Consider the following 40,855-nt stretch of genomic DNA (forward strand, 5'->3'; position numbering starts at 1 on the left):
GGCGGCCGTGCTGGAGGCGGCGATCGCCACTCCGTCCAGCAGGCCGATCGACTGCCGCATCGCGACGTGGGAGCCTCGCGCGTCCGCTCTCGGGCTGCTGCCCGTGTCCTTCACCGTCGATGCCAACGGATCACCGCCTTGGGGGTGGGGGTGGGGTGGGGATGGGGGGAAGTGCGAGTCATGAAACCGGGGGCGAAACGAAACGTCAATGCCGTTGTCATAAGAAGACCAGGGTCGGCGGCCGGGCGACCGTCCGCCGAGCCCCGGCCGCTGCTTCCGGGGCGCCGTGTCAGCCCTGGTGCCCGAGCGCCCGCATGCCCCTGGAACGGACGATCCCCGACGCCATGTCGGAACCGAGGACGTCGAGGACTTCGCGGGCACGGTCCGGTTGGACGGAGGAAGCCAGGACAGCCCCACTGAAGACCGAGTTGATCTCGGTGTCGCCTGGCAGCGGGCCGACGACGACGATGCCCGGCAGGTCCATCAGCTCGCTGCGCTGCTGGAAGGCCAGGTCGGCCCGGCCGGACGAGAGCAGGCTACCGGCAGGCACCCCCGCTGGTGCCTGGACGAGCCGGTCCGAAAGCGTGTCGGCAAGCCCCAGCCGGGTGATCAGTCCGACGAGAGCCGTCCCGCTGGGACCGGTGGAGTACGCGATCCTCTCCGCGGACAGGAGAGCGGCTCGCAGGTCGGACACCGAATCGAATGCCGGAACCGGCGTTCCGTCCGGTACGGCGGCGACGACCTGGGAGACCCACAGCGGGCGCGCCGTGCCCCCCAAGACGTGCCCTTCCTTCTCCAGTTCGGCCAGTGCTCCCTCGGCGAGGACGAGCAGATCGGCCTCGGCACCCTCGCGCACCCGCCGCGCGATCTCGACCCCGCCGGCGGACTCGAAGCGCACGGGGGTGCCGCGGGTGTGTCGGATGTGTTCGGAAAGGTCGGTCAGGATCGGCCGTGTCGCCATCGAGGACAGCCCGGAGATCTCCTGGTTCACATTGACTCCTTGAGTTCGGCAGATGGTACGACTGGTGCGACGCGCGCCCGGGCGGCTCGACGTCGCTCTGCGACACTGGCCGGATGAGCGCAACCCGGAGTACGGCAGCCGGAAAGGTCCTTGAGGTCCTCTCGGCCTTCGATCGTGAGCACCCGTCGCAGACGCTGTCGGAGATCGCCCAGCGTACGGGCATGGCCGTGAGCACTGCGCACCGAGTGATCACGGAGTTGGCGGGATGGGGAGCGCTTGAGCGCGCGGAGGACGGGTCGTGGCACATCGGGCTGCGCCTGTGGGAGATCGCCTCGGGGTGCCCGCGGACCCAGATCCTGCGCGATTCGGCGCTGCCGTTCATGCAGGACCTCTACGAGGCGACCCATGAGAACGTCCAGCTCGCGGTGCGCGAGGGCACGGAGCTGGTCTTCGTGGAACGGATCGCGGGGCATCGATCGGTGGAGGTGGTCACGATGGTCGGGTCCCGGTTCCCCATCGTCTCCACCGGGATGGGGCGGGTGCTGCTGGCGCACGCGCCCCGGGAGATCCAGGAGGAGGTGCTCGGATCGCCGCTGCGGGCCTGGACTCCGCACACCGTCACCGAGCCGAAGGCGCTGCGGGCACAGCTGGACCGGATACGCCGCGAGCAGGTCTTCGTCAGTGACCGGCAGCTCTCGGAGCGCTCCGTCGCGGTGGCCGCGCCGGTGCGGATCGGCCGGGCCGGCCCGGTGAGCGCCGCCTTGGGGATCGTCGTCGCGGCGCGCGGCGAGAGCCGGGCGCGCGGGCTGCGCGAGCCGCTGCTGAGGGCCGTGCGGGGGATCTCCGAGGAGCTCGGCAGACGGGCCCGGACGACGGTCTGAAATCCGGGGAGGTTTCCGCCTGACGGAAAGGAGGGCGACCGGTCGAGGGTCCGGGTGCGAGCGTTCGGGGAGTTCGAAACCTTCGAAACCCCCGCGCCACCGTTCAGGAGATGCCATGGCCGATGCCATCGTCGACACCGTCGCCTCGGTCCCAGTCGCCGTTGTCGGTGCCGGCCCAGCCGGACTGATGCTCGCCCATCTGCTCGGGCGCGCCGGAGTCGAGACGATCGTGCTCGACACCCGCACCCGGCACGAGATCGAGACGACACACCGGGCCGGCATCCTCGAAGCCGACGCGGCCCGGGACCTGGTGGAGACCGGTGTCTCCGAGCGGATCCTGCTCGACGGTCACGAGCACGAGGGCGTCGAGCTCCGGTTCGGCGGCCGGCCGTACCGCATCGACTTCAAGAAGCTGGTCGGCGCGTCGGTGTGGCTCTACCCGCAGACCGACGTGTTCATCGACCTGGCCGACGCCCGGGAACGCGACGGCGGCACGGTCCACTTCGGTGTCAGGGAGACCGAGGTCCTCGACGTGACGACCGACGCTCCCCGGGTCCGCTGGACCGCGCCCGACGGGACCCGCCACGAAGTCCGGGCGCGGTACGTGGTCGGTGCGGACGGGTCGCGCAGCATGTGCCGCGACCTGGTGCCCGAGGACCGGCGGGTGCGCTACGGCAAGGAGTACCCGTTCGCGTGGTTCGGCATCATGGCCGAGGCGCCGATGAGCGCACCCGAGCTGGTCTACGCCCACTCCGAGCACGGGTTCGCGCTGATCAGCCAGCGCACCCCGCGCGTGCAGCGGATGTACTTCCAGTGCGCCCCCGATGAGCCCGTGGAGGCCTGGTCGGACGACCGCATCTGGGAGACGCTCCAGGCCCGGGTGGCCGGCGAGGACGGTTTCCGGCTCAACGAGGGGCCGATCCTGGAGAAGACGGTGCTGCGGTTCCGCTCGTTCGTGCAGGAGCCGATGCGCTGGGGCTCGATGGCGCTGGCGGGCGATGCCGCGCACACCGTACCGCCGACCGGCGCCCGCGGGCTGAACCTGGCGCTGCACGACGTGAAGGTGCTCGCCGGTGTCCTGCTGCGGGCGCTCGGCAGCGAGGGTGCGGCCGCGCTGGACGACTACCAGCCGCGCGCCCTCCAACGGGTCTGGCGGGCACAGAACTTCTCGTACTGGATGACCCGGCTGCTGCACACCGCGCCCGGCGACACGCCGTTCGACCTGCGGCGTCAGCTCGGCGAGCTCGACAACGCGGTGGGCACCCGGGCCGGCCGCACCTTCCTCGCCGAGCAGTACACCGGCTGGCCCACCGCCACCCGGTACTGACCCGGACGCCTTTCAGGAGAGCACACATGATCATCGACTGTCACGGCCACTTCACCACCGCACCGCCGCAGTTGGCGCAGTGGCGGGACCGGCAGGTGGCGGCGGCCGGCTCCGCCGGCGACGCACCCGACCCCGACGACCTGGTCATCACCGACGACGACCTGCGCCAGGCGATCGAGGGCAACCAGCTGCGGCTCATGGACGAGCGCGGCAGCGACCTGACGATCTTCTCCCCGCGGGCCAGCTTCATGGCCCATCACATCGGCGACTTCGCGGTCTCCTCGGTGTGGGCGCGGATCTGCAACGACCTGGTCCACCGCGTCAGCACGCTCTACCCCGACCGCTTCGCGATGGGCGCGATGCTCCCGCAGTCGCCCGGAGCCGACCCCGCCACCTGTCTGCCCGAGCTGCGCCGCGCCGTCGAGGAGCTCGGTGCGGTCACGGTCAACCTCAACCCCGACCCGTCGGGCGGCCGGTGGACCGCACCGCCGTTGACCGACCGCAGCTGGTACCCGGTCTACGAGGCGATGGCCGAGTACGACATCCCTGCCATGATCCACGTCAGCACGTCGTGCAACCCGGCGTTCCACACCACCGGTGCCCACTACCTCAACGCCGACACCACGGCGTTCATGCAGCTGGTCCAGGGCGACCTGTTCGCCGACTTCCCGACGCTGCGGTTCGTGATCCCGCACGGCGGCGGCGCGGTGCCCTACCACTGGGGAAGGTTCCGCGGACTGGCGATGGCGCTCGGCAAGCCTGATCCCGAGACGCTGCTGGACAACGTCTTCTTCGACACCTGCGTCTACCACCAGCCCGGCGTCGACCTGCTGACCCGGGTGATCCCCAGCCGGTCGGTCCTCTTCGCCAGCGAGATGATCGGCGCGGTCCGCGACATCGACCCGCGCACCGGTCACCACTTCGACGACACGAAGCGGTACGTCGACGCGACGCCGAACCTCTCGGACGAGGAGCGGGCGGCCGTCTACGCCGGCAACGCCCTGCGCGTCTACCCCCGCCTCGCCGCGCGCCTCGCCGCAGCCGGCCGCTGAACCCAGGAGAAGAAGGCATGGAACACACCGAGATCGGCATCGTCCACACGTCGATCACCCGCGCCGACCCCGAGACGGTCGCCGCGCTGTCGGAGTTCGGCGTCGCGACGATCCACGAGGCGATGGGCCGGGTCGGACTGATGCGCCCCTACCTGCGCCCGGTCTACCCCAAGGCCCGGCTGTGCGGCACGGCGGTGACCGTCCTGCTGCAGCCCGGCGACAACTGGATGCTGCACGTCGCCGCGGAGCAGATCCGCGAGGGCGACGTCGTCGTCGCCGCCTGCACGACCGAGAGCGAGGACGGTTTCTTCGGCGATCTGCTCGCCACCTCCTTCCGCGCCCGGGGGTGCCGGGGCCTGGTGATCGACGGCGGCGTGCGCGACGTGGCCGACCTCGAGGACATGGACTTCCCGGTCTTCGCACGGGCGATCAACGCCAAGGGCACGGTCAAGGCCACCCTCGGCTCGGTCAACGTGCCGGTGGTCTGCGCCAACGCCCTGGTCCGGCCCGGCGACGTCGTCGTCGCGGACGGCGACGGCGTCGTCGTCGTGCCGCGCGAGCGGGCCGCCCAGGTCGCCGAGGCGGCGGCCAGGCGCGAGGCGGGCGAGGCGGGCAAGCGCGCGAGGTTCCGCGCGGGCGAACTCGGCCTGGACATCTACGACATGCGCGGCCCGCTGGCCGCGCTCGGGCTGCGGTACGAGGACTGAGGATGACGACGACCTTCGAGAAGACCCCCGGCTGGCTGGACTGGCACGCCGGCCCGAGCCGCCCGGAGTTCCGGCTGCCCGCGGGCGCCGTCGACGCGCACTGCCACGTCTTCGGGCCGGGTGCGGAGTTCCCGTACGCCCCCGAACGCAAGTACACCCCGTGCGACGCGTCCAGGGACCAGCTCTTCGAGCTGCGCGACCATCTGGGCTTCGCCCGCACCATCGTGGTCCAGGCGACCTGCCACGGCGCCGACAACAGCGCCATGGTCGACGCCCTGCGGGCATCGGGGGGCCTGGCCCGCGGTGTGGCGACGGTGCGCCCCGGGATCCCCGACGCGCAGGTGCGGGAACTGCACGAGGCCGGTGTGCGCGGCGTGCGGTTCAACTTCGTCAAGCGGCTCGTCGACGCGGCGCCGCAGCAGGACCTGTGGGACGTCGTCGAGCGGATCAGACCGTACGGCTGGCACGTCGTCGTCTACTTCGAGGCGGCCGACCTCGCCGACCTGCGCGAGTTCCTCCTCTCGATCCCGGTGCCGCTGGTCGTCGACCACATGGGCCGGCCCGATGTCGCCAAGGACCCGCACGGCCCGGAGTTCGAGGCGTTCCTGGACTTCATGCGGGCCCGGCCCGACATCTGGTGCAAGGTCACCTGCCCGGAGCGGTTGTCGGTGAGCGGCCCGCCGGCCCTCGACGGGGAGCGGACGGCCTACCGCGACGTCGTCCCGTTCGCCCGGCGCGTGGTCGAGGAGTTCCCCGACCGGGTGTTGTGGGGCACCGACTGGCCGCACCCGAACCTCACCGACCACATGCCCGACGACGGCCTGCTCGTCGACTTCGTGCCGCACATCGCGCCGACGCCGGAGCTGCAGCACAGACTCCTCGTCGACAACCCGATGCGTCTGTACTGGCCCGAATCGGACTGAACCGTCCCACGAACGGAGGACCCACCCATGTCGCTGGACAAGAGCTACAAGCTGGTCCCGGGGACGACCATCTTCGACGCCGAGCAGTCCGCCAAGGGCTACCACCTCAACCAGTTCTGCATGTCCTTGATGACGGCCGAGAACCGGGACCGCTACCTCGCCGACGAGCGCGCCTACCTGGACGCGTGGCCACTGCGGGAGGAACAGAAGCAGGCGCTGCTCGACCGCGACCTCAACGCCGCGATACGCGAGGGCGGCAACATCTACTTCCTCGCCAAGTGGGGCGCGACGCTGGGGCTGTCGTTCCAGCAGATGGCCGGCTCGATGACCGGCATGACCGAGCAGGACTACCGCGACATGATGGTCGCCGGCGGCCGCTCCGTCGAGGGCAACCGGATCGACCACGCCGTCCTCGAAGCGGCCCACGCCGACCGGACGCCGCCGGCCGAGCACGCCACGATCACCGGCGCCGTCTTCACCTCGCACGTGCCGGCGATCGGCGCGGCGATGGACCACCACAAGACCGAGGAGCCCTACTGGCGGCCGGTCTTCGAGGGCTACGAGTTCTCCAAGCAGTGGGAACGGGACAACGCCCCCGACGTGATCTTCCTGGTCTACAACGACCACGCCTCCACCTTCGACCTGTCGATGATCCCGACCTTCGTGCTCGGCACCGGCGCGGCCTACCCGACCGCCGACGAGGGCTACGGACCCAGGCCGGTCCCCGGGATCGAGGGCGATCCGGAGCTGGCGGCGCACATCGCGCACTCACTGATCCGCGACGACTTCGACCTCACCCTCGCCAACGAGATGACCGTCGATCACGGGTTGACCGTCCCGCTGTCGTTGATGTTCGGCGACGTCGAGCGGTGGCCGTGCAAGGTGATCCCGTTCCACGTCAACGTGGTGCAGTACCCGGTGCCCTCGGGCGCGCGGTGCTTCCGGCTCGGCCAGGCGCTGCGCAGGGCGATCGAGTCCTACGACAGGCCGCTGAAGGTCCAGGTGTGGGGCACCGGTGGCATGAGCCACCAGCTCCAGGGGCCGCGCGCCGGCCTGATCAACCGGGAGTGGGACAACGCCTTCCTGGACCGGCTGATCGCGGATCCGCAGGGCCTGGCCCAGGTGCCGCACCTGGAGTACGTCGAGGAGGCCGGCTCCGAGGGGATCGAGCTGGTCATGTGGCTGATCGCCCGAGGGGCGATGAGCGATGTCGACGGCTCGGGCCGTACAGAGGTCAAGCACCGCTTCTACCACGTGCCGGCGTCCAACACCGCCGTCGGCCACCTGATCCTTGAGAACCACCCGGCGGGCGAGACGCCCGCCGTGAAGGAGTGACGACATGACCGACGAGCAGACCGTCCGGATCGCCCTGGTCGGCGGCGGCGCCTTCGGCGCCAAGCACGCAGCCGCGTTGCGCCGGATCAAGGGCGTCGAGGTGACCGCTGTGGTCAGCAGCAGTCTGGAGAAGGCGCGGCGGTTCGCCGAGGAGCAGGCCGTGGGCCGCGCCGTCGCCACGCTGGAGGAGGTGCTGGCGATGGACGACATCGACGCGGTGATCCTCGCGACGCCGACCCAGATGCATGCCGGGCAGACCCTGGCCTGTCTGGATGCGGGCAAGCACGTCCAGGTCGAGATCCCGCTGGCCGACTCGCTGGCAGACGCCGAGGCCTGCGACGCCGCGCAGCGACGCACCGGGCTGGTCGCCATGGTGGGACACACCCGGCGATTCAACCCCAGCCACCAGTGGGTGCGGCAGCGGATCCAGGCCGGGGACTACCGGATCCAGCAGATGGACGTGCAGACCTACTTCTTCCGCCGCGAGAACCTCAACGCACTGGGCCAGGCACGTTCCTGGACCGACCACCTGCTGTGGCACCACGCCGCGCACACCGTCGACCTGTTCGCCTACCAGGCCGGCTCGCCGATCGTGCAGGCCAACGCGATCCAGGGGCCGATCCACCCCGAACTGGGCATCGCGATGGACATGTCCATCCAGCTGCGCGCGGAGAACGGGGCCATCTGCACGCTGTCGCTGTCCTTCAACAACGACGGTCCGCTGGGCACCTTCTTCCGCTACATCGGCGACACCGGCACCTACCTCGCACGTTACGACGACCTGTTCACCGGCAAGGACGTGCCGATCGACGTGAGCGGGGTCGACGTCTCGATGGACGGCATCGAGCTGCAGGACCGCGAGTTCGTCGCCGCCATCCGCGAGGGCCGCGAGCCGAACGCGTCCATCGCCCAGGTGCTGAACTGCTACCGGACGCTGGCTGCCCTCGAGGAGCAGCTCGCGGCTGCCGCGTCGTGACCGCGGGGAAGACTTCGGGTCCGGGCCGCCGCGTGTTGCGGCGGCTCGGACCCTTCGAGGTCCCTGCGATCGGCCTGGGCTGCATGAACGTCAGCCACGCCTACGGCGTCCCTCCCACGCCGGAGGCCGCCGAGCACCTGCTCCGCACGGCTCTGGACGAGGGCGTCACGCTCTTCGACACCGCCGCCCTCTACGGCTTCGGCGCCAACGAGGAGCTGCTCGGCCGCGTGCTCGCCGGCGACCGGGACCGGATCGTCCTGGCGAGCAAGTGCGGGATGACCGGCGTCGACGGCCGGCGCGTCATCGACGGCCGGCCCGAGACGATTCGGCGCACCGCCGACCGGGCGCTGACCCGGATGCGCGTCGACGTCATCGACCTCTACTACCTCCACCGGGTCGACCGACGGGTACCGGTCGAGGAGAGCGTCGGGGCGATGGCCGAGCTCGTCGAGGCCGGGAAGGTGCGCGCGCTCGGGCTCTCCGAGGCATCCGCCGGGACGCTGCGCCGGGCTTACGCCGTGCATCCGATCGCCGCCCTGCAGAACGAGTACAGTCTCTGGTCGCGCAACCCCGAGCAGGGCACCCTGGCGGCGGCCCGTGAACTCGGCGTCGCCCTGGTGGCGTTCAGCCCGCTGGCCCGCGGCTTCCTCACGTCGGTTCCTCCGGAGGCCGGCAGCCTCCCGGACGGTGACATCCGCGGCGGGATGCCCCGCTTCGACGCCCGCCACTACCCCGCCAACCTGGCCCTGCGGAGCGAGCTGGCGCAGATCGCCGAGGGCGCCGGACTCACCCTCGCGCAGCTGGCCCTGGCCTGGGTCGTCTCCCGGGGGCCGCATGTCATCGCCATCCCGGGGACCCGGTCGGTGACCCACCTGCGGGAGAACCTGTCCGCGCTCGACGTCGACGTGTCCGACGAGGCTCTCGACGCGGCAGGACGGGTGCTGAACGCCTCGACCGTGCACGGGGCCCGCTACAACGAGGCGACCCTCGCCGAGATCGACACCGAGCGCTGCGGGCACGCAGGCTGAGAGCCGGGCCGGAGGGCGGACCGACCACCGGTCGGCACCGCGCCCCGGCCCGGCTTCACGCTCGCTCGTGTGACGGACCGTCAAGCAGCGGACCGTTACGTCGGGCGAACCCGGAGGTGTGCGGCGCCTGTCACGTTCCGGTCAATGCCGGTTTCCGACAGGACGGACGGCTTCTCCGGAGGGCCCGTTCTCTACAGACTCTGGTCTGCAGCACACCGACCGCCCCCCCGTCCCACGCGGAACGGTGGGGCGCCCCGGTTCCACCAGATCAAGGGAGTTGACTGTGAAGAAGAGCATCGCCTGGGCCGTCACCCTCGTGACCGCGGCCACCTGCACCCTCGGCGCCGACCTGCCGGCGGCGGCCGCGGACGGAACGAAGGCCACCGTCGCCACCGCCTCGTCCCTCGGCGCCGCGATCGACACCTCCAAGCTCGACCCGAAGACGAAGGCCCTCGTCGACGAGATCCTGGCCAAGCTGCCGGCCGACTGGCAGGCGCGCCGCGCGGCCACCGCCGCCAAGTACGGCATAGCCGACACCCAGTGGGCGGACGCCCTCAACAGTGCCATCAACCCGGGCGACTACCAGTGCCAGGACACGGTGCTCTCGGCCTACACGGACACCCTGCTGGCCGGCGCCGATCAGCCCGCCCTGGTGTTCTTCCTCTACCTCCTGGGCGCGTTCGACCTGCCCACCTATGACGCGCTGCTGTTCGGCAGCGAATCGAAGTCCGACACCTTCGGTGTCGACGGCGAGTACACCCACCAGCTGACGTCCGAGGCCAAGGACCTGAAGCGCTTCTGGGACATCCCCTCCACCGGCATCCAGGTCATGCCGATGCACGGCCCCGACGTCTTCTCCTCCCCGGAGCGGACCGCCCGCGTCCTGGCCGCAATGTACGGCGGCACGGTCGAGGACTACCTCGGCCTGGCCCAGTTGATCATCGTGCTGGTCAACTACGAGCCCGTGCTGCAGGGCGGCTCCAACCCGATGTTCACCTTCAACGCGTTCGCCTACTCCGACAAGAACAGCCGGCAGCCGCTGGGCGTCTCCGACCGCATCATCGTGGGCGACGGCGTCCTGCAGGGCATGAAGGCCGTCGGCCTCGGCGACACCGCCCCGCGCGCCATCCTCGCCCACGAGTTCGGCCACCAGGTGCAGTACGCGGACGGCCTGTTCGACAACACCACGCTCACCGGGCCGGAGGCCACCCGGCGCACCGAGCTGATGGCGGACGCGTTCGGCACGTACTTCCTCACCCACTCGCGCGGCGAGGCCCTCAACGCCAAGCGCGTGCTGGACTCCGAGAAGTCCTTCTACCAGGTCGGCGACTGCGGCTTCACCAGCAACGGGCACCACGGCACGCCCAACCAGCGGTTCGCCGCCTCCTCCTGGGGTGCGAGCGTCGCCGACACCGCAGCCAACCAGGGCCACATCCTGCCGTCGATGAAGCTCGACGGGCTGTTCGAGGCGAAGCTCCCCGACCTCGTGAAGCCGGACGCGTCGAACTGACGACCCGAGGACGTCGTCCCAGGTGTGCGGGCGGCCGGTGCGCGAGGCCGAAAGGCTGCGCACCGGCCGTACGCGACCTTCCCCGGCTGTGCACCGGCCGCCCCCGGCCGCGCAACCGGGGACGTTGCCGTACCTCGGTGACGAGGTCGACGCCATGAGGAGGGGGCCGGGCCACGGCAACGTGGCCCGGCCCCCAGCGGCGGGATCGCGACCCGCTACGAGAAGACCTTTCGCCGCTCTCGTGCGCGGCGGACGCCGAACGATCCGACGATCAGTCCCAGCAGGCTCAGCCGGCCGCGTCGGGCTTGACGATGTCGGGGAGCTTCGCCTCGAACAGCCCATCGAGCTTCATCGACGGCAGGATGTGGCCCTGGTTGGCGGCGGTGTCGGCGACGCTCGCACCCCAGGAGGAGGCCGCGAACCGCTGATTGGGCGTGCCGTGGTGGGTGTCGCCGGTGTAGTCGCAGTCGCCGACGTCGTAGAAGGACTTCTCGGAGTCCAGTACCCGCTTGGCGTTGAGGGCCTCGCCTCGTGAGTGCGTGAGGTAGTAGGTGCCGAAGGCGTCGGCCATCAGCTCGGCGCGCCGGCTGGACTCCGGCCCGGTGAGCGTCGTGTTCTTGAGCAGGCCGTCCGCGAACTGCACCTGGTGGCCGAACTCGTGGGCGAGGATGGCGCGCGGGGCGGTGTCGCCGAGGCCGAGGGACGCCATGCCCTGCAGGACGCCGTCGCCCACGATGATGCGGTCGGAGACGCCGAGCGGATCCGCTTCCTGGGAATCGCTGAAGGCGAGCGCGTTGAGGGTGAAGAGCGGGCTGGCGCCGTGTTCGAGGCTGGGCTCGGAGCCGATGAGCCGGATGACCAGGTCGGCGAGGGTCCGGCTGGTGTCCGCGGGCGTGCCGTACAGGGCTACGAAGAGGCGGGCCAGGCGCTCCGGGGAGGAGAAGAGATCGGCGCCGTGCATCGGGATGAGCTGGATGTCGCCGGAGGGGATGTCCCAGAACTTCTTCAGGTCCTTCATCTCGGACGTGAGCTGGTGGGTGTATTCGCCGTTGACACCGAAGCTGTTGGACCTCGACTCGCTGCCGAACAGGATGGCGTCGTAGGTGGGCAGGTCGAGCATGCCCGCGAGCATGAAGAAGATGTAGGGGTCCTTGGCCTTCGCCACCTGGCTCCGGACGTAGGTGGTCAGGCCCGAGGGCCGGCACTGGTAGTCGCCCGGGTTGATGACGCCGTTGCGTATCCCGGTCAACTGGCTGTCGTGGATGCCGTACTTGGCGGCGGCGGCCTGCAGGCGGTCCTGCCAGTCGGCGGGCAGCAGGGCCAGGTAGGCGTCGGCGATCGCCCTGGTCTCCGGGGAGAGGCCGGAGGTGTCGGGCTTGGTGGTGGACACCGAGGCGGTGACGGGCGCGCCTTCGGCTGCCGCGGCCGGAACGGTGGCGCCGAGAGCGCAGGTGGCGGCCGTCACGGCGGTGAGGGCCCAGGCCAGGGTCTTCTTCACGGGGAGCTCCTTGCTGTACTGGAGCCGACGCCAGGGTCTGGTACGTGTTGGCGGTCGGCTGTGCCGTGCTCAGAGTCTGTGGACGCGCCGCCGTCGCGGAAAGCGTTCCGGTTGTCGAAATCCGGCGTTGGCAGGAACTTGACACCTTTTTTGCTCGCACCGGCGTCGAACCTTCTTCGGCTTCATGACCGCTGACCTGGAGAAGCGACCTGCCGAAACAGGGCTCAACGTGTCAGTGGTCCATGCGATCGAACTCTGGGGAGGTGATATGCGATGATATGTATGTGTATTCACCGGAGGGCGCAGGTTTCAGTGAGGCGGCCGCGGACGCGTACCGCGTCCTCGTCCAGCGAGGCGCGGTGACCGCGGCCGAGTTGTCGGGCGCCCTCGGGGCGGCCCCGCACGAACTGGACCCGGCGATCGGAGAACTGACCGTCGTCGGACTCGTGGAGTCCGACGACGGGCGGCTCGTCGCCCTCTCGCCGCGCGTCGCGCTCGACGGCCTCGTGGAGAGCCGTGCCAAGGAACTCGATGCGCTGCGGGACAGCGCCGAGCAGCTCGCCCGCTTCTGGCGCGACCACCACGCCGAGGGGGCCGGCTACCTGGAGGTCCTCAAGACGCGGGCGGCACGCGAGGCCAGCGCCCAGCGCCTCTACGACATGGCCACCGAACAGGTCCGCGCCCTGACCATCGGCTACGTGGAACCGGCCGCGCCGTTGGCCGCCCCGGCGATCGCCGACGGCTTCGCCGGGGCCCTGAAGCGCGGTGTGCGCTGCTCGGTCGTCTACGGCGCCCAGGTGCTGGGCGACGCGCGAGGCTGGGAGGCCGTCCGCACCTCCATCGAACTCGGGGAGCACGCCCGCGCGTTCCCCGGCGTTCCGCTGAACCTGGGCATCTGCGACGACCGCTTCGCCGTGGTCAGCGCGCCCGCGCGAGGCTCCAACAGCCGTCACAACATCGTGGTGCAGCGGTCGGACCTCCTCTACGGTCTGATCGACCTCTTCGAGTCGTTCTGGCAGATGGCCGTCCCGCTGTCCGCACGGGGCGGGCCGGGGAGCGAGGCCGGTCCGGGCCCCACGACGGAGGCCCGACAGCTCCTGACGTACCTCAGCGGCGGCCTGACCGACGCGGCCATCGCCCGCGAACTCGGCGTCAGTGAACGCACGGTGGCCCGCCGCATCACCCGACTCCAGGAAGTACTCGGTGCCCGGACCCGCTTCCAGCTCGGCATCCAGGCCACCCGCCGCGGCTGGATCTGACCAGCCCGGCGGGCCCGAGCCGGCGGGTTCGCCGCCGGCTCGGGCCGCCGAGGCTCTCAGGAGTCGGCACGCGGGCCCGGTCCGCTGCCCGCGTCCCGAGGAGCCGACCGCCGATCGGTGTCTCAGCCGTGCAGCGGTTCTGCCAGTCGGCCCAGCAGGCCCGCGACCAGGGCTGTCTGCGTGGGAACGGTGTCCGGGTAGATGAACTCGCCCTGGGCATGGGCACCGTCGCCGACCGCGCCCATGCCGCACAGCACCGGCAGTCCCTCGTTGCTGACCCGGATGTTGACGCTCGCGGTGGCCATCCCGGCGACGACGTTGGCGCCGGAGCCGCCGGTGATGAGACCGGGATTGATCGTGGTGCCCTTGTCGGGGGCGGCAACGGCCGCGGCGGCGACGACGAACTCGGACAGCGCAGTGATGGCGCTGGCCCCGTCCTGGGGCGCGAGCCCGGCGTGTGCCTCGACACCGCTGGCGGTGACGCGGAAGGTGCCGTTGCCCTTGCGGGCGGTCTTGACCGCGCCGTGCGCGCTGGGTTCCAGCACCAGCGTGGCGTCGGCGTGGTGGGCGACCTCCTCGATCACCGGGCGGGAGGAGCGGGAGCCGACCTCCTCATCTCCGTTGAAGAGGAAGGTGACGGTGGGGTGGGTACCGGGACGCCGTACTCCCGGGCCAACTTCAGTGCCCAGATGCCCTGGGCCAGGCCGGTCTTCATGTCGAAGACGCCCGGTCCGCTGAGCTTTTTTCTCCCGGCCGTCCTCCGCGGGGGGTTGCCAATATCGCTTGATATGTCCGCTAGGTGTTCAGGCCGAACACTGCGGTGACGGGCGCGTGGTCGCTCCATCGCTCGGCGTGGGTGGCGGCGCGTTCGATGTAGGCCTCGACTGCCATGCCGGCCAGGGTTTTTGTAGAAACAATTAGGTCTACTCTCCAGCGAATAGACGCCTTTTCGAAAAAGGTCCACCTGTTCGAGTGTGAAGTGTTCGAGGGTGCCTGCTGGCCTGGGCGGTAGGGGGAGGCCCATGGGCATCATGACGGTTTCGGCGCCGGTTCGGGCGGTGGTGGGTTCGCGTGTCTCGGACACGCACGGGGACGAGGGCAAGGTCTCGCACCTGGTGCAGGCGGAGTCGGCGACTCGGCACGCGGTCTCGAAGGAGTGGGAGATCGTCGGGTCGTTCGAGGACCTGGACGTCTCGGCCCAGATCACGCCGTGGAAGCGCCCCGACCTGGACCGAGCGGCAGGCGGAGTGGGACGCGATGGTGTGGGCCAAGGTGGACCGGGCGTTCCGGTCAGCGAAGGACTGCGCGGACGTGGCGCACTGGGCGGAGGAGAACCACAAGGTCCTGGTCTTCACCGACGACGGCATCACCCTGGACTACCGCGAGGGCCGTGAGTCGTCGTTCGGGAACGAGCTGGCGAAGGTGTTCCTGATGCTGGCGTCGATCTTCGCGGAGATGGAGCTCAAGCGGATCAAGGCCCGCGTCACCGCCGCGCACAAGCACTTGCGGAAGACGGACCGCTGGGCGGGCGGGCAGCCGCCGTACGGGTACCGGATTGTGGACCGTCCCGGTGGTGGGCGGACGCTGGAGCCGGACCCGGTCACGTCCGAGGCCGTCCGGTACATGGGCAAGCTCCTCCTGGAAGGCCAGAGCCAGTGGATGATCGCCGCGGCCCTGGAAGCAGCCGGCTTCGACACTCCCGCGACCCACGCGTACAAGAACCAGGGCGACACCTACACGAGCAAGCGCAAGACGCCGCCGTCGAACCACTGGAACCCCACCAGCGTAGGCAAGATCCTGCGCTCGCCGGCGACAATGGGCTTGAAGCTGACCGGTCGCTCCGTGAAGGCGCGCAAGGTCGCCCGCGACGCGAAGGGCCTGCCGATCCGCATGGCCAAGCCCCTGTTCACGGAGGAGGAGTGGGCCGCCGTCCAGGCGGCGATGGACGAGCGGTCCGTCACGAAGGAGCGCTCGAACGGCGCCTCGCCCTGGCTGGGCGTTGCGCACTGTGACCGTTGCGGCGACCGGTTCTACCGGCAGGTGAACCTCGCGAAGAACGGCAAGATCTACGAGTACTACCGGTGCGCGAAGACGGCCGGCAAACCCGCCTGCAAGGGGCAATCAGTCAAGGGCGAGCGCGTCACCGCGGCGATCACGGCTCTGGTGGAGCGCTTGGCCGGGCTGGCCATGACGGTGCGCAGGTTCATCCCCGGCGAGGACCACACCGAGCAGCTCGACCACGTCACGGCGGCCATGAAGGACCTCCGGGAGGAGAAGCGCCGCAACCTGTTCGACTACCCCGGCGGCGATGACGAGTACTCCGAAGCCCTTGAGATCCTCGTCGACGAACGACGCCGCCTCGCAGCCCTCCCACAGTGCCCTTCCGCCTGGGTCGAGGTCGAGACCGGCGAGACCTTTGCCGATGCCTGGGCACAGGCTGACCAGGAAAGGCGCCGCCAACTCCTCCTCGGCCTCAAGGCCCGCCTCTACATGACGCCGGCCATCGAAGGCTGGTACCTGCCTGCAGAACTCGAAGCACGCGTGGGACAGCTGGAGTGCGCTGGCAGCTCGGCGGAGGTCGGGTGATCCGGGATCGTTGTGGACCGGAGACCTCCGCGTGGGTAGAGCGCATCCCTGGCCACGCTGTCGGTGTCGTCTCGGAGCGGGGCACCTCCAATTGGGCGGAGCGGACCTGAACGGCGCGTCCCTCGGGCACCTGGCCGTGGGGTCACCTCCACGCCGGGCGGAGCTGCCGCTTGACAGGCCGGGGCCTACCACTTGCGAGGGCGGCGGGCAGATTAGGGTAGTCGGCCCAAGCAACCAGGTGTGGGGCCCCTCACCCGAGCCGTCGAGGTCGTCCACCGAGCCCTGGCCGTCCGGCGATCCCGGGCCCGCGACACTGTTGGACGGGGCGCCAGGCATGGCGCGGCCCTGGACGTCCGCGTCCCGTTCGAGGTGCGCGACCGGTTCCAAAGCGCGCTGATGGGCGTGTCCGGCCCGGAACATGCGCCGAGAAGCTGCTGCTGCGACTTTGAGGCCTGCCACAGTTCTGACGGCGACTCCGGCCGACGGCCGCCGTCGAAGGCGTGGGGACCTGGAGCGACCGGGACGGTCCGCAAAAAGGCCGGGCCCGACGCACTGAGTGTGTCGGGCCCGGCCTTTTTGCGTGGTAGCGGGGACAGGATTTGAACCTGCGACCTCTGGGTTATGAGCCCAGCGAGCTACCGAGCTGCTCCACCCCGCGTCGGTGTTGTCGACTGTACGGCAGAGCCCGGGAAGAACAAAATCTCATGATTCAGGGTTACGTGACTGGTGGGCATGACGTCTCTGGTTCTCCTGTCGGACGCCTGCGGTGCGGTGCTCGCCGGTCGTGTGCGCGGCAGGTGGGTTCGACAGGGATGCGGGGACTGCCCAGGACTTCGCCGAGCGTCACATCACTGGCGGGACAGGACTGGCTGCCGGTCGGCGGCTGTGCGGGTCGGGCCCGGGAGTCATGTTGTGCTCCCGGGTATCGATGCGGACCGACGCGGGCTCTTCTGCCTGTTCGACCGTGTTGCTCGTCGCGGCCGGGAGGGCTATGCGCGCAGGCTCTGGAGGAAGGCCGTGAAGTCCGCGTCGGCCCAGTGTTCGATGATCTTCCCGTCCTCGATCCGGTCGACGGTGGTCGCGGTGAAGGACGCGTAGCGGCCGGTCGGGGGGAAGTCGAGGAACTGGGCGGTGTGGTGTCCGCCCAGGATCCAGCGGGTCGCGACCTTGTCGGCCTCGGCGAGTTGGTCGAGGACGGTGATGGCGAGGTCGTCGAAGGCCGCGACGAGTGTGCTGTCGAAGTCGAGCCAGGACTGGCGGTCGAAGCCGGGGACGTGCATCACGGCGTCCGGGTGGATGTAGCGGGCGAAGGACGCCGGCAGGTCGCGGAGGGCGTAACTCTCGTAGAACGCCCGGGTGATGTGCTTCGTCCCGCTGTCGCTGGTGGCGGCGGTGGACGGGGTCGCGCACGCGAGGGTGAGGGCGGCGCTGCCGGCGAGGGTGGCGCCGAGCAGGGTGCGTCGGTCGAGGGGCTGGTTCATGGTCGGGCTCCTTGTGGGGGCGTGATGGTGACGTCGGGTCAGGCGTTCTCGCCGCGGAGGAGCTGCAGGAAGCGGCCGAAGTTGCCCTCCGACCAGTGCTCGACGGACTGGCCGTCCGCGATGCGGTCGATGGAGATGCCGCTGAGGTGGACTTCGTGGCCGGACGGGGGGATGCCCAGGATCGTTCCCGTGTGGACGCCGCCGAGGCGCCAGCGGGTGACGACCTTGGGGCCTTCCGCGATCTGGTCGAGCACGTCCAGGCGGTAGCCGGTGAGGGCGGCCTTGAGTTCGAGGTCGCCCGCGATCCAGGCGGAGCGCTCGTCGGGGCCGTCGAACCCGTGGAGCGCGAGGTCCTTCGCGATGTACCGCTCGAAGCCGGCGGCCAGGTCCGCGTTGTAGCTCGCATAGAACGCGGCGGCGACCTGACGTGGCGACAGGTGTGCGTCGGGCGGGGTGCTTCCGGTCCTGGTCATGGTGATCATCTCCGTTCGCCCGATGGGCAGTTGGCCGTGTACTTGTCGCGTCAAGCAAGTGCTTGACGCGACAAGTACATAGCGAACTGCTTGCCGCGTCAAGTACTTGGGTTAGGGTGTGGCCATGCCCTCCGACCAGCCGCCGCCGCAGCCCCTCACCGCGAGCGAGGAGGCGTTCGTGCGTGAGCTGAGCCGCGTCATGCTGGCCCTGCCGCGCGCGGTCGACGCCGACATCGTGCGCGAAGCCGGGCTCCCGCTCTCCGAGTACACGCCGTTGATGCACCTGTCCGAGGCGCCGGGGCGGGCGATGCGGATGAACGAGCTCGCTGCCGCCTGCAGCATCTCGCTCAGCGGGATGACCCGCGTCGTTACCCGGCTGGAGAAGCAGGGCTGGGTCGAGCGCACCAAGAGCGCCGAGGACGGGCGCGGGTGGAACGCCGCGCTGACGGATGCCGGCCTCGCCCGTCTGGAACAGGCCTGGCCGGCGTTCCTGGTCAGCGTGCGGTGGCACCTCGTCGACCACTTCGACGGCCAGGACCTCACTCACCTCACCGCCGCGCTCCGCCACGTCGCGACCTCCGGGGAGGGGCCGGCCTGACGCCCGGGCGGCCCGGTTCGGACGACCGGGATAGGGTGCCGCGGTCGGGAGGGTCGCAGTCGGGTGCCTTCGATGGGGCGCGTTTCGCCTGGCAGGTGTCGGGCATACAGACGTGGCTGACGCCGACCGTGCACAGCTTCCGCGTCGGCACCTGAAGCACCTGCCGCATCGAAGGGGAGAGTGCCTTGTTGGGTGATCGAATCAAGCGGACGTCGGCCGCCGTCCTCCTGGCCGGGGTTGCGACAGCCGGACTGGCCGTGGTGGGGCAGGGGTCCGCCTCGGCGGCGCCGAGTCTGATCATCGTCAACGACTACACGGGGGCCGCGTACGTCTCGCAGTCCACCTGCAACTGGGTTGCGCAGCAGGAAAACCAGAACACGTATGGCAACCCCTACGGCGACGGTGTTCAGTACTACTACTGCGCCCAGCGATCGTCGGACGGGATGTGGAACCTGTGGTGGAGGCACTACGCGTGACCTGATCGTCAGCCGTGTCCGGTCCGGCGACTCGGGGCGGAGGGTGTGTCCCTCCAGCGGCCTCCTGTGCGGGAAGCCGTGCCGGTGGCGCGCCGGTTTCGGTGCGATCGGGAGGCGTTTGAACTGATTGACCGTCATATTGCGCTGTTGGGCAGGGTCTCGGTGGGGAGGTCGCGAAGGCAGCCTCGACAGAGGCAGGACGACCGGCCACATTGAGAGTTCCTCGGTGCACCGGACGGGTGCCGCTCCGCGTGGCGCAGCCGGGGTTCGGCCTCGCGCCGATGCGAGTTTTCGACAGCCGCAACCCGAGGTCAGTGAGGGGCATCTGCCGGCCCGCGCATGGCAGTGGGCGAGGGAAGGCCGCTCCAGCCTCGGGCGCACATCCGGGTCCACTGCGAAAGGGTGAGTCGAGAATGGTCAAGAAGCTCAGGTTGAAGGCAGTCATGGTCGGCATGGCGGCCGTGGGTGGTCTTCTCACGTTCGCGCCCAGCGCCAGCGCGGCCGGGAACTGCAACAACTACGGAGAGCCTGGAGTCATCCAGTTCTTCACCGGGCCGAACTACACGGGTAACTGCTACCAGGTCTTTGCCGCCTACGGGACGGGTGTTGAGGACAACTTCGCGAATGTGCCCGGCGGCATGAACGACAACATATCCTCGCTCAGAAGCTGGGCCGACAGTTCCCAGTACCGCGTCGGCTGGCTTTACGCGGATCCCTACGAGAGCGGATCGGTCTTCGAGTTCAAGGGTGGCGAGTGGTGGCCCACGCTGCCGTCATGGATCGACAACAAGGCCTCGTCCTTCTCTGTTGGTTGGTGAACCATTTCGTGAACCCGCCGAGAGCACTTTTTGGCGGGGATCAATTTTTTCTCCGACCCCTTGGAGAGGCTGGGCTCATAGCCTCGGCAAGAGTAGGAAGCCCAGCCACATTGACGGCAGGCACGACAGCCGGAACCACGGGGCATCGGCTCGACCGGACGAGGAGACGGCCCGTGGGGGCCCGAACCGACGGGCCGCCATGGCGTAAGAGTGACCGGTTGTTGACGCGTGGGCGGTCAGCGGAGGGCGGGTCGGCCGGTGTGGATGGCGTGCAGGGCTCGGTCGACGGTCTCCCGGTTCTCGCCGCCGGGGGCGACGTAGTCGAGGACGGCGCGGGCGGCGTCCTCGCCGAGGGTGCGGGTGATGACCCAGGTGGCGAGGTACTGGGAGGCCAGACAGCCGCCGGCGGTGGCGATGTTGCCCTCGGCGTGGAAGGGCGCGTCCAGCACGGTGAGGCCGCGGGCCTCGACGAAGGGGCGGCTGGTGCGGTCGGTGCAGGTCGGAATGCCGGCCAGCAGGCCGAGACGGGCCAGGACCAGTGCGCCGGAGCACTGCGAGCCGATCGACTGTCGCGCGGGGTCGAGCGGCAGCATAGAGATCAGCCGGTCGTCGGCGACCACGTCGCGGGTCCTGATGCCGCTGCCGATCAGCACGACGTCGGCGTCGGCGGCGAAGCCGATCGGGCGCTGCCCGGTCACCTGCACGCCGTTCATCGAGGTGACCGTAGGCGTCGGCGTGGTGATGAAGGCCTCCAGGTCGTCGTTGCGGCACCGGTTGATCAGGGCCGAGGCGATGAAGCTGTCGAGCTCGTTGAACCCGTCGAACGTGACCACTGCTACCTGCATCACAACTCCCTTGCGTCGGGCGGCGGATGATGAACGCCGGTCAGCGGCCGGTGGTGACGACCATGCGGAACCGGGCTCGGCCCGAGGTCATCTTCGCCACTGCCTGAGCAGTCTCCTCCAGCGGCACCTGCTCGATCCAGGCCCGTACTCCCGTCCGGGCCGCGAATCGCAGCGCGTCCTGGGTGTCGACGGCGGTGCCCGAGGAGTGGCCGTAGATCTTCCGGTCGCCCCTCAGCAACTGGAGGGCCGTCAGCTGCAGCGGCTCGGATCCGATGCCGATGACGACGAGCTCGCCGCGGCGGCCGAGTCCGTCGACGGTCGCGGACATGGCGGCCGCATCGGTCGCGGTGGCCAGGACGACCTTCGCGCCGCCGAGGTGTTGCAGCGCCTCGGCGACGTCGCCTGCAGTGCTGTCGATGTAGTGGGCGGCGCCGAGTTCGAGCGCGAGCGCCTTCTTCTCCGCGCCGCGGGCGATCGCGACCGTCCGGAATCCCATTCTCTGGGCGAACTGCACGCCCAGGTGGCCCAGGCCGCCGAGGCCGAGGACGGCGACGGTGTCGCCCGGGCGTGCGGCGGAGCGGCGCAGGGCGTTGAAGACGGTCACGCCCGCACAGGCCAGCGGCGCGGCCTCGGCGGCGGTGAGCTCGTCCGGGACGGCAGCCAGGGCGATCGCGGGGACGACGACGGAGTCGGCGTATCCGCCCGGGTAGGCGACACCGGGAATCGCGAGCCGGGGGCAGTGCACGGCGTCACCCGAACGGCAGGCGTCGCAGTGCCCGCAGCTGCCGCCGTACCAGCCCACCGCGACCCGGTCGCCGACCTGCCAGCCCTCCACTCCGTCGCCGAGTGCGTCGATGCGGCCGGCTATCTCGTGGCCCGGCGTGATCGGAAAGGCGCTGCCGGGCAGGTTGCCGCTCGCGATGAGCAGGTCGGAGTGGCACACCCCGCACGCCTCCACCGTGATCCGTACCGCGCCCGGCCCCGGCTCCGGCCGGGCGACCTCGACCAGTACCGGAGCAGCGCCCGGCGCGGTGACCTGGACCGCGCGGAACGCGCCGGTCGGGGGGTTGGGGGAGATGGTCATGAGCGTGTCCCTTCGTTGTACGGCGGGCGGCCCGTCCAGGATTGAATATGACCGGTCGTTTTGTCAATCGAGCGCCGGAACCACGGCTTTATCGGTGTCCGAGTTGACAGAGTGAATATGACCGGTCATCTTAAGACTGTCGACCGCATGGAACACACCAGGGAGAGGGACAACGCGATGACTGAGATCAAGCCCAGGTTCCGCACGATCGACGGGTTGTCGGTCAGGTACGCCGAGAGCGACGAGCCGCACGAGCGCGAGGCCCTGCTGCTGAGCCCCTGGCCGGAGAGCCTCTACTCCTACGACGCGACCTGGTCGAAGCTGGCCCGGCATGCGCACCTGGTCGCGGTGGACCTGCCCGGGTTCGGGCACTCCGAGCTCCGCGCCGACCTGCTCTCACCCGCGGCGATGGGCGAGTTCATCGTCCGGCTCGCCGACGAGTTCGCGTTGGTGAGCCCGCACGTCGTGGGTCCGGACATCGGCACGGCCGCGTCCCTGTTCGCCGCCGCACGGCACCCCGGCCGGTTCAGGAGCCTGGTCGTGGGCACCGGTGGGACGGCCGTCCCCCTGGCGCTGGGGAACCCCCTGAAGGACTGGGTGCTGACCGAGGACCTGGCCCCGTACCGGGCCATGGGCCCCAAGACGGCCGTCACCGTCGCGATGCAGACCATCAACGGCTACCGGCTGCCGGACGTGGTGCGGGAGGACTACCTCGCCTCCTACGTCGGTCAGCGCTTCGTCGAGCAGTTGCCCTACGTCCGCGCCTACCCCGCCGAACTGCCGGTCCTGCGCGAACTGCTGCCCACCCTGGAGACGCCGGTCCAGATCCTCGCCGGCCGCGACGACGCGGTCGTGCCGCCGGAGAACGCCGAGTACCTCCACGCGCACCTGCCCAACAGCAAGCTCGACATCATCGACGCCGGCCACTTCGCCTGGGAGGAGAACGCCGACGACTACGCCGACGTCATCACCCGGTGGTGGCAGGCGAACTAGGGACCCCTCGGGAGAGGCCGCACGCGCCTCACCCGAGGCCGGCCCGCGGCCCGGACCGGGATCCGTCGGGCCGGTCCGTCCGAGCGTTCATCGACCCGCTCCTACCCTGTGCGATCTCCGGTGCCCGGCCCGGTGGCCGGGCCCCCTTGACGAAACGAGAGACACACATGACCACGACGCACCCCGCGTTGACCGAGACCGAGGCGGCTACCCTGGTCGCGCGACTGCGCGCGACCCACCGCAGCGGCCGCACCAGGCCCCTTGCGTGGCGCCGCGAGCAACTGACCCGACTGCGCGCGCTGCTGACCGACAATCGGAAGGCGATCGCCGAAGCCCTCTGGGCCGACCTGCGCAAGAACGCGGACGAGGTCGACCGCATGGAGATCGACCTGACGGTCCTGGAGATCGACGACTACCTGGAGAACCTGGAGGGGTGGCTCGCGCCGCAGCCCGTCGAGATCGCGGCCCCCCACCTGCCCGCGGGGACGGCGGCCCACACCGAGTTCGACCCGCTCGGCGTCGCCCTGGTCCTGTCGGCCTGGAACTATCCGATCTACCTGTTGCTGACCCCGGTCGCGGGTGCGCTCGCGGCCGGCAACGCGGTGGTCGTCAAGCCCTCCGAGCTCGCCGAGCGGACGTCCGCCCTGCTGGCCCGGCTCGTCCCCGCGTATCTCGACCCCGACGCCGTCGCCCTGGTCGAGGGCGGCGTCGCGCAGACGACGTCACTGCTTGCGCAGAACTTCGACCACGTCTTCTACACCGGCAACGGCACCGTGGGCCGGATCGTGATGCGCGCGGCCGCCGAGCACCTGACGCCCGTCACCCTCGAACTGGGCGGAAAGTCGCCGGTGTTCGTCGACCGGGACATCGACATCGCCACGGCTGCCGCACGCATCGCGGCCACCAAGTTCACCAACGCCGGGCAGACGTGCGTCGCTCCCGACTACGTCCTCACCGACCCCGAGACCGCGCAGGCGCTGACGGTCGCCCTCGCCCAGGCGGTCCGGGAGCTGTACGGCGACGACCCCCGGGCCTGCGGCAGCTACGGGCGCATCGTCAACGAGCGGCACTTCGACCGGTTGCGGAAGCTGCTCGACTCCGGCCGCACGGTGATCGGCGGACAGAGCGACCGCGCCGAGAAGTACATCGCCCCGACCGTGCTGCTCGACGTCCGGGCGGACGAACCGGTGATGCAGGAGGAGATCTTCGGGCCGATCCTGCCGATCCTCACGGTCGCCGACCTCACCGAGGCCATCGAGTTCATCAACGACCGCGACAAGCCGCTGGCCTTGTACGCCTTCACCGGGAACGACACCACGAAGTCCCGGCTGATCGCCGAAACCTCCTCCGGTGCCGTCAACTTCGGCCTGCCGATCCACCACCTGACAGTTCCGGCCCTGCCGTTCGGCGGCGTCGGGGAGAGCGGTATGGGCCACTACCACGGCCGCTACTCCCTGGAAGCCTTCAGCCACCGGAAGACGGTCTTCGACGCCCCGCTGAACTGACCCGGAGACGGATGCCGGCGGAACCGACCCGGGTCGGTTCCGCCGGCATCCGTCTCCGGCACCGGCCGCCGGGTCAGGCGGTCAGCGAATCGAACACGGTGAAGAAGTCGTCCAGCGGCGCGCTGCCGCGGACGACCTTCGCCTGCATGGCCGCGCCCTCCCAGGCGCTCACCAGGAATCGGGCCAGGACCGCGCTGTCCACCTCGCTTGCCAGCGTCCCGGCCGCGCGGGCCTCGTCCAGCGCCGAGGCGAGGGCGGAAGCCCACCGCCCGAGCCGGCTGCCCACCTCGTCCCGGACCGTGGGGCTCTGCGTGGACAGCTCCGCCCCGAAGTTGCCGAACATGCAGCCCCGGGCGTAGTCGTACCGCTCCAAGTCCGCCATCAGGTAGGCGAAGTGGCCGCGGATGCGCTCGACGGGAGGAGTCGACGTGTCGGCGAGCATGTCCATCCCGCGCGTGCCGGCGTAGCGGCGCATGACCTCGACGGCCATGGCTTCCTTGCTGTCGAAGTGGTTGTAGAACGAGCCCTTCGGTGTGCCGGCGGTGTCGGTGATGTCCTTGATGCCGATGCCGTTGAAGCCGTGTTCGTGGAAGCGGTCGTGCGCGGCTTCGATCAGATGTTCGCGCATGCTGGGTCGCGGCATGGTGCACACTCCTTCTATCACTGTCAATATGTCCGGTCGTCTTTCGATTTGTCAAACAGTGCGGTCGGCCTCGGGCCGGTGCGGGAACTGCCCCACGGCCCCGCCCAGGTCGGCCTCAAGGTCGCCCGGTGTCTGGAGGCCCCGGCGCGCGAGGTGGTCCAGGCGCTCGCGGGTCTGCGGCAGGGCGACAAGGCTCTGGAAGACGGCGGCGTCGGAGCGGACCTGTGCGGGGTCCGCCAGCGTGAGGTCGCCGATGGCGCGCTTGGCGGCCCTGACTCCCTCGGGCGGGAAGCCTGCGATGCGCCCCGCCAGCCGCTCGACGAAGCCGTCCAGCTCGTCGTCGGGCAGGGCGCGGGTGATCCAGCCGTAGCGCTCGGCGAGGTCCGCGTCGAAGTCGTCCGCGCCCACGATGGCCTCGACGGCCCGCGCCCGGCCCAGCCGTCGGGTCAGGTGCTGGATGCCGCCGGCGCCGGGCAGGGCGCCGGTTCCGACCTCGAACTGCCCGAAGACTGCGCTCTGCCGCGAGGCGAAGATCATGTCGCAGGCGAGGGCCAGCTCGTTGCCGCCGCCGCGGGCCCGCCCGCGCACCTTGGCGATGGTGATCACCGGGACCCGCGCCAGCCGGTGCAGGAACATGCCGAGCGAGGCGTCGCCCGGGCCGCCGGGCTTCGCGGCCTCGGCGGTGTACTGCGGAACGGCCGCGAGGTCCACATGTGCCGAGAAGTACTCGGGGGAGGCGCTGTCGAGGACGACGACCCGCACGTCGCCGGGGTCCGCGTACAGCGTGTCGACGAGCCCGGCCAGGTCGCGGACCAGGTCGACGCCGATCAGGTTGAGCGGGCCGGCGTCGAGGGTGGCGAACAGGACGCCGCCCTCCAGTCGGGTGCGGATCGAGGGGTGGTCGAAGCTCACGATGACTCCCAAAGGGTCGTGGACGCCGGGCAGTTGCGGCCGGAGCCCGCCGTACGAACCCGCGGCGGACTTCCTTGACAGTATCAAGACGACCGGTCATATTGAAGTGAGTGAATGGCCGCAGACGCCTCACCGAAGCCAGGAGGACTACAGATGAAGACACTGCTCGACGAGGTGCTCGAAGCCCACGGCGGGATGGACCGCTGGCGACGGTTCAGCTCCGTCCGCGCGACGATCGTCAGTGGCGGCGACCTGTTCGCGATCAAGGGACTTCCGCAGGACCCGACGCCCCGGGAGATGACGGTGCGGCTGCACGAGGAGCACGCCTCGGTCGCCCCGTTCGGGGCCCCCGACCAGCGGACCGACTTCACCCCCGACCGCATCGCGATCGAGCGGACCGACGGCACCGTGGTCGCCGAGCGCGTACACCCGCGCAAGGCCTTCGACGGACACGTCCTCGGAACCCCGTGGGACGCACTGGACCGGGCGTACTTCAACGGCTACGCCCTGTGGACCTACCTGACCACCCCGTTCCTGCTCGCGATGCCCGGCGTGGACGTCGAGGAGATCCGGCCCTGGCACGAGGACGGCGAACAGTGGCGCGTACTGCGCGCGACCTTCCCCGCCGCCCTCGCCGGCCACAGCACCGTCCAGGACTTCTACTTCGGCCCGGACCGGCTGCTGCGCCGCAACGACTACCGCGTCGACATCGCCGGCGGCTTCCCCGCCGCCCACTACGTCCACGACATCGTCGAGGCCGACGGCATCCTGGTGCCCACCCGGCGCCGCGCCTACAACCGCGACGCCGACCTGCGTCCCGTCCCCGGCCAGGTCATGGTCGCCATCGACCTCGGCGACATCCACTTCACCTGATTCCGGCGCCCGCCGCCGACTCCCATCAGGGCCGAAGCCCGACAATCCCAAGGAGACGATTTCCATGGTTGAACGCACGGACGTCGAGTTCGTGGCCGACGCGGGGGTGACGCTGCGCGGCCGGCTGTACCTGCCGGACGGGCCGGGCCCCCACCCGGCGATCACGATGGCCCACGGCTACGCCGGGGTCAAGGAACACGGCCTGGAACCGTTCGCGCGCGCCTTCGCCGAGAACGGGTTCGCCGTGCTGGTCCACGACCACCGCGGCTTCGGGGCCAGCGACGGCCTGCCGCGTCAGGACGTCGACCCCTGGCGGCAGATCGCCGACTGGCGGCGGGCCATCTCCTACCTGGAGAGCCGGCCCGAGGTCGACCCCGGCCGCATCGGCCTGTGGGGCACCAGCTACGCCGGCGGCCATGCCATTGTGCTGGGCGCGACCGACCGCCGACTGCGCGCCGTGGTCGCCCAGGTGCCGACGATCAGCGGCTACGAGCAGGGCCTGCGCCGCATCGCCCCGGAGGCCGTCGCCGCCCTGGAGGAGGCCTTCGACGAGGACGAGCGGGCCCAGCTGCGCGGCGAGGCTCCGCGCACCCAGGCCGTCGTCAGCGGCGACCCGGCCGTGGTGGCGTCCTACCGGACGCAGGAGGCCATCGACTTCTATCTCCAGCCCCTGCCCGACGGCGCGTGGGAGAACCGGGTCACCGTCCGCTCCACCCGCGCGGCCCGGATGTACGAGCCCGGCACCTGGATCGCCCGGGTCTCCCCGACGCCGCTGCTGATGGTGGTCGCCCTCGCCGACACCGTCACCGTGACCGACCTTGCCCTCGCGGCCTACGAACGCGCGCTGGAACCCAAGCGGCTGCAGCTGATTGCCGGCGGCCACTTCGCGCCCTACACCGCGCGGTTCGAGCAGTCGAGCGGTGCGGCGCTGGCCTGGTTCCGGGAACACCTCGGGCGGACCGGGGAGCTGGGCACGCCGTGACCGGGACGCGGCGTCCGGGGTCAGGCCCCGGACGCCGCGGTGTCACGCCTGCGCGCGCGGTGCGCGCGCAGGTTCGCGGCGTTGCCGCAGGTTCGCACGTCGTGCCAGACGCCGCTGTTGTTGCGCGAGCGGTCGTAGAAGGCGACCGCGCACCGGGGGTTGCGGCACACTTTCAGGCGCCGGTCGTCACCACTGTTCTGGGCCTGCCACAGCGTCAGGAGCAGCGTGGCGACCAGGAAACCCGCGCCGCCGCCGCGCGGCTCCAGACGCACCGTGCCGGTGGCGTCGAGTTCCAGCGCGGCCTGTGCAGTCTCCACGACGGGGGATCCGGCGTCCCCGCTCGGCTCCGGCGCTCCGTCGGCCGGCTCGGTCAGGGCGTCGCGCAGTGCCGTGCGCAGGTCGCGGAGCCGGGTCAGGTCCTCCTCGTGGAGGCGCGGCCTCGGGCCGGGCTGCTGTGTCGTGGCCGCCCAGGCGGCCAGCGCCGAGTTCGCCCAGGCCTGCGCGGAGTCGGTGTCCGCCAGCAGGTCGGGCTTGCGGGGCCGGCCGGCCGGGAGGGTGTTGAGCAGGTCCTGGACCAGGCCGAGCGCGCCGGGAGCCGGCGCGAGCTCGTACCGGCCGGTCGCCTGCCACGTGGCGTCCATGGAACCCATCGCCTTCCTGTCCCGGGACGGCGACGACCGCCCCCTGCACATCGAACAACCGATCCTAGACGGTCCTTCCCGAGGGCCTTCCGGCTCCCGCCCGGGCAGGCGTGCTGCCCTGCCCGGGCGGGCCGGCCGTGCTCCGCCGGGTTCACTCCCGGATCGCTCCGGAGGCGGACCAGCCCGGTCCGTCGACCGCCGAGTACTCCTCCCCGTGGCGATCGATCCGCCGCATCCGCCGCGCGGCCCGCTCGGCCATGACCTCGTCGGTGAGCGGCGGAACGAAGGCGTTGTCGACCACGGTGTACTCCGCCGCCAGGCGGCCCACGGGGGCGAGCGCGCCGAAGTCGATCCGCCCGTTGACATAGATGTCGTCGCGGACGTGGAAGCTCACGACCTCTCCCCACACCACATGGTGCAGTCCGTCCGGGGCGGAGAAGATCGTGTCGACCTTGCACTCCAGGGCGATCGGCGCGCCCTTGACCCGGGGCGGGGCGACCAGCGCGGACGGCTCCTTCTCGACCCCCACCGCGTCGAACTCGTCGACGTCCGGCTCGAACTCGATGGCGCTGCGGTGCAGCGGCACGATCTGCGGGAGGGTCGCCAGGTTGGTGACGAACTCCCCGGTGTCACGGATGTTCAGGAAGCTGTCCTTGAGCGACAGCCCGTCCGACTTGGGCTGGATGGACAGCGAGACCTTCGGGGGCTTGCGCCCCACGCAGGTGAAGAACGAGACGGGGGCGAGGTTGCCGACGCCGGCCGCCGACTGGGTGCTGATCCAGGCGATGGGGCGCGGGATGATGCTGCCGATCAGCAGCTTGTACGCCGCTTTCGCGTCGAGCGTGCGCGAGTCGATGTCCATGGGTACTCTCCCTTTCCGTCTCAGGCGCCGAGCAGGCCGACGGCGCCGTACCAGACCGGCCCCGGATTGAGGCGGTCGGGGTGGAGCCGCAGCAGCTCCTGGTAGAAGTCGCCTGCGGTCGGCTTCTGCTCCAGCAGGCGGATCACGTCCCGCAGGTACTCCCGGGTACTGGCGATCGTCGCGGGGTCGTCCGGCAGCGCCGCGTTCTTGTGGCCGGCGACCACGTGGCGGGGGTCGAGTGCCTCGATGACGTCGAGCGCCTCCAGCCAGGACTCAAGCCCGCCGTCCCCGCCCTCCAGGAGGTACTGGTGGACGCCGTTGTAGACGGCGTCGCCCGCGATCACGAGGCCGATCGACGGCACGTGCAGCACCGAGGTGCGGTCGGTGTCGGTGTGGCCGACGTCGACGGCCCGCAGCAGCTCGCCCTCCAGCAGGAACCCTTCGTCGGGCACCGGCTCGGCGAGCACGGGGGAGGGCGGGACCCGGCCGGGGAAGTCGACGTCCCACATGGCGGCCCGCCCCTCGGTGGCCTGCTGGTGCATGACCTCGATCGTGCCCGGCGTCGCGTAGACCCGGGCGTCCGGGAAGCCGGGGAGCAGCGCGGCGGTGCCGAACCAGTGGTCGCCGTGGCCGTGGGTGGCGAAGACGTACCGGACCTTCTTGCCCGAGGCGGCCACCCAGTCACGCACCTGCGCGATCTGGGAGTCCAGGAACGGCGGGTCGACCAGCACCGCCTCCTCCCGCCCGTGCACCAGGACGGTGGAGACGGGCGAGGAGACGAGCGGATCGCCGTTGGGGAGGGTCTTTCCGGCGCGCTCCGCGCCGGGTGTGACCAGCACGTCGTAACCGAGGTGGGAAGCCATGGGGCTGTTCCTCCGTCCGGGTAGCGGGAGAGTTGCGGACTGAAACAACCATACATCTGACACCTCTGTCTTAAGCAACACCTGGTGCTGAGATTTGTTGTGTGCGTAAGATGCAAGCACGGTTTGATTGGTACTCGCCGCTGCGAAAGCAGGGGCGGGCCGTCAGGAGGCTGCGAGATGGGTGGATCGACGGAGAGGCCGGGCGGGAACACGGCGCCCGGGGTGGAGGGCGGCGCGTGGACCCGGGCGTTCGCCGCCGGGACGGAGGACGCCTTCGCCGGTGCCTTCGCCCCCGACGTGGTCCTGGAGGGACCCACGCTGAACCGCCCGGTCCGGGGGCGGGAGGAGGTCGCGCTGATCATGGGAACGGCGAGCAGGGTCTACGAGTCGCTGGTCTTCACGCACGAGGCGCACCACGGCGACCGCACCTACGTGGAGTGGGAGGCGACGGCCCTGGGCGGGACCGTGCTGTCGGGCTCGACCGTCCTCGTGCGCGACCAGGAGGGGCGGATCGTCAAGGCGGTCGTCCAGCACCGGCCCCTGTCGGGCCTGCTCGCCTTCTCCGCCGAAATGGGACGGCTGCTCAAGGGGCAGGTCGACGACGACCTGTTCCACCGGCCGGCGGACTGAAACCCGGCACAGCCGGGAGGCGCCCGGCGTCCCGGGCCCGCCGCCGAGCGGGAGCGGCCACTATGAACCGGCCGATGCTCTCGTTGTACGGGGTGCCTACGGCTCCCCGGGGCACGGTGAAGCGATCGCGAGAGGTTGGGCTCGGGCGTGAGTGGAGACCTGGTGGTCACCGGCCGGGTCGACGACCTGACCATCAGAGCGGTGAGAAGGTAGTCGGCGGGCGTCTCGGTGATCCGCACTGTGGCGGCCGAGACCGCGAGCATCATCTCCAGCGGGTAGCCGGAGCGCCAGTCGTTGAGGCCCAGCGCCAGCAGCTGCTCGCGGCAGGCGGCCCGCATCGGACCGAGGTCGTGCGGCGGGGTGCCGGGCCGTGGCCGCCGGGCGAGGACGGCATTGGCGAGGCGCGCGTGCAGCTGCCAGGCGTCGGCGGCGGTCGAGGGCCAGGTCGGTCGTGCCGGCCGTCACCGGCCCGGTGACCAGGGGGAGTTGGGAGGGATCCAACGAGCCGTCGCAGCCCATGGAACAGACCAGTACGGCGGTGGCGCGCAGCCCGGCGTGGCAGGCGGCGCCGAACCCGCGCCGGGGCTCCTCGACCACGGTCGCGACGGGCGAGCTCGGCGCTTGCCCTTCTCCCTGGCCAGGTCCACCGCATACGTCCACCGACCATGCGCAGTATCGGTGGCCAGCCGCGGACACCACGAACCCAGCTGCTTCCCGCTGCTCCTGTCCTTGCACCCGCACCGCCGATACACCCGACCGCGTTTGGGCCGCTGCGCCATGGGCCCCTCCTTGAAACAAGTGGTGATAGCAGGTCCAGAGTTGCGGGAGTGGTGGGTGTGGCGGCAGGGTGCGCGGGGCGGAGCGTGGAGCGCGGCAAGATCGACTGGTCGGGACATGCGCCGGCGATGCGCCGCGGAGGTGATCACGCTGTGCGGACGGCGGGTGGGACAGCTTGATCGCGCAGCAGCGGCCTGCACAGGGTCGCTGCTGGGAAGAGTGGCCGAAGGCCTGGGAGAAGGCGGTCTGCCGCCCCGCCGTGGGTTGTTGGGCCCGCACAACCCGGAGCCCGCGCGGAGCGATGGCTCCGAGTCTCGGACCGTTCCCCGGAACACGCCACGGCGAGCGCCGAGAATCTAGGTGAGACCGAAGGGAACAGATGGGTTCGGGATTTGCGGCGACCATTATCTGGCTGGCCTTCGGTCCGGGTCGGATTGATTCCACTAAGCGATGCTGGGCCCCTGTCCGGTAATTTCTGGGCGATCTGAGGGACTTGCTGGATCCACGGTCGGAGTGGCGCTGCCCTGAAGACATGACCGTCGCCCGGACCCTCCGTCAACCCCCTGACCTGGGGAGCTCCAGCGGTTCGAGCAGCTCCTCACCGATCCGGACTACTTCCAACAGGCGGAGAATCTGGCCACGACACGCGGGGCGCAGGCGGTCTGGCAGGCCTTCTTCGAGGAGAACCAGTGGATCTTCGGTTACGGCCTCAACCTCATCGCCTGTGAATCCATCGACGACGGCAAGCTGGAACGCATCACCACAGGCGCCAGTATTTTCGGCGGGGCCGGCAAGCGCATCGACGCCATCATGCGTTCCAAGGGCCTGATCAGCAGCATGCTCTTCTGCGAGATCAAGACCCACGAGACGGAACTACTCGGCAAGACCCCGTACCGATCGGGCGTCTATCAGGCATCGAAGGAGCTGGGCGGGGGTGTGGCCCAGGTGCAAAAGACCGCCAACAAGGCCCAACAGCTCATCGCCCGTGAGTTCCTCGATCGCATCTACGAGGACGACGGCACCCCGATCGATGTCGGGCTGTCCACCACCCGCCCCCGGCAGGTCGTGGTGATCGGGAGCCTGCAGGAGTTCATCCAGAACGGTGCTGTGAACCCGGAGAAGCTCAGTTCCTTCGAGCTGTACCGGACCTCCATCCAGGACGTCGAGATCATCACCTTCGACGAGCTCTACCAGTGGGCGTGCTTCGTCGCGGACCGCTGAGTCTGGTCGACGTCAGCGCATCGGGGCAAGCTCAGCCCCCAGGTGGCAGACCGTCAGCATCACGCTGGCCTGTCACCTGGAGGCGGGTCTGTCTGAAAGGCACTGACACACCCCACACTGGTGAGTGGCCGGCTGGGCCTCAACTAAGGCGTCAATCGACTTCCCCGAGTCATCACCTGTGCCGCGAGGCGACTCCCGCCAGACTGCCTTGGTTTTTACAAACCGAGACGTTTCCAGAACATCAGCCGGCTGTCAGTCAGGGAAGCGGGTCGCCGCATAGTGCAGTTGCAGTGCCAGTAGCAGCCCCAATCGTTGCTCCGGTAGGGCGTGCGACGAACCGCAGCAGTTCAAGCCAGCTTCCCGAATTCGGTTCAGCGCTAGAGGAGTTGGTCGATGTCGAAGACGGCTGTCACCGGTGCGTGGTCGCTCCAGCGTTCGGCATGGGAGGCGGGGCGTTCGACGTAGGCCTCGATGGCGGTGTCCGCGAGTTTCTGACTGACCATCAGATAGTCAATCCTCCAGCGGATGGACGCCTTTTCTAAAAGAGTCCACTCGTTCGAGTGTGGGCTGTTCGAGGGTGTCTGCTGGCCTGGGCGGTAGGGGACCTCCTGTGAGCATCATGACGGCTTCGGCACCGGTTCGGGCAGTGGTGGGTTCGCGTGTCTCGGACACGCACGGCAACGAGGGCAAGGTCTCGCACCTGGTACAGGCGGAGTCCGCGACCCGGCACGCGGTCTCGAAGGAATGGGAGATCGTCGGGTCCTTCGAGGACCTGGACGTCTCTGCCCAGATCACGCCGTGGGAGCGTCCTGACCTGGGGCCGTGGCTCACTGATCGCCAGAGCGAGTGGGACGCGATGGTGTGGGCCAAGGTGGACCGGGCGTTCCGGTCGGCCAAGGACTGCGCGGACGTGGCGCACTGGGCGGAGGAGAACCACAAGGTTCTGGTCTTCACCGACGACGGCATCACCCTCGACTACCGGGAGGGCCGCGAGTCGTCGTTCGGGAACGAGCTGGCCAAGACCTTCCTGATGCTGGCGTCGATCTTCGCGGAGATGGAGCTCAAGCGGATCAAGGCCCGCGTCACGGCCGCGTACAAGCACCTGCGCAAGACGGACCGCTGGGCCGGCGGGCAGCCGCCGTACGGGTACCGGATCGTCGACCGCCCCGGTGGTGGCCGAACGCTGGAACCGGACCCGGTCACCTCCGAGGCCGTCCGGTACATGGGCAAGCTCCTCCTGGAAGGCCAGAGCCAGTGGATGATCGCCACGGCCCTGGAAGCCGCTGGCTTCGACACACCGTCGATGCACGCGTACAAGAACCAGGGCGACACCTACACGAGCAAGCGCAAGACCGCGCCGTCGAACCACTGGAACCCGACCAGCGCGGGGAAGATCCTTCGCTCGCCGGCGACGATGGGCCTGAAGCTGACCGGCCGCTCCGTGAAGACGCGCAAGATCGCCCGGGACGCCAAGGGTCTGCCGATCCGGATGGCCAAGCCGCTGTTCACGGAGGAGGAGTGGGCCGTGGTCCAGACCGCGATGGACGAGCGCGCGGTCACGAAGGAGCGCTCGAACGGCGCCTCGCCCTGGCTGGGCGTTGCGCACTGTGACCGCTGCGGCGACCGGTTCTACCGGCAGGTGAACCTCGCCAAGAGCGGAAAGATCTACGAGTACTACCGGTGTGCGAAGACGGCCGGCAAACCCGCCTGCAAGGGCCAGTCCATCAAGGGCGAGCGCGTCACCGCGGCGATCACCGCCCTGGTGGAGCGGTTGGCCGACCTGGCGATGACGGTGCGCAGGTTCATCCCCGGTGAGGACCACACCGAGCAGCTCAACCACGTCACCGTGGCGATGAAGGACTTGCGCGAGGAGAAGCGTCGCAACCTGTTCGACTACCCCGGCGGCGACGACGAGTACTCCGAAGCCCTCGAGACCCTGGTCGACGAACGACGCCGCCTCGCAGCCCTCCCACAACGCCCCTCCGCGTGGATCGATGTGGAGACCGGGCAGACCTTCGCCGACGCCTGGGCCAAGGCTGGCCAAGAGCACTGCCGCCAACTCCTCCTCGGCCTCAAAGCCCGCCTCTACATGACCCCCACCATCGAAGGCTGTTACTTGCCCAAGGAGCTCGTGGCCAGGATCGGGCAGCACGAACGGATCTGCGTGTAGGCGAGTGGGGCGCGGAGGTGGCGGTTTCCGGGGTTGAGCAAGCTCAGCGGTCAGTACAACTAGGTACGTGCGAGCCTGCCGGGCTCCCTTGGCTCGGCCAAGGGAGCCCGCCACTACCGTCCGGTGGACCTGGGCGCTCGCTGTGTCGTGTTCGTGGTCGCAGGGGTGTCGGCATCGGTCGGGCGTTGGTGACCGGACAGCAGGTAGGGCAGTTCGTCGGGGTGCTGTGCGAGCCGGGTACGGCGCCAAGCCGCATCGAACGACACGTTTCCCCGCAGAGCGCGTACCAGGCGCCAGGCCCGCCAACTGGTGCGTGGTGCCAGCAGGACACGCAGGATGGTTGTGCCCGTCGACGGGTCTTTGCCGCGCCGTCGGAGGCGTTGCCCGGGCCGGTTCACGTTTCACCGTCCGGAGCCGGTGCCGCATGACCGTTCAGGAGTGCGCGGGCCTTCGCGGCGTGCTGGGGGCGGTTGGCGTGGTCCATGCCGCCGGCCACGAAGGAGTACAGCACCTGTTTCTGTGACAGGTGCGGGAAGCTGGCGAGGAAGTCGCGCACTACCTCCAGCACTTCGTGGTCGAGTGTCCGCTCGTGGGCGGGCCGGTACTGCGCGAAGACGGCTGAGAGCTTCTCGGCCTCGCTGTGCGGCGGTTTGCTCCAGTCGGCGCGGTCCTGGTCGGCCCACCGTGCGAGGACGGCCGCCGGGTCGGCCAGCTCCGCCGCCAGCGCTTGTGTTCTCTGGCGGCGCAGGATGTCAGCCACGGCCTGGGCCCGCTGGGCTTCAAGCAGTGCTCCGACGGCGCTCTGGTCGGCGGCGGACAGACACAGGTCGAGGGTCGCGGTGAATTCGACCGGCGGTTCGGTCGCCAGTCGGCGGCGTTGGCGCAGGTGCTGCTCCAAGGCGTCCTGGGCTGCCCCGGGGTCGGTGGGGTCACACGTGCGGGAGAGGTCGGCGGCCGCCTTTCGCAGGAGGGTGCGGACCGCGACGATGATCGCTTCGCTGGTGTCCGGGTAGGGCGGGTTGGTGATCACGGTCGCGGTGATCCGGGTAGTGAAGCCGATACCCGGACAGGAGCTCGGCAGCCTCGCCTCGATCCGCCGCAGTTCGCGGCGGATTCTTCGGCGTGCCCGGTGCACTGTCCACCAGGACGAGGGCACGGCTCAGGCCTCCGTGTGCGGGTGGCCGCCGTCGAGGGCTGCCGCCAGGGCCGGGGGGAGCCTGATCTCCTTGCGCAGGCTGATGACCGCCTCGTCGTTGGGCACTCCCGGCTCGCCGAAGATGAGGGCAGCGACCGGGGTGGAGTACAGGTGCTGCACGACGACGTCCTGCAGCACCTCGACGACGATGTCCGGCGGGACCAGCCCGGCGCCTTTGGCCTGGGCCCAGGCGGTGAGCAGGTGCTTGCTCTCGGCGACCACCCGGTCGTCGGCCAAGGCGGCGCTCCAGCCACGGACCAGGGCCTCCTTCACACCGGTATCGTTCTGGGCTGAGGTCAGCAAGGCCTGCAGGACGCGGGTATCGGTGGTGGGGTCCAAGAGGGCGAGGAAGGCCCGGTGGCCGGCGAGGTGCTTGCGTTCGGTGGCCCACTTGAGGACTGTGGCCCACACCCGGGGCAGGTGCCCTTCTCGCGTGGCGATGTCCCGCAGCGCCTCCTGCGCTGTGGCCGCGGCCTCGTCCTTCTCGGGCCGGTTTAGAACGTGCCGAAGCCGCACGAGTGCCTGGCGCGGGTACTGGTCCGCGAAGGCGCCCTGGCAGACCTTGGCGATGGTGGTGGCCACGGCTGGTGAGGGTTCCTGCGCCCAGGCGAGCAGGCGCGCTCGCACGGTCGCGCCGAGCGGGTCGGATTCGGCGGCGATGCCGAGGATGCGTGCGATCAGGTCGCGGTGTTCGGTGCTGTCGGGTCCGGAGTCGATCCAGGTGTGGAACCGGTCGATGACACGGATGTCGTTCTCCGCGGTGGCCAGGGCTACGAGCAGGTCGCTGATGGCGGCGATCCGGTCGGCGCCGGGCTGCTTGGGCTGGATTATGGCATCGAGCCACTCCAGCAGGTGGGGATGAATGTCGGCGCGTTGCTGCCACAGGTGCAGGACGACGGAGAGGGTGTATCCGGGCCGATAGTCGAAGGAGACGGTCCGCCCGCGGACCTGGGCCCCGACGCTTTCCAGTCGCGCTCTCAGGTCAGGGCCAGTCAGAATGGTCCGCACGTCAGTCTTCCGGTTGTCCTTCAGGAGGGCGCGGGCCGCGTCCTGGACCGAGAGGGCGTCGTGCCCGTCGAGGAAGACGCCGGCGATGAGCAGGGCTCGGTCGTCCGGGTTGTCATCGGTCGTCTCGAAGACTTTCTGGACCTGGTGGCGCCACTGCAGGAAGGTGTCGATGGCCGTGCGCACGCCTGCGGGCGAGTCGTCGGCCGTAGCCAGCAGGCGTGCCAGGCGGGCGGCGTCGGCCGGAGAGCTGCCAGCGGTCAGCAGGTGGGTTGCCTCGCCCGCCGGCGAGCTGTTGAGCAGGTGCAGGCGCTCCGCCTTGCGGTGCAGGAGCTCCAAGTGCTTCCTGGCCACAGTGAGGGCGGGCGGGCGGGTGATGGCGTGGGTGACAACCGCTGCCAGTCCCGGGGAGGACTCGGGCCATGTGTGCTCAGCGGTGACGACGACCAGGAACGACCCCACGTCGCGCAACGCCTGCGCATGGGCGAGCAACTGCCCGGCCACTGTCTGGCGGTTCCTCCATCCGCTCATCTCGGCGGCGACGTCCAGCAAGTAGACGGTGCCGGGCTGGGCTGGCAGAAGGGTGGCGTCCGGGGAGTCCGGGTCTTCCCAGTCGGGGCTGACCTCCTGTATGGCCAGCGGCTCTTCGCCGTCGACGCGGACTTTCTGGGCGACCTCCCACAGGGCACGCAGACCGACGGAGCGCTTCCCCAGACCGGCTACGCCGTCGATGACCGCGAGCGCGGGCCCTTCGCCGGTGAGCCGGGCGACGAGCTCGGCCACGACGGGCTGGCCGGAACCCGTCAGTACACCGTCGACCCATGCCAGGCGCACAGCGTCGAGATCGGCAGCCGGGACGTCGGCCGCGGGCAGGAGTGGCTTGGCCGTCATGGTGACCGAGCCGCCCGCCACGATGATCTGGGAGCCGGTGTTGCCGCGAACCGACACTCGCAAGCCGGCCGCTTCGACGGGCCAGAGTACGGTCGCCGGTCCCTGCGCCGTGTCGTCGGTGGGTGTGTGGTTGTTCACCGGCCCGACTCCGGGGACCGGTAGTGGATGCCGCCGCCGGCGTTGATGGCACCAGAGGCGATCACGACCTGGCTGTTGGTGTTGTGGTGCACGCTCGTGCGGGCTTGCGGACCGCCCTCGGCGGCCGCCACTTGGTCGATCAGCTCCTGGAGGGCCTCGGCCGCGTCCGGGCGCTTGAGCAGACGGGCAGCGAGCTGGATCGTCAGCTGCCCCCGCAGCCGCCCCTCCAGGCCCTCCTGGCCCTGGCCCTCCAGCAGTTGGCGACGCACCTCGTCGATGAGCCGCAGCTCCTGCTCGACGACCTCGTCAGCACCCTCTGCCTCCCCACTGCCTCTGCCGAAGAACCGGGCCACCGCGTCGCGGGCAGTGCCCCAGGTGCTCTTGGCCATCTCCACCACAAGCGCGGCCGCGCCCGCATCAGCGACCTGCATGATGTCCATCAAATCCCCCCAAGCTAAATTCTCGCCCCACAGGAAAATGCAGTCACTCCCGTGGCTCGTGCGCTGATCAAGGCTGGACCCTGACCCTAGAGTCCCGCAATCGAACTCATCTTCCAGCATGCATAGTGGACAATCGCCTCCCCATCCTCACACGGCGGCGACGGGCAAGGAAGCGCACCCCAGGTGCCATGGAAGAGGAGTGGCGGCGCTGGTCAGCGGTGTCAGGGGAGCCTGCGATGGAGACATTCCCTCTGCTGTGAAGTCAGCTCGCGATTGTCCGAAAATCCCTGTGATAGCGGACCCGCTCATTCCCAAAATGCCGGGGCGCCACACGGAGAGCTGCGAGGAACGGTGGGGGGAGAGAGACTGAGAGTCACTCATCAGAACGGTGCTCGAACGGTGATTCGCCCTGGCTGGGCGTGCCGCACTGCGATCGCTGCGGGGATCGGTTCTACCGGCAGGTGAACCTCGCCAAGAACGGCAAGATCTACGAGTACTACCGGTGCGCGAAGACGGCCGGCAAGCCCGCCTGCAAGGGCCAGCCGGTCAAGGGGGAGCGGGTCACCGCCGCGATCACCGGCCTGGTGGAGCGGTTGGCCGGGCTGGCGATGACGGTGCGCAGGTTCATCCCCGGTGAGGACCACACCGAGCAGCTCAACCACGTCACCGTGGCGATGAAGGACTTGCGCGAGGAGAAGCGTCGCAACCTGTTCGACTACCCCGGCGGCGACGACGAGTACTCCGAAGCCCTCGAGACCCTGGTCGACGAACGACGCCGCCTCGCAGCCCTCCCACAACGCCCCTCCGCCTGGGTCGAGGTCGAGACCGGACAGACCTTCGCCGACGCCTGGACCCAAGCTGACCAGGAACACCGCCGCCAACTCCTCTTCGGCGATTCTACAAACTGAGTCGTTTCCGGAAGATCAACTGACTTCCACTTAGGACGCGGTGGTCGCCCGTGCAGTCCGCGCGCAGGGCAATGGCAGCTGCGATCGTCACTCTGCGCAGGTCGCGCGACGACCGCAGCGGCCGAAGCCGATGCATCGAACTTCGCTAAGCGCTAGAGGAGTTGGTCGATATCGAAGACGGCGGTAACCGGCGCGTGGTCGCTCCAGCGCTCGGCATGGGAGGCCGGTCGCTCGACATAGGCCTCGACGGCGGTGTCCGCAAGCTTCTGACTAGCCGTCAGATAGTCGATTCGCCAGCGGATAGACGCCTTTTCGAAAAAGGTCCACCCGTTCGAGCGCAGCCTGTTCGAGGGTGTCTGCTGGCCTTGGAGGTAGGGGATCCCCGTGAGCATCATGACGGTTTCGGCGCTGGTTCGAGCAGTGGTGGGTTCGCGTGTCTCGGACACGCACGGCGATGCGGGCAAGGTGTCGCATCTGGTGCAGGCGGAGTCAGCGACCCGGCATGCGGTCTTGAAGGAGTGGGAGATCGTCGGGTCGTTCGAGGACCTGGACGTGTCGGCGGAGGTCACACCGTGGAAGCGTCCTGACCTGGGTCCGTGGCTGACAGAGCGGCAGGGCGAGTGGGACGCGATGGTGTGGGCCAAGGTGGACCGGGCGTTCCGGTCGGCGAAGGATTGCGCGGATGTCGCCCACTGGGCGGAGGAGAACCACAAGGTTCTGGTGTTCACCGACGACGGGATCACTCTGGACTACCGGGAGGGGAGGGAGTCGTCGTTCGGGAACGAGTTGGCGAAGGTGTTCCTGATGCTGGCGTCGATCTTCGCGGAGATGGAGCTCAAGCGGATCAAGGCTCGCGTTACGGCGGCGCACAAGCACCTGCGCAAGACCGACCGGTGGGCGGGTGGCCAGCCGCCGTACGGGTACCGGATCGTGGACCGGCCGGGCGGTGGTCGGACGCTGGAGCCGGATCCGGTCACCTCCGAGGCCGTCCGGTACATGGGCAAGCTTCTCCTGGCGGGGCAGAGCCAGTGGATGATCGCCACCGCCCTGGAGGCAGCCGGCTTCGACACCCCGGCCACCCACGCGTACAAGAACCAGGGCGACAGCTACACGAGCAAGCGAAAGACTGCTCCGTCGAACCACTGGAACCCCACCAGTGTGGGCAAGATCCTGCGCTCGCCGGCGACGATGGGTTTGAAGCTGACCGGTCGCTTCGTGAAGGCGCGCAAGATCGCTCGGGACGCGAAGGGTCTGTCTTCACCCACAAGGCGTCGATGTAGATGATCGGCCAGACTGAAGTTCCACCCTGCGGTTGGACAGCCCGATACTGGGACGGATGGTCCCGGAGGAAGCAGTCCAGGTAGTGAGTGGCAAGAGCAACATGAGCA

Annotated in this window: 37 protein-coding genes, 1 tRNA gene and 4 pseudogenes; 23 read left to right on the forward strand and 19 right to left on the reverse strand. The window is 69.7% G+C overall.

Going from position 1 to position 40,855, the window contains the following annotated elements:
* Positions 1–289: 289 nt before the first annotated feature.
* Positions 290–991, reverse strand: coding sequence for a substrate-binding domain-containing protein (locus tag ACIRRH_RS40715; protein WP_403078058.1), 702 nt, complete (start codon positions 989–991; stop codon positions 290–292).
* Positions 992–1,074: 83 nt separating this feature from the next.
* Here ACIRRH_RS40715 and ACIRRH_RS40720 point away from each other — a divergent pair, with 83 nt between their 5' ends.
* The 9 genes from ACIRRH_RS40720 (at position 1,075) to ACIRRH_RS40760 (ending at position 10,700) form a co-directional block, all read left to right on the forward strand.
* A complete protein-coding gene (locus tag ACIRRH_RS40720; protein WP_403078061.1) occupies positions 1,075–1,842 on the forward strand; it encodes an IclR family transcriptional regulator in 768 nt (255 codons plus the stop codon).
* Positions 1,843–1,957: 115 nt separating this feature from the next.
* Entirely contained in the window at positions 1,958–3,169 is a 1,212-nt protein-coding gene (locus tag ACIRRH_RS40725) for a 4-hydroxybenzoate 3-monooxygenase (protein WP_403078064.1), read from the forward strand.
* A 26-nt stretch (positions 3,170–3,195) separates the two neighbouring features.
* Complete coding sequence (locus ACIRRH_RS40730) at positions 3,196–4,221, forward strand: amidohydrolase family protein (RefSeq protein ID WP_403078067.1); 1,026 nt, start codon at positions 3,196–3,198, stop codon at positions 4,219–4,221.
* Positions 4,222–4,238: 17 nt separating this feature from the next.
* Positions 4,239–4,928 carry a 4-carboxy-4-hydroxy-2-oxoadipate aldolase/oxaloacetate decarboxylase gene (ligK, locus tag ACIRRH_RS40735; protein WP_403078070.1) on the forward strand — a complete coding sequence of 230 codons (690 nt, stop codon included), beginning with the start codon at positions 4,239–4,241 and terminating at the stop codon, positions 4,926–4,928.
* 2 nt (positions 4,929–4,930) lie between these two features.
* Positions 4,931–5,851 (forward strand): amidohydrolase family protein, encoded by a 921-nt coding sequence (locus ACIRRH_RS40740; RefSeq protein ID WP_403078073.1) that lies wholly within the window; start codon positions 4,931–4,933, stop codon positions 5,849–5,851.
* A 27-nt stretch (positions 5,852–5,878) separates the two neighbouring features.
* Entirely contained in the window at positions 5,879–7,186 is a 1,308-nt protein-coding gene (gene ligA / locus ACIRRH_RS40745) for a protocatechuate 4,5-dioxygenase subunit alpha (protein WP_403078076.1), read from the forward strand.
* A gap of 4 nt (positions 7,187–7,190) precedes the next feature.
* Entirely contained in the window at positions 7,191–8,162 is a 972-nt protein-coding gene (locus tag ACIRRH_RS40750; RefSeq protein WP_403078078.1) for a Gfo/Idh/MocA family oxidoreductase, read from the forward strand.
* Positions 8,159–9,190: an aldo/keto reductase gene (locus ACIRRH_RS40755; RefSeq protein WP_403078080.1), complete on the forward strand. Its 1,032-nt coding sequence runs from the start codon at positions 8,159–8,161 to the stop codon at positions 9,188–9,190. Before ACIRRH_RS40750 ends, ACIRRH_RS40755 begins: the two co-directional genes overlap by 4 nt.
* A gap of 283 nt (positions 9,191–9,473) precedes the next feature.
* Positions 9,474–10,700 (forward strand): hypothetical protein, encoded by a 1,227-nt coding sequence (locus tag ACIRRH_RS40760; protein ID WP_403078081.1) that lies wholly within the window; start codon positions 9,474–9,476, stop codon positions 10,698–10,700.
* 286 nt (positions 10,701–10,986) lie between these two features.
* Here the strand turns inward: ACIRRH_RS40760 and ACIRRH_RS40765 are convergent, their stop codons facing one another.
* Positions 10,987–12,198, reverse strand: coding sequence for a hypothetical protein (locus ACIRRH_RS40765; protein ID WP_403078084.1), 1,212 nt, complete (start codon positions 12,196–12,198; stop codon positions 10,987–10,989).
* A gap of 284 nt (positions 12,199–12,482) precedes the next feature.
* On the opposite strand from ACIRRH_RS40765, the gene ACIRRH_RS40770 reads away from it, so the two are divergent.
* Entirely contained in the window at positions 12,483–13,457 is a 975-nt protein-coding gene (locus ACIRRH_RS40770; RefSeq protein WP_403078087.1) for a LuxR C-terminal-related transcriptional regulator, read from the forward strand.
* 122 nt (positions 13,458–13,579) lie between these two features.
* On the opposite strand, the pseudogene ACIRRH_RS40775 reads toward ACIRRH_RS40770, so the two are convergent.
* Together ACIRRH_RS40775 and ACIRRH_RS40780 are read right to left on the reverse strand one after the other, a co-directional pair.
* Positions 13,580–14,257 (reverse strand): annotated as a pseudogene (locus ACIRRH_RS40775) (M20/M25/M40 family metallo-hydrolase); the annotation flags it as partial.
* Positions 14,253–14,390: pseudogene (locus ACIRRH_RS40780) on the reverse strand (exodeoxyribonuclease III); the annotation flags it as partial. The pseudogenes ACIRRH_RS40780 and ACIRRH_RS40775, both read right to left, overlap by 5 nt.
* A 138-nt stretch (positions 14,391–14,528) precedes the next feature.
* Between ACIRRH_RS40780 and ACIRRH_RS40785 the strand changes: the two are divergent.
* On the forward strand, positions 14,529–16,043 hold the full coding sequence (locus ACIRRH_RS40785) for a recombinase family protein (protein WP_403078089.1): 1,515 nt from the start codon (positions 14,529–14,531) through the stop codon (positions 16,041–16,043).
* A gap of 581 nt (positions 16,044–16,624) precedes the next feature.
* Here the strand turns inward: ACIRRH_RS40785 and ACIRRH_RS40790 are convergent.
* From ACIRRH_RS40790 to ACIRRH_RS40800, 3 genes are all read right to left on the reverse strand, one after another.
* Positions 16,625–16,701: transfer RNA gene (locus tag ACIRRH_RS40790), tRNA-Met, on the reverse strand.
* Between the two features lie 331 nt (positions 16,702–17,032).
* On the reverse strand, positions 17,033–17,524 hold the full coding sequence (locus tag ACIRRH_RS40795) for an ester cyclase (protein WP_403078092.1): 492 nt from the start codon (positions 17,522–17,524) through the stop codon (positions 17,033–17,035).
* Between the two features lie 38 nt (positions 17,525–17,562).
* Positions 17,563–17,997, reverse strand: coding sequence for an ester cyclase (locus ACIRRH_RS40800; protein ID WP_403078095.1), 435 nt, complete (start codon positions 17,995–17,997; stop codon positions 17,563–17,565).
* A 124-nt stretch (positions 17,998–18,121) separates the two neighbouring features.
* Between ACIRRH_RS40800 and ACIRRH_RS40805 the strand changes: the two genes are divergently transcribed.
* From ACIRRH_RS40805 to ACIRRH_RS40815, 3 genes are all read left to right on the forward strand, one after another.
* A complete protein-coding gene (locus ACIRRH_RS40805) occupies positions 18,122–18,595 on the forward strand; it encodes a MarR family winged helix-turn-helix transcriptional regulator (RefSeq protein ID WP_403078097.1) in 474 nt (157 codons plus the stop codon).
* Positions 18,596–18,783: 188 nt separating this feature from the next.
* Positions 18,784–19,071, forward strand: a complete 288-nt coding sequence (locus ACIRRH_RS40810; protein ID WP_403078100.1) for a hypothetical protein — start codon at positions 18,784–18,786, stop codon at positions 19,069–19,071.
* A 413-nt stretch (positions 19,072–19,484) separates the two neighbouring features.
* Positions 19,485–19,889, forward strand: coding sequence for a hypothetical protein (locus ACIRRH_RS40815; RefSeq protein ID WP_403078102.1), 405 nt, complete (start codon positions 19,485–19,487; stop codon positions 19,887–19,889).
* 236 nt (positions 19,890–20,125) lie between these two features.
* Here ACIRRH_RS40815 and ACIRRH_RS40820 read toward each other — a convergent pair whose 3' ends face one another.
* Positions 20,126–20,734, reverse strand: a complete 609-nt coding sequence (locus tag ACIRRH_RS40820) for a DJ-1/PfpI family protein (protein ID WP_403078105.1) — start codon at positions 20,732–20,734, stop codon at positions 20,126–20,128.
* Positions 20,735–20,774: 40 nt separating this feature from the next.
* The gene (locus ACIRRH_RS40825; protein WP_403078107.1) at positions 20,775–21,818 is read right to left on the reverse strand and encodes an alcohol dehydrogenase catalytic domain-containing protein; all 1,044 of its coding nucleotides are present in this window, start codon (positions 21,816–21,818) and stop codon (positions 20,775–20,777) included.
* A 177-nt stretch (positions 21,819–21,995) separates the two neighbouring features.
* On the opposite strand from ACIRRH_RS40825, the gene ACIRRH_RS40830 reads away from it, so the two are divergent.
* Together ACIRRH_RS40830 and ACIRRH_RS40835 are read left to right on the forward strand one after the other, a co-directional pair.
* The gene (locus ACIRRH_RS40830) at positions 21,996–22,811 is read left to right on the forward strand and encodes an alpha/beta fold hydrolase (RefSeq protein WP_403078110.1); all 816 of its coding nucleotides are present in this window, start codon (positions 21,996–21,998) and stop codon (positions 22,809–22,811) included.
* Between the two features lie 167 nt (positions 22,812–22,978).
* Positions 22,979–24,316: an aldehyde dehydrogenase family protein gene (locus ACIRRH_RS40835; RefSeq protein ID WP_403078112.1), complete on the forward strand. Its 1,338-nt coding sequence runs from the start codon at positions 22,979–22,981 to the stop codon at positions 24,314–24,316.
* 73 nt (positions 24,317–24,389) lie between these two features.
* Here the strand turns inward: ACIRRH_RS40835 and ACIRRH_RS40840 are convergent, their stop codons facing one another.
* Both ACIRRH_RS40840 and ACIRRH_RS40845 read right to left on the reverse strand, forming a co-directional pair.
* A complete protein-coding gene (locus ACIRRH_RS40840; RefSeq protein ID WP_403078114.1) occupies positions 24,390–24,959 on the reverse strand; it encodes a TetR family transcriptional regulator C-terminal domain-containing protein in 570 nt (189 codons plus the stop codon).
* Between the two features lie 51 nt (positions 24,960–25,010).
* Positions 25,011–25,871, reverse strand: a complete 861-nt coding sequence (locus ACIRRH_RS40845; RefSeq protein ID WP_403078116.1) for an enoyl-CoA hydratase/isomerase family protein — start codon at positions 25,869–25,871, stop codon at positions 25,011–25,013.
* Between the two features lie 153 nt (positions 25,872–26,024).
* Here ACIRRH_RS40845 and ACIRRH_RS40850 point away from each other — a divergent pair, with 153 nt between their 5' ends.
* Entirely contained in the window at positions 26,025–26,744 is a 720-nt protein-coding gene (locus ACIRRH_RS40850; RefSeq protein ID WP_403078119.1) for a hypothetical protein, read from the forward strand.
* 64 nt (positions 26,745–26,808) lie between these two features.
* Positions 26,809–27,726: an alpha/beta hydrolase gene (locus tag ACIRRH_RS40855; protein ID WP_403078122.1), complete on the forward strand. Its 918-nt coding sequence runs from the start codon at positions 26,809–26,811 to the stop codon at positions 27,724–27,726.
* Between the two features lie 20 nt (positions 27,727–27,746).
* On the opposite strand, the gene ACIRRH_RS40860 is transcribed toward ACIRRH_RS40855, so the two are convergent.
* From ACIRRH_RS40860 to ACIRRH_RS40870, 3 genes are all read right to left on the reverse strand, one after another.
* Entirely contained in the window at positions 27,747–28,367 is a 621-nt protein-coding gene (locus ACIRRH_RS40860) for a CGNR zinc finger domain-containing protein (protein ID WP_403078125.1), read from the reverse strand.
* Between the two features lie 151 nt (positions 28,368–28,518).
* The gene (locus ACIRRH_RS40865) at positions 28,519–29,229 is read right to left on the reverse strand and encodes a flavin reductase family protein (protein WP_403078127.1); all 711 of its coding nucleotides are present in this window, start codon (positions 29,227–29,229) and stop codon (positions 28,519–28,521) included.
* A gap of 20 nt (positions 29,230–29,249) precedes the next feature.
* Positions 29,250–30,092, reverse strand: a complete 843-nt coding sequence (locus ACIRRH_RS40870) for an MBL fold metallo-hydrolase (protein ID WP_403078129.1) — start codon at positions 30,090–30,092, stop codon at positions 29,250–29,252.
* 177 nt (positions 30,093–30,269) lie between these two features.
* Here ACIRRH_RS40870 and ACIRRH_RS40875 point away from each other — a divergent pair, with 177 nt between their 5' ends.
* Complete coding sequence (locus ACIRRH_RS40875) at positions 30,270–30,722, forward strand: nuclear transport factor 2 family protein (RefSeq protein ID WP_403078132.1); 453 nt, start codon at positions 30,270–30,272, stop codon at positions 30,720–30,722.
* A gap of 1,410 nt (positions 30,723–32,132) precedes the next feature.
* Positions 32,133–32,720 carry a Shedu immune nuclease family protein gene (locus ACIRRH_RS40880; protein ID WP_403078147.1) on the forward strand — a complete coding sequence of 196 codons (588 nt, stop codon included), beginning with the start codon at positions 32,133–32,135 and terminating at the stop codon, positions 32,718–32,720.
* A gap of 377 nt (positions 32,721–33,097) precedes the next feature.
* On the opposite strand, the pseudogene ACIRRH_RS40885 reads toward ACIRRH_RS40880, so the two are convergent.
* Positions 33,098–33,241, reverse strand: a pseudogene (locus ACIRRH_RS40885) (exodeoxyribonuclease III); the annotation flags it as partial.
* 128 nt (positions 33,242–33,369) lie between these two features.
* On the opposite strand from ACIRRH_RS40885, the gene ACIRRH_RS40890 reads away from it, so the two are divergent.
* Positions 33,370–34,890, forward strand: a complete 1,521-nt coding sequence (locus ACIRRH_RS40890) for a recombinase family protein (protein ID WP_403078135.1) — start codon at positions 33,370–33,372, stop codon at positions 34,888–34,890.
* Positions 34,891–35,284: 394 nt separating this feature from the next.
* Here the strand turns inward: ACIRRH_RS40890 and ACIRRH_RS40895 are convergent, their stop codons facing one another.
* The 3 genes from ACIRRH_RS40895 to ACIRRH_RS40905 form a co-directional block, all read right to left on the reverse strand.
* Positions 35,285–35,920, reverse strand: coding sequence for a hypothetical protein (locus ACIRRH_RS40895; protein ID WP_403078138.1), 636 nt, complete (start codon positions 35,918–35,920; stop codon positions 35,285–35,287).
* Between the two features lie 129 nt (positions 35,921–36,049).
* Complete coding sequence (locus tag ACIRRH_RS40900) at positions 36,050–38,119, reverse strand: hypothetical protein (protein WP_403078141.1); 2,070 nt, start codon at positions 38,117–38,119, stop codon at positions 36,050–36,052.
* Entirely contained in the window at positions 38,116–38,550 is a 435-nt protein-coding gene (locus ACIRRH_RS40905) for a hypothetical protein (RefSeq protein WP_380631246.1), read from the reverse strand. The genes ACIRRH_RS40900 and ACIRRH_RS40905 overlap by 4 nt, the downstream gene beginning before the upstream one ends.
* 470 nt (positions 38,551–39,020) lie before the next feature.
* Here ACIRRH_RS40905 and ACIRRH_RS40910 point away from each other — a divergent pair, with 470 nt between their 5' ends.
* The gene (locus ACIRRH_RS40910; protein WP_403078144.1) at positions 39,021–39,467 is read left to right on the forward strand and encodes a hypothetical protein; all 447 of its coding nucleotides are present in this window, start codon (positions 39,021–39,023) and stop codon (positions 39,465–39,467) included.
* A gap of 152 nt (positions 39,468–39,619) precedes the next feature.
* On the opposite strand, the pseudogene ACIRRH_RS40915 reads toward ACIRRH_RS40910, so the two are convergent.
* A pseudogene (locus tag ACIRRH_RS40915) lies at positions 39,620–39,763 on the reverse strand (exodeoxyribonuclease III); the annotation flags it as partial.
* Between the two features lie 97 nt (positions 39,764–39,860).
* Between ACIRRH_RS40915 and ACIRRH_RS40920 the strand changes: the two are divergent.
* Complete coding sequence (locus ACIRRH_RS40920; protein ID WP_403078150.1) at positions 39,861–40,751, forward strand: recombinase family protein; 891 nt, start codon at positions 39,861–39,863, stop codon at positions 40,749–40,751.
* The last annotated feature ends 104 nt before the right edge of the window (positions 40,752–40,855 follow it).

The sequence above is a fragment of the Kitasatospora sp. NPDC101235 genome, assembly GCF_044767505.1.
In the GTDB taxonomy this organism is placed as follows: Bacteria; Actinomycetota; Actinomycetes; order Streptomycetales; family Streptomycetaceae; genus Kitasatospora.

Coding starts and splice junctions, on each gene's coding strand:
- ligA (WP_403078076.1), top strand. CDS start 5,879: ATGTCGCTGGACAAGAGCTACAAGCTGGTCCCGGGGACGACCATCTTC.
- ACIRRH_RS40865 (WP_403078127.1), bottom strand. CDS start 29,229: ATGGACATCGACTCGCGCACGCTCGACGCGAAAGCGGCGTACAAGCTG.
- ACIRRH_RS40850 (WP_403078119.1), top strand. CDS start 26,025: ATGAAGACACTGCTCGACGAGGTGCTCGAAGCCCACGGCGGGATGGAC.
- ACIRRH_RS40730 (WP_403078067.1), top strand. CDS start 3,196: ATGATCATCGACTGTCACGGCCACTTCACCACCGCACCGCCGCAGTTG.
- ACIRRH_RS40905 (WP_380631246.1), bottom strand. CDS start 38,550: ATGCAGGTCGCTGATGCGGGCGCGGCCGCGCTTGTGGTGGAGATGGCC.
- ACIRRH_RS40805 (WP_403078097.1), top strand. CDS start 18,122: ATGCCCTCCGACCAGCCGCCGCCGCAGCCCCTCACCGCGAGCGAGGAG.
- ACIRRH_RS40920 (WP_403078150.1), top strand. CDS start 39,861: ATGACGGTTTCGGCGCTGGTTCGAGCAGTGGTGGGTTCGCGTGTCTCG.
- ligK (WP_403078070.1), top strand. CDS start 4,239: ATGGAACACACCGAGATCGGCATCGTCCACACGTCGATCACCCGCGCC.
- ACIRRH_RS40725 (WP_403078064.1), top strand. CDS start 1,958: ATGGCCGATGCCATCGTCGACACCGTCGCCTCGGTCCCAGTCGCCGTT.
- ACIRRH_RS40840 (WP_403078114.1), bottom strand. CDS start 24,959: ATGCCGCGACCCAGCATGCGCGAACATCTGATCGAAGCCGCGCACGAC.
- ACIRRH_RS40835 (WP_403078112.1), top strand. CDS start 22,979: ATGACCACGACGCACCCCGCGTTGACCGAGACCGAGGCGGCTACCCTG.
- ACIRRH_RS40875 (WP_403078132.1), top strand. CDS start 30,270: ATGGGTGGATCGACGGAGAGGCCGGGCGGGAACACGGCGCCCGGGGTG.
- ACIRRH_RS40800 (WP_403078095.1), bottom strand. CDS start 17,997: ATGACCAGGACCGGAAGCACCCCGCCCGACGCACACCTGTCGCCACGT.
- ACIRRH_RS40860 (WP_403078125.1), bottom strand. CDS start 28,367: ATGGACGCCACGTGGCAGGCGACCGGCCGGTACGAGCTCGCGCCGGCT.
- ACIRRH_RS40815 (WP_403078102.1), top strand. CDS start 19,485: ATGGTCAAGAAGCTCAGGTTGAAGGCAGTCATGGTCGGCATGGCGGCC.
- ACIRRH_RS40825 (WP_403078107.1), bottom strand. CDS start 21,818: ATGACCATCTCCCCCAACCCCCCGACCGGCGCGTTCCGCGCGGTCCAG.
- ACIRRH_RS40830 (WP_403078110.1), top strand. CDS start 21,996: ATGACTGAGATCAAGCCCAGGTTCCGCACGATCGACGGGTTGTCGGTC.
- ACIRRH_RS40740 (WP_403078073.1), top strand. CDS start 4,931: ATGACGACGACCTTCGAGAAGACCCCCGGCTGGCTGGACTGGCACGCC.
- ACIRRH_RS40855 (WP_403078122.1), top strand. CDS start 26,809: ATGGTTGAACGCACGGACGTCGAGTTCGTGGCCGACGCGGGGGTGACG.
- ACIRRH_RS40750 (WP_403078078.1), top strand. CDS start 7,191: ATGACCGACGAGCAGACCGTCCGGATCGCCCTGGTCGGCGGCGGCGCC.
- ACIRRH_RS40820 (WP_403078105.1), bottom strand. CDS start 20,734: ATGCAGGTAGCAGTGGTCACGTTCGACGGGTTCAACGAGCTCGACAGC.
- ACIRRH_RS40870 (WP_403078129.1), bottom strand. CDS start 30,092: ATGGCTTCCCACCTCGGTTACGACGTGCTGGTCACACCCGGCGCGGAG.
- ACIRRH_RS40795 (WP_403078092.1), bottom strand. CDS start 17,524: ATGAACCAGCCCCTCGACCGACGCACCCTGCTCGGCGCCACCCTCGCC.
- ACIRRH_RS40720 (WP_403078061.1), top strand. CDS start 1,075: ATGAGCGCAACCCGGAGTACGGCAGCCGGAAAGGTCCTTGAGGTCCTC.